The following is a 55378-nucleotide window of genomic DNA, read 5'->3' as shown; positions in this document are numbered from 1 at the left end:
CAGGGCCTCGGCGGTGAGGTGGCGGCTGTGCGCGGGCGGTGAGCCGGGCAGCGGCCGCGGATCCATGCCGCGTTCGGTGAGGTCTCCGGTCAGGGTGCGCAGCGGCTCGCTGGCGCCGGAGAACACGCTCTGGTCGGGGGCGTTAAGGCAGGCCACGTCGACCTGGTGGGCCTGGGCCAGCTCGTGGGCGGTGGCGGCGTCCACGCGGGCGGCGACCATGCCGCCCAGCGGGGCCAGGGAGGCCAGCAGGTCGGCGCGGCGGCTGACCAGCAGGGCACCGTCCGACAGGGACAGGATGCCGGCGACGGTGGCGGCCGCGACCTCACCGAGGGAGTGGCCGGCCACCGCGTCCGGGGCCAGCCCCCACCGGTCCATCAGGGTGTGGGCCATGGCGACCTGGACCGCCCAGGTGGCGCGCTGGACCTGGCCGAGCCCGCGCGGGGGGCGGCCGGGCCGCCAGGCGGGACCGGACGTGTACGGCACCAGCGCTTCCAACGCCCGGTCCAGGTGCGCGGCGAACAACCGGTCTCGGGTGTACAGGTCGGCCGCCATGCCGTCGTGCGCGGCGCCGTGGCCGCCGAAGGCCCATAGCGTCCGCCACGGCCCGGGGTGGGCCGGGGGGCCGACCAGGTCGGGGTGGTGCTCCCCCCGGGCCAGGGCCCGCCAGGCGGGGGCGGTGGTGTCGGTGGAGCCGACGGCCACCACCGCCGCCCGGTGCTCCAGGTCCGGGGTGCTGCGGTGGGTGAGGTGGTGGCCCAGCCGCGACAGGGCCGGGGGAGTGCGGACCTGGACCGCGTCGGGGACCACCTCGGCCACGGCGCGCACCCGCTCGGGGGTGCGCGCGGACACCGGCAGGACCGCGGCCGCGCCCAGCCCGGGGTGGGTGCCCCGCCGCGGCGCCACCGACCGGGGGACGCCTGCCAGGAGCGCGCAGGCGATCGCCCCGCTGAACCCGAGCGCGACCACCCCGGTCCGGCGCCGGTGCGGCTCGTGGGGGAGGTGGTTGACGCGGTCGGTGGGCACGCGCAGCCCGGACCGGGTCAGCCAGTCGGGGGCCCGGTGGTGGCCGACGGTGGGCGGCACCCATCCGCCGTGGTGAAGCATGAGCGCTCCGGCCAGCAGCCCGGTGAGCCCTGCCGCGGCCTCGCCGTGCCCCCACAACCCCTTGACGGAGTGGATCCACAGCGGGTCGCCCGGGTCGCGCCGGTACGCCTGGGCCAGGGCGCGGGCCTCGGCGCGGGCGCCGGCCTTGGTTCCGGGGCCGTGGGTGATGACCAGCGGCACCCGGTCCGCGGGCACGCCCGCCTCGGTGTGGGTGCGGACGATCAGCTCGGCCAGGGCGTCGGCCGACGGCATGCCCATCCCCGCGGATCGACCATCCGAGCCGGTGGCGGTGTGCTCGATGAGGGCATAGATGCGGTCGTGGCTCTCGCGGGCCTGGCCGTAGGGGCGCAGCACCGCGGCCACCACGGCCTCGCCGCGCACGTACCCGTGGGCGTCGGCGTCGAACGGGCGCACGTCGCCGTCGGCGGCCAGGACGCCGGGGCCGGCGCGGAACGCCCGGGTGGGCACCGGGTGGGTCAGGGAGCTGGCGCCGATGACGATGGCGGTGGTGACCGTGCCGTCGGCCAGATCCCGGCGGGCGGCGTGCAGGGCGTACAGGCTGCCCGAGCACGACGTGTCGTAGGTGACCAGGGGGCCGCGGGCGTCCAGCCACCGGGAGACGGGGGTGGCGACCATCCCGGCGCCGCCCGCGGCCAGCTCCGACAGGGTGGGCTGCGCACCGGCCGCGAACACCCTCAGGGCGTCGTCGGGGGAGGCGGCCCCGAGGTAGATGCCGGTGCGGGGCCCGGCCAGCGTGTCGGGGCGGATCCCGGCATCGGCCAGGGCCTCGGCGGCGACCTGGAGCACCAGGACCTGCGTGGGGGACAGGTGCGCGGTGTCCGAGGCGCGCAGCCCCAGCACGGTGGCGTCGACGGCCTGGGGCCAGGTGATCAGGGCGGCGGGCCACGGGTCGCCGCCCCGGTCGGCCGGGTGCAGCAGCTCCTGCATGGCCTGCCACCTCTCGGCCGGGTAGTGGCCGATCGCGGTTTTCCCACCGGTGAGTGCCTCCCACATGCCGTGGGGGCCGACGGTGTCGCCCGCTCCCGGGCCGGGGAGGCGGGCGCCGATCCCGACCAGGGCGGGGGTGTGCGCAGGGTGTCCGGTCACGGGAGCACCACCTCCCACACCACGACGGCGCCGACGGTGCGCACGGTGATGTGGGCGGCGGGGCCGCACACCTGCCGGAGCACGTCCTCCAACCCCTGGGCGGTGTCGCCGGTGTTGTGGAAGATGTTCTTGCGGCCGTTGTAGAGCCGCCTCATGCGGGCCCCGGCGCGGGAGATGGGGGCGGGGTCGGCCTCGCCGAGGATCCCGCACCCGAACAGCCGCCCGCCGCCGCCCGCCGCGCGGACCATCTGGGCGAACGCCTCGCGCTTGGCCGCGAACCCCTCACCGGGCAGGGTGTGGGTGACCATCACGCACCCGACGCTGCGCCCCTCCCGGGTTGGCGCCGGGACCGGCCAGGGGGCCAGGGCGTCGGTGAGGTGGCGGTCCACCTGTACACCGCGGCGGCGCAGCCTGCGGGCGGTGACGGCCAGGGCCGCGGGGTTGAGGTCCAGCAGGGCCACGCGCGTGACCGGCTCCCGGCCCGCCCGGCGCCGCCGGCGCAGCGCCCGCACGAGGAACCGGCCGTTGCCGGGGCCGACCTCGACGTGGTCGACGGCCATGTGGCGGTCGTACAGGGCCTCGATCTGCTGGTTCTCGACGCCCCACAGCGGCCGGTGGGACAGCAGGTGGATCAGGACGGTGTACACCGACAGGGTCGCGGTGTTGTACAGGGCGGGGTTGCTGCGGCTGCGCGGTGCCACCGCGGCGGCACCGGGTTGGGGGATGAAATGGTCATCGGTCGTCGGACGACGGTCCGGCTGGGGTGCGGGCTGAAACATGGGGGGCCTCCACAGGGGGTGGGGGGAACGGGGGGGTGAGGTGGGCCGGGTTCAGCCGGCCATGAGGGGCGCCATGCGGTCGGGCTGGTCCAGGCCCTGGCCCCACAGCGTGGCCAGCTCCGGGTTGGACCGCACCGCGTCGACCATGGCCCGCACCTTGGCGTGGTACGGGTCGTGGTCGTTGTGGTAGGCGTTGACCATCGCCCCGAACCCGGCGGTGTGGTGCCCGTGGTCCTGGTCGTAGGTGGCCATGGCCTCGCGGTAAAACCGCTCGTCCAGGGGCTCGCCGGACAGCCACTGTCGGTGGAGCAGCTCGGCGAGGTTGACCCCGGCCAGGGTGGAGGCGGCCGCGCCCTGGCCGCTGGCGGGCTCGGTGGTGCGGGTGATGCCGCCGATCCCCACCACGGGGCGGCCGCGGCCGGTCAGCGTGACGGCGTCGCGCACCTGGGGTTGCACCCTCTCCAGCAGTTCCGAGCCGGGGATGAGCGTGCACTCGGCCAGGCGCTCGCCGAGGTCGGCGTCCACCCGCTCCGCGGCCAGGTGCTGGATGTGCTGCCAGATGGCCCCGGGCGGGTAGGTGGCGGGCACCCGGTCCGGTAGGCGTGTCCCGTCCGGGTTCGCCCCCGCGTAGTGGGGGCGGCGCTCCACCGGCAGGGTGTCCAGCGGGCCGCCGGGGCGAGCCAGCACCTGCACGCAGGCCCCGGCGATCGTCGGGACGGCGATGGCGCGCTCGATGTACGCCGAGGACAGGGCGCTCACCCGCTCCGGGGAGAGCGGAACCATGGACACGACCGGCATCACCATCACCTCCGCGCCGGGCAGGCTCCACATCTCCATGGCCCAGTGCTCGCCCCGCCCCGTCCACGTGGTGTCCCCCAGCCAGTCCCATCCCTGGATGTGGGCTTGGAGCACGACGCGGTCCGAGGCCCCCGAGGCCGCCCCCACGACGGGGAACATGCTGCGCATCGGGTTGCGTTCACCGCCGCCCACCACCGTCGCGTCGAACCGCTCCGCGAGGATGTCCAGCTCCTGGCCGTGGCAGGTGCTGATGTGCAAGGTGCTGCGGTTCTCGTCGTCCAGCATCTCCAGCCAGCGGGCGCCGATCAGGCGGGAGTCGATCGCGGTCGCCTCCCCGGGCAGGGGGGCCATGATCTCCACGGGCTCGGTGCCGTCGTCCAGGACCAGCCGCACCGCCGTCACGGGGGGCGCGTCGTGCGCCCACAGGTCCAACCCCAGGTGCTGCTCCCACTGGCGGGTGGTGGGCAGGCTGATCTGGGTGAGGCCGGCCGCTGAGCCCAGGATCTCCGGGATGGTCAGCCGCGACATGACGTCCACGCGCCAACCGTGGCGGGCCAGGGCGGTGGCGGCGGTGAGCACGGACCGGCCGGTACCGACGATCAGCGCCGACGGCGGGCGCTGGTGTGCGTTGTTGTTCATGGGCGCTTTCCCAGGTGGTTGATGGCGGTGTACAGGTCGGGGGCAAGGCTGGGGTCGCCGACCACCACGGGGGTGTTCGCCGGCAGACCCCACGTCGCGCGCACCACGTCCGGAGCGGGGTCGGGTCCCTCCAGGGGGGCGGTCATCGCGACGACGGGGATACCGGTGGCGCTCAGCGCCCCGGGCAGTTCCCCGGGAGTGGGGGCGGTGGGGTTGCCGACGATCACCGCGGCCGCGGCGGCCGAGGCCAGCTCACTCCAGCGCGCATCGGCGGGGTGCAGGCCGGCGACGGCGACCACGACGACCTGGTGGCGGGCAGAGGTGGGAGAGACGCCCACCCACATCGACCCGGGCAGGTGCGTCTGCACCGGCAACGGCCCGGTGTCGGTGATCTGCCCCAGCGCCCGCGTCAGGGGCTGGCCGGGGTCGGCGCCGACCAGCACCACCAGGTCCACGCACACCGGGGCGACCGCGTCTGCGCCGGTCCAGACAGCGAGCCGGTCGGGGAGCCATCCCGGGCGCAGCACACGGATCAGGTCGCGCTCTCGCAGCCGGTGCAGGGCCACCGCGACGGCCACGACGGGTTCGGCGGTGCGGGCCGCCAGCTCGACGGTGGTGGCCACCCGGCCCAGCCCGCGCAGGGCGTACAGCACGCACAGGGCCGCATCGTCCAGCCCGCCCGGGAGGCGTGTCTCCGGGACGGCCATGACCGGGGTGGCCGTACTGATACCGATCGGCCGCGAGCCCACCCACAGGGGAGCGGTCACCGATGCGTGGCGCTTCATGAGGCGCCCGCGACCAGCGGCCGCAGCTCCGGGTGCGTGCGCAGCGCGTCGGCCAGGGTGGCCAGGGCGTGCCCCAGCCGCGGCAGCGTCCCCGCGGCGGCCTCCTGCCGGGGCGGGATGTCGCCGACCAGGCCGAGCGTGCCGGCGATGGGGAAGACGACCACCGGCCACTCCTGGCCACGCCCGCCCTCCTCCTGCGGTTCAGGGGTGCGGTACTTGATCGTGATCAGCTCGGCGACCTCCGCCGCCACCGGCATGGCGCGCACCGGGCCGGGCCCGGCCGGATCGACCCGATGCTGCGCCAACTCGCGCTTGATGTGGTCGGCCCCCCGCGACAGGGCCAGCAGCCGCTGCCCGATCGCGGCCAGCGACTCGGCCCGCGCCTGGGCCTGCCCCTCGACGGGGGAGACGTCGCCGCCGGCGAACGCGATCACGACACCGTCGGTGTCGAACAGGACGAGATCGCCCATGCCGTGTTCAGCGCGGGCCTCGGTGAGGAGCGGGGCCAGGGCCTCGATCTTCTGGTGTGCCACCAGCTGGGGTGCCATCTGGGGTGGTGCCGTTGGGGTGGTCATGCGGCCACAGTGCAGGACCGGGCACCGGCAGCGCATTGCCGTGGTGTCAACAGATCCGTTGCCAAATGGCAATGCAGGTCACAGCGGGTGCGCGCCGCAAAAAAGTTCCCCGAAAACACGGGTACGGCCCCGGCCGGAGACAGATCCGGTCGGGGCCGTCGGCGGTGGCGGGTCAGGCCAGGGGCAGCGCTTCGGCCCGGTCCCACCGGTACAGGTGGCCGTCCCGGCGCAGGGCGATGAGCGACAGGTGGTCGACCTCCACCATCACCGGCACCCCGGCGGCGGCCAGGTCCTCACGCACCGGCTCCAGCGGCAGGCCGGTGGTGTTGGCGTAGGCCAGCGAGACGTGCGGACGCCACTCGGGGCCGCCCTCGACGCCGTCGGCGCCCACCACCTCGCCGATCGCCTCCCTCACCCGGTCGCGCACCGCGTCCAGGGCGCGGGCGCCCTCCCCGCGGGCGGGCAGGTTGATGCCCTCAGCGTCCACCGCCACCGGCCCCAACTCCACCACCAGGGGACCGGTGCCGGCCACCGCCCGCCGCACGGCCGCCGCCACGGCGGTGATCCGCTGAGCGTCCACCTGGGCGGTATCGCCCACCCCCTGCATGGTCAGGTGCAGCCACCGGTCCGGGATCAGATCCCAGCCGGTGCGGTCCACCAGCGGCCGCAGCCGGGCCGTCTCCGCGCGCAGCACCGGGGTACCGGGCTGCCCGCCGAACGTGGCGTGGACGGTCCACCAACTGGTGGTGGGCCCCCATCCGGGGCGCACCCACCAGTGGTCCCGGGTGGTCGCATCGGTGCTGGGTGCGGGGGCGGTCAGCGTCATCGGGCTCCCTCAGGTCGTACGAACGAACGCGGCAGTGCGCTCCCTCAGCGTGTCCGTCTCCGCCCCCGACGGCAAGGCGCGAACGACCTGGCGCAGCCGGAGCTTGAGCGGGGTGGCCCGCTGCTCGGCGGGCGTCTCCAACACCAGGGCGACGGCGGCCATGGCCTCCTCCGCACGCCCCAGCCGGGCCAGCCCCAACGCCCGGTGCAGGGCCAGCATCCGCTCCGAACCCGGGTTGCGGACCATGACGTCGGCGGCGACCTCCAAGCCCTCATCGGCGACCCGCACCGCCTCCGCCGGCCGGTCCAGGTCCAGCAGCGTCTCCACGTGGTACCCGAAGGCCCGGGAGGGCCCGCACGCCAGCGGCCCGGCCAGATCGCTGTCCTGGGTCGCCTCGGCGTGCAACACCCGGCGGGCCTGGGCCAGCAGGTCCAGGGCCGCGTCCTCCTCGCCCAGGTGGGCGTGGTCCTGGGCCAGGGCGCTGAGCGTGATGAGCAGCGCCCCGCCGCCGACCCGCTGGGCGGCCTCCAGGCCGGTGGCCGCGTACCGCACCCCGTCCCGGCGGCGCGCCTCCCAGTACGCGATGGTGCGGCGCAGCACCGCCGCCCACGCGGCCACGCCCTCGTGGCCGCTGTACTCCGCGCACGCCTGCGCGGCTCGGGCGTGCACCGCGGCCTGGTCGGGGCGGCCCTGGTCCACGCTCACCCACCCCGCCAGCGCCGTATGCCACCCGGCCAGCGCCCACACCTCCCGGGCCCGCGCCGGCGACGGGTTGCGGATCCGCCACGCGGTCACGTGGTCCTCGATCCGCACCAGGTCGGACAGGGTCTCCCCGATCGGCACGGTGAGGTACCGGGCGGCCGCCCCGCGCAGATACGCGTCCACCGCGGCCGCCGACCAGTCGCCGACGGCGTCCCGCTCGACCTGGAGCAGCAGGCCGGCGCTGCCGCGCGCCAGGGACTCCAGCAGACCGCTCTCCCCGGCCTCGGCCTGCGGGGACCGGGCGGCGATGGCGTCCACCCGCTCGGCCGCCGACGGCAGGCCGAGCCCGTCCAGGGCATCGCGGATGATCTCGATGTTGCGCGTACGGCGGCGGCCGTTGATGTGCCGCGACACCTCCGAGGCCGACATGCCCGTCAGCCGCACCATGTCCGCCTGCGACAGGCCGGTATGGCGCTCCACCAGCGCCAGCACCGCACCCAAGTCCAGGTCCTCCAGGGCCTGGCGCACATCAGGGCGGGACCAGAACGCCGGCGGCACGGGCACCGTGTCCGCGCCCCATGTCCTGTCGTCCGGCAGAGTCAGCATCGTCGGTGGCTCTTCCTTGCTCGGTCGGTCGGGGACGGCACGCGCCCCGGCGCCGCGCGAGGGCTCCGGGGTCGCGTGGCCGGTCATGCGGCGTACAGCCCGGTGGGGTGGGACCACACCGTTGTGCCGGCGGACAGCACGCCCTGTGGGCTCATCCATCCCGCGTGCGGCTCGGCACCCCAGGAATCGCTGAGGGCGTCGACCAGGAAAAGGCCGCGCCCGTGCTCGTCCAGGGCAGCGGCATCGGTCGCGGCCGCGCCCAGGGCGGGAGGGGCGCCTCCGGGAAGGCCGGCGTCGCGGACCTCGATCCGCACCGCCCGGTCGGCGCGGCGCACCAGCATCCGCAGGGCGATCAGGCCGCGGCCGCTGTCGGTGTGCTTGTGGGCGTTGGTGACCAGCTCGCTCACGATGATCGCCGCGGCCTCGATCGGGTCCGGTGCGGCTCCCCACCCGGCGGCTGTCTCGCTCATCCATGCGCGGGCGTGGGCGGGGGCCGTGTTGAAGCGGCCCGACAGCACGGTCACCGCTTGGGCGGTGAAGTCCAACCAGGACGGGGCATCTGAGACGGGGAGGATCCCGCCATTGACGTTGAACGTTCTCGAACGGGTAGCATTCATGTACTCACCGCTTCTCGCAAAGGTGTCGGTGAGGACCAGCCTCGGGGCCGCCTAGCGCGCGGCCGCCGAGGCTTTTTTGATCCCCGGACCCGCCTTCTCCGTGGTGCACGTGGCCGACACCACACGGGCCGTAACCGAAGCGTCCCCCCTCGCGCCTGCGGAGGCTACAGACAGGCGCATAATCAGCCACAATCACAGCATGCCATGGCATAGAACTGGCATTCACTTGTCATACTTGCGGCATGGCACGTGAAAAGACCGCTGTGGACGAGCTGGCGTTGTCGCGCTTCGCCGATGAGCTGAGGGCCCGACGCGTCAGCGCCGGGCTGAGCCAGACCGAGTTGGGCCAACTCGCGGGGTATTCCCGCCAGGCAGTGGGAGAGGTTGAACGGCTGCGTCAGCCACCCACACGGAAGCTGGCGGAAGCACTGGACAAGGCCCTTGAGGCCAGAGGCGAACTGCTGGCCCTGCTTCCGCGCCGCGGAGTTCCCGAGCGCGGTCGCCTGATGATCGGATACGTCCCACTGGAAAGGCAGGCCACCTCCCTGGACCAGTTCCACGCCCAAGTCGTACCTGCGCTGCTCCAGACCGAGGACTACGCTCGGGCGGACCTGGCGGGCACTGTGCCGCCACAGCCCTCATCGGTGCTGGACGAGTGGCTGCGCACACGGATGGAGCGCCAGCGGGTCCGGCGAAAGCACCCGTTGGCTGCCCAGTTCGTCATCGATGAGGGGGCTCTCCGTCGACAGATTGGCGGACCTGAGGTAATGGCCGCGCAGTACAAGCACATCCTGAGCCAGATGGACGATCCGTTCGTAACGGTGCAGGTGCTACCGTTCTCAGCCGGTGCGCATCCCGCGCAGCACGGGGCTTGCACGATCCTGCACTTGGAGGGTCCGCATGCCGAGCCCGTGCTATATGTCGAAACCATGGCTGGAAGCCAAATCGTGGCCGAACCAACCGTGGTCGCGCAGGCCGCGCGCCGGTTCGCCGCGTTGCGGGGAATCGCGCTCTCCCCGGCCCACAGCCGGGAGTACATCCGAGCGCTGGCAACATCCGAGCACTAGCAGAAGGACATCACGCATGAGCAGCATGCCCGTTCCGCCCGACGAGGACTTCCGCAAGTCCACGTACAGCTCGCAGGGCGGGGAGTGCGTTGAGTACGCGCAGACGGGGGACTCCGCCCATCTGCGCGACACTAAGAACCGCGACCAGCTGTGCCTGTCCGTGTCCCTGTACGAGATGACCGCATTCCTCCGAGCGGCTCCCTCCGCCCGCTAGAAGACGGCAATCGGCCCCCTGCCAAGGCGACATGGCAGGGGGCCGATGCATGTGTGGGCTCAGGCTACCCCGGTGGCCTCCACTATCGCTAGGACCAAGGTCCATGCCATCCGAGCGTCTCTGGAGCTTCCCGCGGCAAGCACCATGGCTTAAGGCGCTAACGAACCGTGTGGTCCAGCGTTCAGATCGGAGGTTCGGATTAACGCCGTTAATCAGCATCTCCCGCTGAGACCACTGCTCTGTGGAACGAGCCTGCTCGATCCTCGCTCCAGCAAGCTAGGGAATGCTTCGGCCCCCTGCCCGGTGGGGCAAGGGGCCGAAGCAAGGGCCTTGCAGGGCAGACTGGTCCTCTCGTTCACGGGAAGCCCAGTGACTCAAGATCAACTACTGCACCGTGGCTCGGGCCAGGATCGCAGTGGCCAACTCATTGAACTTGTCGGCTCCGAGCCGTTGGTGCAGCTCATCTACGATCTGTTCGGGTTCCCACGTCAGCTCCAAGGTCAACTGCTCGTACCGAGGTCGGTCGCTTTCCCCCTCCGGATTAACGGCGTTAATCGGCTGAGGCACCCTCGCCACGGGAAGGTTGTCCCCCTCGGCAGCACCATCCTCCCCATTAACGCCGTTAGTCGCTTGCTGCACTAGGGGTGGTTGGCTGCCCTCAGCACCCTCCTGCGTGGCGTCCCGGTGCCGGTCCACCTCCAAGCCACCCGGAGAGCTGCTTGTCCCGTCAGGATTAACGGCGTTAATCGGCTGAGGCACCCTCGCCACGGGAAGGCTGTCCCCCTCGGCACCACCCTCCCCATTAACGCCGTTAATCAGTGCCTCCCACTGGGACCACTGATCTGCGGCGTCGTACCGAGCCAGCGAACGAGCCTGCTCGACCTTCACCCTGCCGGCAAGAAACTCAGTCTGGAGTTCGGGCACCAGCTTGAGGAGACTCAGGCGTTGGGAGATGAACGCACTGGTGCGGCCTAGGCGCTCTGCCAGTTCCTTCTGGTTCAGGCCCAAGAGATCCCGGAGTTGCTCTAGGGAACGGGCCTCCTCCAAGGGGTGCAGGTCGACACGGTGCATGTTTTCAACGATGGCCGCTTCCAAGATGAGGGCGGCGCTATCCGGTGAGTCATCAACGTGAACGATCAGCTCAGGCAACGACGCATGGTGTGCAGCCGCCAAGCGTCGAGAGCCAGCAACCACAACCAGGTCGGCATCCCCGACGACCGCTTCATCCTCGGGCATGAGGGCGAGATATGCGGCTCGCGTCATCGCCACCACTGGTTGCTTCTGGCCCACCGTGCGCAGGCTGTGCGCCAGTTCATCCACCTCGGTCATCGTCTGCCGAGGGTTGTGGGGGTTCGGTGCGAGCTTGGCAAGCGGGACCGTGATCGGCGGCCGAGTGTAGGTCTTCCGAGGGTGGTCCGGAGGAGGTGCCTGGCGTCGCTCTGCCCTCTGGTTCTTGAGTTTCCGCAGTCCGCTACTCATAGCTCAAGATTTTCTCGCCTAGGGCGAGGATTCCTTCCTCGAAACGCTCGGCTCGTTTGGGTACCGGCTCCCGTGTGATGGGGATGCGAATCTGGCGGTTGGGGATCCACGTCTCGTTGGGGAGAGGATCAGCGATGTCAAAGCCAGCTGCTTCGATCGCTTCAAGCCGGTTGATCGCCCATTGCGGGGGAGAGATCGGGGTCTTGTTCGGCACGATGAGGATGGGGTAGTCAGCTAGCTCCCGAGTCATGGCCTCAAGAGACTTGAACTCCTTCTGGCCGAAGGTGACAGGGCTCACCGTGACCTTGGCGACTCCCATGGCTGCGTACGTCAGGGGAAGGCCACCAGGATGAGTGTCGATGACGATATCCCGCCCCCAGTCAGCCGCCCACTTCCTGATCAGACCCTGCATGGTCTCAACGTCCGGCTGGACCCTCTCCAGGTCGCGGTGAGACGGTAGCAGGTCAGGCTTGTTGCGCCCGTTCAAGAAGCGGGGGGTCTTACCCGAACTGATCGCGTCGAGCAGGGGGGCGTTGACTCGATCCTCGAAGTTGTATCCCCAGGACTTGGTCACACCACCGTCGTCGAAGTCCAAGTCCAGCAGGACCGCGTCCAACTGCCAGGCAAGCTCGTAGGCGATGGTCGATTTGCCGACTCCGCCCTTCCATGCCGCCACTGTGTAGATCGTCATGCGCCTCATTATGCTCCTGGTGCAAAGCCATGAGAAGGCAACGAGAGCAGCTGAGGCCACACCGTGAGGCTGTGGGTGACTCCTGGAGGGTCAACAACCACTCACCGGATTAACGGCGTTAATCGCCAATCCATGGCTTGAGGCTCGGCATGCGCCCCCAACGACATCGCCCACGAACGACAAGGCCCAGCCAGTTTCCCGGCTGGGCCCGCACGCGTTCCGGCCTAGACGCTACGGCCGGCACCCTCCCGGCATGGTGTGGTACCTCGCCTCCTCCTTGTCTCCGAAATCAACACGGATCCCGCAGCGGACGCACTGGGCGATCTTGATGACGTAACCGCACACCGCATCCTCCACCAGGCCGCGCGCGCCCCGCGGCGCGTGGTTGAGCACGTACTGAGGGCCGTTCACGGCGGTGCATTCCGGTGTGGGGCAGTAGTAGCCCCGGGCTCCGATGGAGCCGGTGGACTGCATCGGCGTCTTGCACTTGGGGCAGATGGGAGCGGACATGGTCAGCTCCCCGAGGTCAGAGGGGTGCGGTTCACGCCGAGGGCGTCGGCGAGAGCGAGCATGTCGCGTTCGGTTCGCGAGAGCGGGGGCGTGGTTGACGTCGGGTCGGAGGTCGGGGTCGGGGTACGGTTGGTCACAGGAATCTCCTTGTAGCGAGGTCGGTTCCGGGGCCCGGGGTAGGCGTTGCAGCGCCAGTGACCCCGGGCCTTTATGTGGTCGGGGTCGCCCCCGGCCGCATCTCCACCTTGCACTCTCGCAAGGTTTCATGCAAGCATGCTTGCATGTTTTCATGAAAACATGATTTCATGAAAGTAGGCAAACATGGTTGTAAGGTCTCAGGGCAACAGCATCGTCAATCAGCGAGGACGCCCATGACACCAGACCACCAGGACAACTCAGAACAAGGAGACACCTCGATGCCGGCGCCAGCGCCTCCACAAGCAGAAACCGACTTCGTACCGTTCTCCACGCGTGTCCGACAGCAGACCCGGCGGGACGTCAAGGCGTTCGCCGGTTCGCACGGTTTGAGGGTGCAGGACGTGGTGGAGACCGCGCTCCGGGAGTACCTCGACCGCAACGCCTGACCGAACTGCCACACCCCGACCGGCGCCACTCTCGGCAAAGAACCAGCGCACGGCCGGGGCCGAACCACAGAGGATTCGCATGACCATGCTACGACGAGAGGATTCGGCTGCTGCTGCGCAAGCGCAGGACGCCGAACCCCTGACCGAGAGCCGCAGACACAGGTTCGTCTCCTGGAACCCTTTCGCGCAACGCGCGAACACCCCCAGGAAGCCACGCGACTGGGGCTATGGCGCCGCCATCACCGCCGCGTTCACCGGAATCGCCATGGTGTCGGCGATGACGATGTACGTCTCCTACGAGGCGCAGCACAGGTACACCGAGTCCATCAAGGGCGACTCGGAAGACCAGAGCATCGCCAATCACCTGGCCGCCGCTTCCTGGGACGTCGCAGCCGCGGTGTTCGCTCTTCTCGCGCTGGCCACGGCGATGCGCGGGGACAGCCCGCTGCGGGCCCGGATCGGCAACATCCTGTGCGCCGCCGCCTCGGTCTTGATGAACGGCGCCCGGTTCGCCCCGCCGGCCGATGCGTCCGCGCTGGACTGGGTGGGGCACCTGATCGTGTGGGTGGGTCCGGCCCTGCTGTATGCGGGCACCACGGACACGATCGTGCTGGAGATCCAGCAGCGGGCGATGCAGCGGCGTGGCCTGCACGTGGAACACCCGTCGATCTGGTCGGTCCTGGGCATCATCGTCCGCGGTTGCTTCGGGGTCGTCCTGTGGGTGGGCCGAGTGGTCTTCTCGCCGTTCCGGACGTTGACGCTGTTCCGCAGCTGGTACTTGGCGGAGGTCGCCTACGCTCCTGGGCGGACCCTGGAGGGCGACAAGGCGCGCGAGGCACTGGCGGCCGCGGCCGAGGCCCAAGGCGTCACCGAGGAGATCAAGCGGCGGTCGGCTGCGGCTGTGGCTGCCGCTCAGGCGGATTACACAGCGCGCGCGAACGCCGCTGAGGAGGCGGCGCGCGAGCAGGTCGAGACCATCCGTGCTCAGGAGAGGGCACGTGCGGATGAGGCAATCCGGTCCGAGCGCCAGCGGGCCACGACGGCGATCGACGCCGAGCGGGGCCGCGCCAATGCGGCGATCGCTGACGCGGACGCCCGGGTGCAGGAGATGCAGGAGGCGCACCTCCAGGAGGTCCAGCGCCTCCAGGGCGACTACGCCGCGGTGACGCAGGAAATGCAGGACCGGCACGCTGGTGAGGTGGCCGAGCTGCGGGAGCAGCTGGAGCGGGTGGGCGCCGATGCCGGCGCCGCCACGACGGAGCTGCGTGCCGCGCACCGCGCGGAGTTGCAGCGGGTGCGTGAGCAGGCGGCCGCCGAGCTGGAGCGGAGGGACACCCACCACCAGCAGCAGATGGCGGCCATGCAGCGGGAGCTGGACGACATGGCGCGGCGCGCGGCGTCTCTGGGGGAAGCCAACCGTGCGCTGGGTGTGGAGCTGGAGTACATGCGTGAGGCGGCGCCGAGCAAGATGCGTCTGCGGTGGCTCTATGACGACCTCGGGCGGCGCGGGGACCCCCGGTACCGGCAGCGCGCTGCGGTGCGCGAGGTCGCGCACGAACTCCTCGACGCTGCGGGGATGAGTTCGATCGGCACCGCGGTCAGCTACCTGACCGTCTACCTGGATGAACTGGAGGATCAGCACGGTCCTGGCGCCGATCACGCACCGGTGGGGCTGTCATGATGTGGGCTCACAATGAGATCGAAGAGGCCGAAGGGGAGTGGGGGATTGTGTCGGACCGGAACGAGATGACCGCTGTGGTCGATGCTTCCCCTGCCCCTGGGTGGGACGGTTGGGATGCGGACCCTGCCGGGGGTGATGTGTTCGTGCCGGCCGGTGCGTTTGAGATGGCGCTCGCCGACGACCTGGCTCCGGTGGGCCCGGAGCTGCCCGCGTTCATGGACATGGCCCCGGGGCTGCTGGCCTTCGGGCTGATCTCGGCCGGTGCCTTCGCGTGGTGGCGTCACACGGTCACGCGCCAGCGCCGACACACGTGGTTGGAAATGCAGACCCGCACGTGGTGGGGCCTGTGGCCCGGCCCCGGATTCGCCGGATGGAGGACGCTGAACCGCGAGTACGGTCGGCGTCGGCCGCGCCGGATCTCCAAGCACACCCGTCCGTCGCTGACCTGGCGTGACCGGTGGTTCGGTGACCCTCGTGCGTACTCGTTGGCGCACGGCAAGGCGCACCGGGCATGGTTCGGGCTGGTGCGCCACACGGTGCGCACGTCCTATCAGGACAACTCCCTGATCCTCTCGCCGGGCCAGGAGGGCAAATCCGCCGCCGGGGTGTTCCTGGCGTGGGATGCGCCGGGGCCGCTGCTGTGCACCACGATCCGCGGTGACCTGCTGGAGGCCAGCGGAGGATACCGCGCCACCCTGGGTGAGTTGCACGTGTGGAACCCGGCCGGGGTCGGCACGGTCGGCTCGACCTTCCGGTGGAACATGGTGGCGGGGTGTGAGGACTACGCGACCGCTGTGCGCCGGGCCTACGCCATCGTCTACGCCAGCAACTCCCAAGGGTTGAACGACGCGCACTTTTGGAAGAACTCCGGCGCGGCGGCGCTGTCGGCGTACCTGCACGCGGCCGCCCTGGTGATGGCCGCGCCGGGGGAGACGCCGGCAACGGAGTCCGGCGCGGAGGTGGAGTACGTGCACCCCCCGGTCACGATGCAGACCGTGGCGGACTGGCTGACCTCCCTGGACCTGGAGCCGTACGAGATCCTGCGTCTGCACCCGGGAGCCGACCGCAACGCCGCGCGGGCCCTGCTGGACCTGTACAGCGCGCCCACGAACACGCGGGGCTCGATCGTCAAGACCCTCAACGAGTCGCTTCGGTTCATGGCCGATGAGGCGATCGTGGAGGCGCTCACCCCGCACCCGACCATGCCCGAGTTCAAGATTGAGAAGTTCTTGCGCAGCAAGGACAGCCTGTACCTCATGGCGCCTCCGGCCGACACGCAGTCGCCGGTGGCACCGCTGCTGTCGGCGTTCACCACCGAGCTGTACCACGCCGCGATGCTCACGCACAGCAAGGAAAAGCTGGACCCGCATCTCACGATGCTGCTGGACGAGGTCGCCAACATCTGCCCCGTCCCGCTGCCGGCCTGGTTGTCCTACTCCGCCGGATCCGGTATCCAGGTCCACACCCTGGGGCAGTCCTGGGCGCAGTACCAAGAGCGGTGGGGCGACAAGGGGGCGGCACAGATCTGGAACAACAGCAAGTTCAAGATGCTGTGGCCGACCAACGATGACGAGATCACCCTCCACCAGCTGATCCATCTGGGCGGGACGGTGAGCATCAACTCCGAAGTCATCACCGACGCGGACGGGAAGAAGAAGAGGAAGCGTGTACGCCCCTACGATGTCGACGCGCTGACCAACCCCGGAACGCAGGTGCCGGAGGGGTACGTGGTGTGTCGGCTGCGGGGTAGGCGGCCGGTTCTGGTGAGGGCGCGTGTGTACTGGAAGGACAAGCGCTCGAAGTTGCCGCTGCCCCCGCTGCCGCCGGTCCAGGACCGGTACACGCCCAGCGCGATGCCCGAGCTGCGCCAGCAGGTCCACCAGGACGCGCTGCCCGCTACCGAGCAACTGCGCTCGGGCGCGGCTTCGGGGTCTTCCGGCAGCGACCGGTCGGGGCGTGATCCCGGTGAGGCACCGGCGTTGCGGCGCCCGTCCGCTGTCTCGGTGGACGCCGCGTCAACCGTCAGCCCGGGGTCGCTGGCACGCCGGTGGAATCCTGCGGCCCCCATGGAAGCGGATGAGGAGCTGTGAGCGGATACCTCGGCGGACTGCCTGAGGAAGGGGGCCCGGGTGACCGGGCCCCCGCCCCGGGCGTGCCCTCGCCCTCGGTGGCGGCGCAGCTTGGCATCGACTACGCCGAGCTGCGGGCACGGGTCAATGAACTCGGCGACCAGCAGCAGAGGGTCCTGGATCGCCAGGACGAACACGACAAGGACGTCCAGGATCTGCGGGCCCGGATAGGGGCGTTCGGCGACTCCCTGAACAAGATCACCGAGAGCCTGGAGCGCGCTCCGAGCGGCGGCCAGGACTCGGACCCTCAACCGCCCTCGGGCTGGGTCCACGTACCGGACGCGGAGCGGGCGGCGTGGCTGGTGGAACTCCAGTCGTGGGTTCGGGACGTGCTGTTCGTCCAGTGGCCGCACACACAGCGCCGCCTGCGGTGGTGCTGGCCGCTGCACATGGACATCATCTCGGACCTGTGGACGCTGTACCGCGGCTACACCACGGGGTTCGAGGCTGAGGATCGCCGGTTCGCCGACGCCGAAACCTGGCGCCGGTCCATGGACTACCTGCTGAAACAGGCCGAAGGGTTCACACGGGACTGCCCGAAGTACGGGGAGAAACCGCACCCCCTGCCAGATCCGGTCGGGCGTGATGACACGGCGGTGGGATCTCTGGTGCCGGTCATGTCGGAACTGGTCAAGGCGTACGACTGCCTCGTGGAAGCGCTCGAGCATCTGAAAGCAGCTGAAGCACCGGACACGAGCGAGGAACTACGCCTCGAGCACCGTGAGTCTGCGCAGCAACTCCGACGCAGGAGCGCGGAGATCACCCACGCCGCAGGCGTGACGGAAGAACAGTGGGAGCTGTTCGTCACGCTCAAGGAAGGCAACCAGCCGCAAGGCCAGGAGTAAAACGGTCGTGAGCTGGGCCCGTACCCGTCAGGGTGCGGGCCCTCACGACGTCCAGGGGTGGGCGTTGCCGCTGCACACCAGCCACAGCAGCGTGCATTCCACACCCGAGATGTAGCCGCGGGGGTGGCCGGACCTGGCGCGGCCCTCCAGGACCTCGGCTGCGTCGGCGGCTTCCCTCTGCATCTCGCCTGTGGAGGGGAGGCGGGCCCGGGGGTGGGCGCCGGTGACGGGGGCCTCCCGCCGCTCCCCGCGGGCCCATGCCACGGCGTCCAGGATGCCGGCCGCGTAGCTGCGTGCCGGGGACGCCGGCGCGGTGTCCAGGGCCTCGGCGCTGACCCGGGCCACCAGAGCGTCGACGTCCTGGGCGTAGCGCACCACGCCGAGCTGGTAGTAGGCGCGGTGCTCGTCCGGGGTCAGGGCGAGATCACCGTCGGCGTTGAGCCGCCGGCGCAGGTCCTCGGTCTCCTGGGGGGTGAGCGGGCGCGGCGGGGGAGCCGTGCCGTAGCGCGCCCGGAGTTCGGCCGGGGTGAGCAGGTGCAGCGGTTTGCCCTCGGTCATACCCCCTACGGTAACCCTCCCCGCTATCCCCTCGGCGGCCTCTACAGCTCCGGGCCCTCCAGCTGCTGTTCCATGACGCGCTCGGCCGCAGCGCGCTCGGCCTCGCGCTGCTCCAGCTCCTGGCGGGCCTGCTCCTCCCGGGCGGCACGCTCGGCGTCGACCTCGCGGGCCTCGCGCTGGCGCTGCTCCCGGTCGGCCTCCTCCTGGGCGAGCCGCTCCGCGTCGAGACCGGCGTTGCGGTGGTCGGCCAGGTCGGCGGCGTGACGGGCCTGGTCGATGACCCGGTCCATCTCAGCGGTGTGGTCGATGACCTCGTCCCACAGGGTGGGCTGGTCCGCGCTGGGCGCGTCCTGGGCCACCGGGTCCGGGTCGCGCTCCGCGGCGCCCGTGTCCCGCTGGAAGTCCTCCGGCCGCCGCCAGGGGTCGGGCACATCTTCGTTGGCGATCTCGACCACGGTCACGCGCACCTCGGCGTCCTGGACGGGCGGGGCCGGCTCGGTGATGCGCTCCACGACCTCCATCGTGATCTCAGCGTCCACGACGGGCAGGTCCTGGACCTGCTCGGCCGCAGGCTCGGGCTCGGCCTCGACGGGCTCGACATCGACCACCTCGGGCTCCGGCTCGGAAGCGGCCAGGGCCGCCCAGTCCACACCCGAGGCGGTGAACTCGTGCTGGTCGAACTCCGGCGTCGGTGCGGCCTCCCACGCCACGCTCACCTGGTCGGCCTCGACCAGGTCGTGTTCGGTGACCTCGGGCTCCGCAGCCTCGATCTCCAGCACCGTCGGCGCAGCCTCGACCGCCTCAGCCTCCACGGGTTCGGCCTCGACGGGCTCGGCGTCGACCACCTCAGGGGCGGGCTCGGACACCTCGATGTCGTCCAGGCTCATCTGTCCGGGGTGGACCTGGGCGCGCTCCTCGGCCTCGGCCTGCTCCGCACGGCGGGCCTGGGCCTCCTCGTACTCGCGGCCACCGGCACCGTCCAGCGCCAGCGGGCGCAGCGCCCCCACGTCCACCCGCGCCTGCCGCTGCTCCTGAGCGTCCTGCTCCGCACGGCGGCGCAGCTCCTGGTCCGCGCGCTCGGCCAACACGCGCTTGTCCTCGGTGGCGTCGTACCAGCGCTGCCGCGCGGCGTCGATCCGCTCCAGGTCCTGGCGGTGGGCGTGCATCTCCTGGGCCAGCTCCGCGCGGGCCTGGGCCTGGGCCTCCAGCGCAACCCGGCGCTCGTCGTCCTGCTCCTGGCGGGCCTCGGCACGCAGGTGCGATACCTGCTGGTCCAGCTCACGGGCCTGGAGCGAGGCGGCACGCAACTCCTCGGCGACGTAGGCCGGCGCCCACCGGGTCTCACGCTCGTAGGCGGCCCGGAGCACGTACAGCTCGCCCAGCGACGCACCGGACAGGTCCCGCACGCCCTCCGGGGCTCCCAGAGCATCGTGAGCGGCCAACCAGGCGGCCCGCTGCTCGGGGTTGGCGCGGGAGGGCGCCGGGCCGATGGCGTCGCTCTCGGCCTGGTGCATCCACTGCTCGCGGTAGGCCAGGACCCGGCCGGCGCGCTGCATCCACTGGTCCCGCTCGCGGGTACGGGTGTCGGCGGGCACGGGGCCGATGTGCTCGACCAGCCACCGCGGCGGCTGGTGGGCGGCGCGCTCGGCGAGTTCGCGGGTGCGCTCGTCCATGCGCTGGGCGATGTCGTGCCGGGCCACGTCGATGGCCGGCACCCCCAGGTCCGTGGTGCGCTCGGACCAGGTGGCGTTGATCTGCTGCTCGCTGGGGTCCAGGGACGCCACGTCAATGCCGTGTTTGTCGGCGTCGCCGTCGATACGCCAGTACAGGACCTGTGAGATCTCCTCGGCGGTGCCCAGCTCACGCGAGCTGATCGCCTGGTCAAGGATCGTGTCGGCCGGGTACCCGGCCATCTCCAGACGGGTGAGCATACGCCCCAGCGTGCTGAGCGCCTCCTCCTTGAGCGCCCTCTCCAGGTGGTGCGGGGCCAGCACGCCGCGCTCGGCCGCGCGCTCCAAGTACCCGCGGGCGGTGTACTCGCGCGTCATGTCCAGCCACATCGCCCCCAGGTGCCCCAGGTGACGGGGACGCTCGGCCTCGCCGAGCATCGCCTCGGTGGCCATCGGGTCGACGGCCTCACGCTGCATCGCCGCCGCGAACACGCCCAGCCGCTGTTCGTCGGCCTCGCGCGCCCGCTGGGCGTGCTCGCCCGCCAGGCGCTCCCCGCGCTGACGCGCCCCGGCCTGGCGCAGCTCGGCGGTGTACTCCTGGGCCTGCTCCGGGCCGGTCCGCAGATCCGCGCCCTGGTCCTCGACCACGCCGTACCCGTAGTTGCCCTCCTGGCCACGGGTCATCATCACGTACAGCATCTCGTCGGTGACCGTGCCGTCCACGATGCTGTAACAGGTGTGGACGTCCCGGCCCTGCGCGGCGTGCGTCGTCCCCGCATAGGCCAGCTCGACCTGGTCGGCCACATACGCCGCGGGCAGGGTGACGGGGATATCGGAAGTAGCGTCCTCCTCGCGCAGGGTCGCGCGGATCCCGCCGTCCTCCAGGACCTCGACCACACGCAGCACATCCCTGTTGGACAGGGGACGTTGGTCCTCGCCGACCTTGATGTGGGTGTCGTTGGCGCGGGCCACGATCAGGTCGCCGACACTGGCGGTGTTGGCATCCCGCAGCCGCGTGCCGCCAGCCTCCACGAGACCGGCCTCGACCAGTGCCGCACGGGCACGCCCCGACAGCGCCGACGCGCTCTCGTTGGTGGACGCCAACAGCAGGGTGTCCTTGCCGTCCAGGTAGTCGGCGAGGTAGCTGCGCAGGGCCTGGGCCTCCATGTCGGCCCGGCTGCCGGCCGCGAGACGGCCGTGCTTGTCGTAAGCGGTCAGCGCCTCGGCCATCCCGTCGCGCAGCTTCAAGGACGCCTCGGCCTCCCACGCCTCGGCGAACCGGTGGACCTTCGTCAGCTCGTAGGCGCCGCCGAGTTCGACCAGGTGCCGCATCGCCCCGGCCGCACCGGGCGCGGACAGCTGGGCGTGGTCGCCCGCCCACACGACCTTGGCGCGGGCCTGGGCGGCGATGTCCTGGATCTCCTTCAAGTGGGTGGTGGTGACCATGGACGCCTCATCCACCACGATCAGCGAGCCCGGCACGACCCGGGTCTTACCGGACTCCACCAGGTACAGCCACTTGGCGATGTTGTGCGTGGCATCGAACGCCTTGGCGCCGTTGACCTTCTTGGCACCCAGGATGTTCGCCGCGTTCTGGGCCGTGGCCAGCCCCACCACGGGGGCGCTGGTCTTCTCCTTCCACAGGTCGGCCAGGTAGCCCAACGTGGTCGACTTGCCCGAACCGGCCGGGCCGACCAGGACGTCCACACCGCGCCCGCTCGTGGCGACCCCGGCGATGGCGTCGGCCTGATCGACGTGAAGCCGCGGGTACAACTCCATGAGTTCGGCCCGCACCTGCGCCGATTCCCGCAAAGCGCGCGCCGTTTCCTCTGAAACACGCGGCGTCTGAGACGAAACAGGCGCGCGCTCCGCCTCGCCCTCGCCCGTCTCGGCCGAAGCAGCCGCGGCGGCTTCGGCGGCGGCCTGCTCCGCGGCTCGGGCCCGGTCCGTTTCGCGCCAAGCGGCCTGTGTCTCAGCTGAAATCGGCGAGGGGATGATCGTCTTCTGCCCCCAGCGGCTGCCGTTCGGCGCGTCCTCACCCACGGGCAGGGGCTCGCCCGCCAGGGCGTCCACGAACACCGCCTGCACGGTCTCCAGGTCGGCGCCGGTCTGTGCGGCCAGCTGCGCCATGACGCGCTGGGCGCGCTCGGCAGCATCGGGCGCGTCCAGGTCGATGAGGTCGACGGCCTGGCGGATGGCCTCCACCTGGGCCTCAACGGTGAGGTCGCCCTCTCGGTAGGGATCGGCCTCCGGGCGCGGGTGATCCGCAGGGCGGGCCGCCTCAGGGGCCGGCGCGGGCACGTCCACCCCGAGCACCGTGCGGGCCAGGGAGCGCGCCACGTGGGCGCTCAGGTCGGGGCCTGGCTGGGCGCTCTCGCTCAGGTACTGCTGGTGGCGGGCCTCGGACTCGACCGGGTCGAATCCCCACGACTCGGCGGCCTGGCGGCTGATCTCCTCCCCCGTCATCTGGGGGCGCTCCTGGGAGGGCGCGGGCCACCGGTGGGCGTCCACCCCTGCGGCCACGACGACGTCGACCAGGTGGCGTTCCTGGTCCTGGAGGACCTCCCGCAGCCGCTCGGGATCGTCTGCCAGGTCGCCGGGGTCCATCCCCTCGGGCAGCGTCACGGCACGCACGGGGCCCTCGTGGTGGCGCAGCAGCTCGTAGGCGGCCACGCTGGCCTTACGACCGGCCTTGTCGTCATCGAACGCCACCAGCACACCGGCTTCGGGGCTCGCCGCAGCGGTGAGTGCGGCGTACTGGTCCGTGGTGAAGGCCGTACCACCGGGGGCGACCGCGACGTACCGCGGATCACTGGCGCCGGCCACCGCCAGGACGTCGAACAGCCCTTCCACGATGACCGGCTGAGCCCCTGCGGCCAGGGCCTGGCGCTGCACGCCGAGCCCCATCAGGACCTTGCCCTTGGAGTAGATCGCCGTCTCAGGCGAGTTGAGCCACTTGGCCGGGTGGGGGTCGTCGGGCAGCTTGCGGCCCATGAACGCGACCGGGTCGCCCTGGGCGTTGTGCACCGGCAGGACGACGCGCCCGCGGAACCGGTCGATGATCCCGCCGCCCTCGGTGCGCAGGACCAGACCGGACGCCATCAGCTCCTCGTTGGAGTAGCCGAGCGCCGACAGGTGGTTGAACAGGGCGTACCGGCTGGTGCCGCCGTACCCGACCTGCCACGGGGAGTCCAGCGCGATGGCATGGCCGAACCCGCGGCCGTCCATGTACTCGCGGGCCTCCTGGCCGCCATCGCTGTGCAACTGCTCCTGGAACCAGGCGGCCGCGTCGCGGTGCGCCTGGATGAGCCGCTCCTCCTCCGGGGTGTACACCACCTCCTGACCAGCGATTTCCTCGGCCGCAGCCTCCGGGGCGCCCTCGGCGCCCTCGGCGCCCTCCAGGGCGCGGGCGTCATCCGCCACCCCACGGACACGAGAGGAACCCGACTCCCCTTCGTCGTTTTCATGAGAATCGGCGCTGTTCTCCTCAGAATCGGCGAGCGTTTCGCTTGAAACACCGGTCGCTTCACCCGAGACACCGGCCGCATCGCTCGAAACACCCTGCGTTTCGCCGGCCTCCGACTCCCCCCCGGACACAGGGGGAGCGACTTCGTCCGCGCCCGCCTGGCGCTCAGCCTCAACCGTCACGGCGCCCTCGGCCGTAGGCTCCACGCCCGGCACCGCTTCGGCCGAAACACCAGCGGCTTCAACCGGAACAGCCTCGGCCTCGGCCGCGGGCTCGACGTGGATCCGCGGAGCGTCCAGGCGCAGGGCCTCACTGATCAGCTGCTGCTCATCGTCCAGCAACTTGGCGGTGGTGTAGCGCTCGGCGTTGGGGGCCAGGTAGACGCTGCGCCCGTCGGCGTCGCGCAGCTCGGCCGGGATCAAGACGACGTCGGGGGCGTTGAGCAACCGCACGTCGGCGGGGCCGGCGGGGCTCAGCGCCACATCGGTCATGCGGTCGACCAGGGCGTGCACCTGCTCATCCGAGAGCGCCCCGAGATTCGGGGGAAGCTCGTCGTTGATGCGGCGGAACACGTCGTGGCGCGTGAAAACGGACTTGGCCTCCTGGACCCGTTCCACCGCCGTGGTGATGATCCGGTCCATCTCCAGCTGCGTCGGCTCGTAGGCCAGGGCCGTGTTGCGCTCGGGGTCGATACGGCCCAGCACCCGGCCCGGGATGGCCCCGAGCTTGCCCAGCTCCAGCCGGTCAGCAACGGCTTCCCACTTGGCCAACAGAGCCGTCCGGCTCAGATTGGGTTCCTTCGTTTTCCGGGTTGCCAAGGTCGCCTCTTGGCCCATCTTGTACATCACGCGGGCGTTCGGCATACGGCCGTGGGCGTCCACGTAATTCTGGATCAGCCGCTCCATCTCCGCAGTGACCGCGGTGTCGCGGGAGGAGAAGCTCAGAATCTCCTTGGTCGAAACGCCTTTCAGTTCAAAGCCGTTGCCGTCCGCTCGCTGAACCGCTTCGGCCCCCAAGTCCCTGGCTAGGTCCTGGAAAAGCTTGCGCTCACCCGCTGCCGCCGCACCGGCACGGGAACGGAAAAGCGCCCGCGAGTCGATTCCACGCCACTTTCCGTCCTCGCAGAGCTGCCTCCCGAGAATCGCGTTGTGCACGTGAATTTGCGGCTCACCGGCTCGATTCGTGTGCTGAAGGAACTGGGCGACCACCCACCCGCCGGCGGGCGTCCACTTGCCCGTGCTGCGCCCCTCAACCTTGCCGCCGTGGTAGCCGGTGCGGGCGGCCCCTGCGTGCTCCCGCAGGTACTCCAGGCTCGCACCGGCGCCCGCCATGACCGCCCGGATGACTGCATCGGCCCGCTCGTTGCACTGCGCGGCGCGCTCGACATTGCCCGCCTCCTGTGCGGCCTTGGCCGCCGCCAAGAGGCCAGCGTGCAGCAGCGAAACAGATTTGGGAACCGAGAAGGTCGCGTCGTAGAAGTACACCGTTTTTTGACGGTCGGCCCTTTTCTCGGCCTCGTTCCTCAGCTCTCGCTGACGCTCCGGAGTGGCCTCAGGTTCGCGCTTGAGCAACTGTGCATACCAGGCATCCACGTCCTTGTAGCGCGAAGGACGGCGACCAAGCATTTCCTTTTCTGAATCCGGGACATCGGATTTCAGAAAATTCTCATCCCGAGGATCAACGAATGAAGAATAAAGCTTCTCCATCACCTTGGGGTCGATCTCATCGCCAGGGGTGAAGCCGAGCGCCTGGGCCCCGGGCCCCCACCACACGCCTTGCGGTTCACCGTGCTGGGTAACAGCGACCGTGTAGTAATTCGCGGCGCGGGGAGTCGTCTGGCGGGTCAGATATCCGGGGTCGTATCCGGTCGCGAGAGTCAGCACTCGGTGACCTCCTCCCCGGCGGCGACGGCGCTGGGCGCGCAGCAGCAGACGTGGTCAGTCTACCATGATCACTAATAGTGCCTAGGTTTGATCGGTTGCTGTTGCTTGTGGCTTGTCTTGCCTGGTGACTGCCTACTGCCTAGCTCTGTGAGCTAGGTAGCTTCGCTACCTAGCTTGCTGGTTGGCTCTGACTGGCTCTGTAGTCCTTCCTGCTGGCCTTTCAGGTAAGGTCATCCGCTGTGGTTCGCGCACGGCGCCGAAGGCGCCACGCGCGAAAGGGCCCCGCCGAAGGCGGGGCCTAATTTTTTCGCGAATACTGTTACCGGGTCTGCCGTTTCGGGCGGGGAGCGGCGGGGACCCTGTTACCCGCACTGGGCAACCCTCTCTCCCCGTGCGCGTCGGGGCCTGCGACCCACTGTGCGCAAAGCCTAGGACAGGTTCCGCATTCTCAGCTGTTACCGGGGCGGCTTGTGCTTACATGGGCGCACCGACTACCACGCGCGAGGAATAGCGATGACAGACACCGGCCGTTCCGAAACCTCCTACCGTGACGCTTCCGCTGGGGCCTCGGCCCGTGCCATGGCGCGCGAAATCGCGCGCTCCGAACGGGGTCCGCTGCTGGTGAAATCCGGAGTGGCCGGTCTCGCCCTGGGCCTGGCCGGTGGGGTAGCGCTCGGCTGGGGTGTGGGCCTCGCGCTCGGGCTCGTCCTGGCGCTCGCCGTGGGGCTCGCCCTGCGGGCCCGGGGCCGGGCGTCCTACTGGCGTCGTGGTGCGCTGGGGGAGCGGCGCACTGGGCGTCGCCTCGATCGCCTGCGTCGGCGCGGCTGCGTCGTCCTGCATGATCTGGCTGTACCGGGTTCGCGTGCGAACATCGACCATGTGGTAATCGGCCCATTCGGCGTCGGGGTGGTCGACAGCAAGCAGCGGCGCGGTCATGTGCGTTTCGATGGTCGGGGACATCTGCGCATTGGGAATACCGGGGCCCCGTTGCTGGTCAAATCGGTGAAGTGGGAATCAGGGAAAGTCGACTCCGTGCTTTCGGTGGAGTTGGGGCGGCGCGTTCCTGTGCTGCCCGTGCTAGCTGTGCACGTGTCGCGCTCGCGCTTTCCGCAATGGCGAGAATTCGAGTGCCTCGGGGTACCGATCATGGCGGCCAATAACACCGGTCGGTGGCTCATGTCGCGCCAACGGGCGCTCTCCGCTAGTGAGGTGGCCGTGGTCGCTGATGCGGTGCGCGCGCGTTTCACTCCACACGGGCAACGGTGACTGGCGCTTGGCTCGCGACGTCGGCCGTCGCGAGCGGAGCGGCTGGCGCTTCGCTCGCGACGGCCGACGTCGCTATCGGGATGGCTCGTGGTTGAACCGAAACCGGTGGGGCCCGTGCTGAGTCGCTCGGCACGGGCCCCGTGTGCGTGGGGGTCAGGCTGCGAGTCCGAGAAGTGCGGCGCGGACTTCCTGGTACTCGAACTTACGGGGCTTGTAGGCGCGCAGGCCGTCCATGACCTGACGGCGGGTGTACCGCGTGCACGGGCGGCGTCGGGAGTCGGTGAGGGATCGGGCGGCGTACCCGGGGACGCCGGGGGTGGTGATCCGCTTGCGCAGAGTGGACGCCATGCCGATGGCGGTGGGCGTGTCGACGCCCATGGCGTAAAGGTGGCTCGCCACGGTGTGAAGGTCGGTCCGGTAGGCCCTGCGGGCGGCCGCGCGTTCGGCGACCTGGGCGCGGCGCTTGGCGCGGCGGTCGAGTCGGTTGGCCTTGGCCTGGGCGACGGTGATGTGGGCCATGGGAACGCTCCTTGGTCGATTCGGTGTCGGTCTGGTGGGAGTGGGCTCCTCCCGACCGCTTGCTTTAATATTACCCCATACGGGGGGCGCGAGGGTCTGACACGGACCCTTTCGAGATCACGAAATGATAACGAGATCGGGTGTGCTGCGGGGGTCGCCGGCACGGGCGTTCTCCTGCCTGCCGGCGACCCTGGGGCGCTTGCGGTGCGCGACTGCGCCGCCGAGTCGGCCGACTTCGCCGCCAACACGGACGGGGCCCGTGCCGAGTCGCTCGGCACGGGCCCGTGTGCGCTGTTCCGGGGCCCGGTCGGGTCGGGCCCCGGCTGGCGTCAGCCGGTGATGGTCCACACGCTGAGCGCTCGGCGAAGGTGCACCACTTCCGCGCTGGTGGTGGGTGCGGACGGGTAGGCCGCGCGGTAGGCCGTCATGGCGTCCTCGACGCGCCGGTACTCGCGCGCGTAGGCCCTCGTCCCCTGGAAGGTGTTCCAGGGGAAGTGGACGTCATGGTCAAGGTCGGTGAGTGCGGCGAAGGCGGCCGCGACCTCGTCGGCCTCGGCGTTGAACACGACGGGGACGACAAGGTCGGCGTGGGCTGCGATGACGGCGGAGTCCTGGGCGTCGATGATGTCGCGCGGGGAGGACTCGAAGTTGGCCCAGTAGCCGCGCTCCTCCCGGCGCAGCATCTCGGTGGCCACGGTCAGCCGGTCGGCCTCCCCCGAGGCGATCGCCTCGAAGTAGCGGGTTACGCGGTATCGCAGGTCCATGCACGATTCGTCGTGGAGGTCGCTGTAGCTGCCGGTGTCGGCCTCGCGGGTCCAGCGGAGAACGCGGGTGCTCGTGGCGGTCGTCATGGTGTGTCTCCTTGGGTTGATGCGGTTTCGGTCCGGCGGTGGGGAGTGGGCCCTCCCCGACTGCTTGCTTTAATATTACCCCACATGGGGGGCGGGGGAACCGGGAACGGCCCCTTTCGGGATCACGAACCGGTAACGAGATCGGGGGCGGTCTCGGCGTTCCCGGCGTGGCCCCGGGGACTCGGGACCGGGTAGGGCGCCACTCGGCGACCGAGTCGGCCGACTCCACCCCGAACGCGCGGGGCCCCGTGGCGGACGTCCTGCACGGGGCCCCGTGGGGGAGGGTCAGCCCTCCAGGGTGGCGCTCACGCGCCGGTAGACGACCTCCTCCCAACCGCCGGTGCGTCCGACCGGAAAGGCGCTGACGGCCTCCTCGGGGACCCCGGCGCGCACGACCACGGGGCCCGAGCGGGTGCGCAGGATGTCACCGGTGCGGACCTCCCAGGGGGTGACGCACTCCCATCGGTAGAGGGAGCCGTCTTCCTCCCTGTGGGCGAACCGGTCGATGACGCTCACCTCGGCGTGAGGGCGGCCCTGGTAGCCGATCACTCCGGGCTTGGGCCACTCGTCGGTGACCTGGTAACCGGCCCTGTGGGCGAGATCGCCCACGCGGGCGGCCAGCTGGGCCGCCTCGGTCCAGTCGGCGACCGGCTCCCCCCACACGTGCTGGGCGGTGGTGGTGGCCTCGGAGCGGGCGACTCGGACGCCCGCGAGTGCGGCGATGGCGGGGAGGCCGCCGCGGGCGGCAGCGGCCAGCAGGGCGGCGGTGGTGATCTCGGTGGTGGTCGTCATGGTGCGTCTCCTTCGGTTGATGCGGTTTCGGTCCGGTGGTGGGGAGTGGGCCCTCCCCGACCTCGCGCTTTAATATTACCCCACACAAGGAGGCGGGGAAGCCGGGAGCGGGGCTTTCGGCATTACGGAACGGTAACGAGACCCCCGACCGTTTGCTTGAGCGGAGAGGCAGCAGGGGCACACCCGGTCGCTCGGCGTGGCCTGCGCTGCATCGGTGCGGCCAGTGGGGGCGGGATCGCCGCCCCCACCAGCGGCCTACAGGTCGGCCAGAGTGAGGCGGTCGGCCTCTCGGCGCAGGTTCTGGATGTCCTGACGCCACCGGGTGAACACAAGGGGGCTGACAGGCAGACCACTGGCCTCGTCCACGCGCTCGGGGGGCGTCTGCTCCAACCGGTCAGCGGCGCGGCGCATCGTGGCCTTGGCGGCGCGCAGCTGGCCACGGGTGGGGCCGCTGGGCTCGAACGTGGCGCCCGGCGCGGCGGCGGTCCAGACGCGCAAGCATGCCTTGCAGTCCTCGCCCTGGGGGCGGTGCTCCATGGTCGGGTAGTGGCTCTGGGCGACCCGGCGGCCGCACAAGGTGCGCTTGCCCAGCCAACCGGCCAGGTGGACCCGGACGCCGTGTCGCCCGGCCTCGGCCCACGTGGTGCGGCCGAACTCGGCGCGGAGGGTGGTGGTGGTCTGGGCGGTCATGTCGCGTCCTTCCGGTTGATCGGGTGTCGGTCCGGTGGGGGTGGGCTCCCCCGACCTCTTGCTTTAATATTACCTCACACAAGGGGCGGGGGAGCCCTTTGCGGGGCCTTTTCTGGTCACGGAATGATAACGACCCTGGGGGCTGTGGCGGGCCGCCGGCAACGGGGGACCGGTCCGGCCGGCCTCCTGCGGCTGCGCGGGCTCCTGGGCGCGGGCCCGGGGGTGACTCCGGACCGAGTGGGGCGCCACTCAGCGACCGAGTCGGCCGACTCCGCCGCGGGGCCCGTGCCGAGTCGCTCGGCACGGGCCCCGGGGCGGCTGGGGCCCGGTGCGGTCCGGGCCCCGGGGCGCTCACGTGCGGGGGCGGTCGGCTCGGAAGCGCAGGCGCGCGGTGACGCGTCCGGCGTGGTCGAGTGCGCGGTAGTCGGCGCGGGCCTCGCGCGCGTCCATGGCCACCCATTCGGCGTGGCGCTCGTTGCGGCGGTTCCTGATCCGGGCCAGTCGCTGCCGGGTCTCCTCGGCGGTGAGTTCGCCGCTGCGCTCTGCGGCGTAGGCGCGCTCTCGGGCCTGCGCGTACCACACGTCATAGGGGCGCTCGGGGGTGTGTGCGGCGATGATCGCGCGCGCCACCTGTCCGATGCAGTGGCGGAGACGGAACCGGCGGATGAGGCGGGCTGCGCTGTGGGTGTTCATCGCCTCGGCGCGCCCGTGGGCCTGGTCGACGGCCAAAAAGCGGCGGGCCGCGACTGCGTCGGCGCTGGTGGAGCGCGCCACGATTCCGGGAATCCGGGTGTCGATGATGTTCACTGCGGGCCTTCCGTGTGCTGGGTGTCGGTCCGGCGTCGGGGTGGGCTCCCCGGGCCGCGTGTTGGGGTGCGGGTCGCCGCCCCGCCCGGGGCGGCGACCCTGGGGGCTAGTAGGCGCCGTGGGTGAGGTAGTCGGCGAGTTCGGCGGTGTTCTGGGTGCGCAGGGCGCGGCGGGTGGCGCGGTGGTAGTCCTTCTTGACCCCCCGCATGCTCACGCCGCGACGGTTGTTGCGGACGCCGGTCTTGTTGCCGAGGTCCCAGCTGTCGGCGGTGCGGAGCATCTTGGTCAGGGGCTCGGTGGCGAACATCGCGCGTGCCTTTCGGTCGATCCGGTGTCGGTCCGGCGGTGGGGACTGGGCTCTTCCCGACCGCTTGCTTTAATATTACCCCACACAAGGGGCGGGGGAGCCCTTTGCGGGGCCTTTTCTGGTCACGGAATGATAACGACCCTGGGGGCTGTGGCGGGCCGCCGGCAACGGGGGACCGGTCCGGCCGGCCTCCTGCGGTTGCTGCTGCGCGGACGCCGAAGGGCCCGCGCGGGACGGCGCGGGCCCGGGGCCAGGGCCCCGCCCGGGGGCGGGGCCACGCGGTCAGTCCTGGTCCTCGTTGATCTGGGTGAGGACCTGGTCAACGTGGCGCTGGAGGACGCGCCGTGCCATCTCGGGGTCCCGGTAGGCGCTGGCCAGGGTGTCCAGAACGCGGCCGTAGCCGATCAGGAATCCGGCGTAGGCGCGAAACTCCATGGCCTGCGCGCGCTCCAGGTCGGAGCGCACGCGGGCCTTGTCGGCGTCCATGACGCCGGGCTCGGTGTGGCGGACGCTGCGGGCCGGGAGGGGCTCGACGTGGCAGAGCTGGCGGGCGAGTTCCCGACTCTGCTCGTAGTGCTGGTGTTCGATGGCGCGCAGCAGGGCTCCGAGCCTGGCGCGCTCCTGCTCTCCGGCGTGGCGTCGGCATTCGTTGATCTCGGCGCGCAGGCGGTCGGGGTCGGTGACCCGGCCGCTGCTGGCGAAGGAGTAGAGCGCGCTGGCCTGGCCTCCGTGCCAGTCGGCGGCGATGGAGCGGGCTTCGTCCATGTCGGGCGTGTACATCCGGTACTTCTCGGTGGTCACTGTCGTGCCTTTCGGTCGATCCGGCATCGGTCCTGCGGTGGGGAGTGGACTCCCCCCGACCGCTTGCTTTAATAATACCCCACACAGGGGGCGAGAGAACCCCTTGCGGGGCTTTTCATGGTTACGGAATGGTAACGGGATCGGGGCTGACCTTGGCCTTTCCGCTGCGGGCCCCGGAGCGCCTGCGGGTGCGGCGCCCCAGGGGGGAGCGGTTCAAGCCGCGCGTGTCGCGAGGATCACCGCGCGCAAGAGAACCTCAAGTTTCCCGCCGGGCATGGCGGTGGTCGTGCGCCCGTCGGACAGGTCGGCGCGGGCGGCGTCCGTGCTCGTGCGCTCCTCGCCGAACTTCCACGAGATCATGCCCTGGTAGTGCGGGTTCTCGCTGTACCCGATCGCCTGGTATCGGGTGTCGTCTCCGCTGCGGGCTCGGAGGACAACGTGTTCCGCGGTCGCCTCGGCGACGTCCACGGTCCAGGTGCGACCCTCGTAGGTGGTGGTGAAGGGGCTGGGGGCGCTCATCGCAGGTCCTTTCGGTTGGTGCGGTGTCGGTCCGGCGGTGGGGAGTGGACCCTCCCCGACTGCTTGCTTTAATATTACCCCACATGGGGGGCGGGAGAACCGGGAACGGCCCCCTTCGAGATCACGAACCGGCAACGAGATCGGAGGTTCTCCGGTGGGGGCCGGCGCCGGTAGCCTCCTGCGCGCCGGCCTCCTCCGGCTCCGCGGGCTGCACTCGGCTCCGAGTAGGGCGCCACTCGGTGGCCGAGTCGACCGACTCCAGCGCGAACACGGGCAGGGCCCCGCACCGGCGGTCCGGCGCGGGGCCCCTCGGGGCAAGGTCAGACCTCCGGTGCGGCGGTCCGGTGGTCTCGGGCGCGGGCTTCGGCGGTCAGGGCTCGGATCACCTGCCGGGAGCGCCGGGCGCGCTCGGGGTCCAGCGCTGCCAGGAAGCACAGGTCACGGGCGATGATCGCCGCTGCGTGGTGGATGAGTGCCTCTTTCAGCTCCTCGTCGGACATGGCGGGAACGCGGGGGTCGTACCTCAAGTGGTCCTCGGCCTCGTCCAAGGCTGCGGCGCGCAGTGCGGCGCAGATGCGGCGGTCCTGGGGGGTGATCGTGATCGTCACGGTGATGCCTTCCGGTGGTGCGGTCTCGGTTGGGCATCGCGCACGGGGTGGGGGTATGCTGTGCGTGATGCTGTCGGCCTTTCGGTTGACGGTGTCGGTCCGGCGTCCGGCCTGGGCACCCGCTTGCGGGAAGTGGCCGGACGCCTTTTTCGTGCCTGGGCCCCGGGGGCGCGGGGTTCGGCCGCGCCCCCGGGGGTGGGCGTCAGCCCTGGTCGGTGAGGCGCTCGTCCAGTCGGGCGACGCGCTCGACCAGGCCCCGGACCTGCACGCCCTGGGCGCTGAGGTTGACCAGCCCCAGAAGGGCGCCGTCGGCGTGCGCGCGCGCCTGGTCGTGGCGGCCCTCGGTGGCGGCCAGGAACCCGGCGGCGATGGTCCGGGCGGTGGCGTGGCGCAGGGTTTCGGTGTTCACTGTCGTGCCTTTCGGTCGATCGGGTGTCGGTCCGGCGGTGGGAGTGGGCCCTCCCTGACCGCCTGCTTTAATATTACCCCACGCAGGGGGCGGCGAACCCGGAAACGCCTCCTCTGCAAGTCACGGATCGGTAACACAATGGGGGTTGGCCTCGGCTTTCCCGGGACGGCGCCCGGGGGCGCCTCGGGCTCGGGGCGGTGTCGCCGTGCGGCCGAGTCGCTCACTGCGGCGCCCGGTTGCGGGGGCTCGCGCGCCGGGGGCTCGGGCCTCCTTCGGCGGATTCCTGGTGCGGTCGGCGACGGGCTCCTACACTGGGCGCATGGCTGACGCACACGGTGATCCGCGCGAGGAACTGCGCCTGCGCCTGGAAGCGGGGGAGGTGCCCCCTTCGGCTGCCGACCTGGCGCTGTCGGCGCTCGACCCTGCGGGGGACGCTGCGGCGCTGGATGCCGCCGAACAGCGGGGCACGCTGTCGCCTGAGGCGTCGGCGCGGGTGGTCGACTCCTGGGGTCTGGACGCCGAGATCTCCGAGATGATGGCTCGCCTGGGGCTAGAGACGTCCGCTCGGTGATCGGGGGCCGCGTCCTGGACGTCTCGGCGCTGGTGGACTACGGCACGGGCCGGGTGTACGTGCGGGCGCTGGTCGGCGCTGCGGTGCGCTCGGGCGGGCTGGTCCTGGCCGTGCCCGCGGCCGCGCTGGTGGCCGCGCGCGGGCGGCTCTCCGAGAGCGGCCGCGCGGCGCTGGATGAACTCGTGCGCCTGGCGCCCGTCGTGGTGGTGGAACTGACCTTCGAGGTCGCCGCGCGCGCCGGTGACCTGCTGGCGCGGGCCCGCCAACGCCCGACCGGTGATGTCACCTCGGCTGCGCAGGTGGCCCTGACCTCGCGTGTGCGGGCCTGGCCGGTGGTCACCTCCGAACCGGGGCCGCTGCTGGCGCTCGACGGCGCGCTAGAGATCGACGCTCTTCCCTGACCTGCCGGGCCCGAGCCACAGCACAGCAACCCGCGCGTGTCGGCACCGGGCGTGGCCGGCACGCCACCCACGCCGGCCACAGGGCGCCGGCGACCCCCCTTCTTCGGTGAAACGAGATCGCCGATCACCCTGTCGGGGTGACCGGCGACCGGTGCGGCGGGGCTGCGGGCCCCAGGGGTCAGCGCACGATGACGGTGACGGCGAACCCGTCCCATCCGGCGTCCACGCGCTCGACCTGGTGGCCGAGCCTGGTCAGGACCTCGGCGAGATACTTGGCGGTGACCTCGGCCGTCACGGGGTCGCTGGCGTACAGGTCACGGATGATCGCCCGGCCGGTCTCGGGGAGCTGCTCGACCACCACGCTGTATGGGTTGGCGTGGGGGTCGGCGGCGTCGGCGGCCACCCCCCATCCGGCGGCCGTGAGCTGGTCGCCGATCTCGCACAGCGGGGTCAGGTCCATGGCCTCTCCGGCGCGGCTGAGCTGCATGCGGGTGGTGCTCCGGGGCGTGTACAGGTCCTCGGGGTCGTACCCGTCCGCCTCGGCCGCGTGGAGCACGTCGGCCAGGGCCCGGGCGACGGCGTCGGGCTCGGCGTCCTCGGTGTCGGCCAGGATCGCCCGGACGGCGTCCAGGTGCTCGGCGGGGGCCTGGGCTCCGGCCAGGGCCTCGACGCTGTAGGGGTGGGTCAGGGTGCCGCTGATGAACTCCAGTTGCTGGGCCTCCAGCAGGGCGACGGCGTCGCGCCACACCTGGTCCGGGACGCCGAGCATGGCGCGGCCGACGGCCTGCGTGTAGCGGTCGAACCGGGGGCGGTGGGTGTCGGTCCCCTCGATGAGTGCGCGGCCGGTGGCCACGCGTTCGGGGACGTCGATGGTCTGGGCGGTGTCGTTCACGGTGTCCTCATCTGGTGTGCGTGTGTGCGGTGTCGGGTGGGGCGGGGGGTGGGGACCCCCGCCCCGGGGGGCGCCCCGGGCCCGTCCGGGCCCGGGGCGGCGGGTCAGCACCAGTTGTGGGCCCTCATCACTGCGGCGATGACCGCGCGGGCGGGGCCGCACTGGAAGTCCTCGATGCGGGTGGCGGAGCGGAACCACGCGAGTTCCGCGGCGCGGGCCTCCGCGTGGCGGGCCGTCAGCTCCGCCGTGTAGACGTGGTTCGCCGCGTGGACCGAGGGGGCCTTGACCTCGGTCAGGTCGGCGATGGGGGTCAGCGCCCCGAGGATCTGGACCGTGGTCATGCGCTGGGCGTCGGCCGCGCACCGGCGGGCGTACTCGTGGCGGATGAGCCCGACGGCCAGATGGTCCGATTCGGTCCACTGGGCGGTGGGGAGCTTGTCGGCCAGGGCCTCCAGCCGGGCGGTGGAGAACCCGGCCAGCAGCCCTTCCCGGGCGACCAGGTCCAGGGCCTGCTGGAACCGGTCAACGGCTGCGGTGGTGGTGGTCATGGTGTCTCCTTCGGTCGATCGGGTGTCGGTCCGGCGGCGGGGAGCGGGCCCTCCCCGACTGCATGCTTTAATATTACCCCACACGGGGGGGCGGGGAAACCGGGACGGCCCCTTTCGGGATCACGGAACGGTAACGAGATCGGCGTCGGCGTCGGCGTCGGCCTTCCCGGCGCGGCGCCCCGCCCGGACCCGAGTAGGGCGCCACCGGGGGACCGAGTCGGCCGACTCCACCGCGAACGCGGCGGGGCCCGCACCGACGGACGGTGCGGGCCCCGGGCACGGTCGGCGTCAGCGCTTCACCGGCTGCTGTAGATCCACGAACGGCTCGTGGGCGTCAAAGGCCGCCTCCGGGTCGTTCCCGAGCCCCTGGAGCGCGTGCATGGCGCTCGCCAGGATGTCCAGGTAGAGCGCGCGGACGCGCTCGGCCTCGTGGGCGTCGGCGGGCTCGGTGGCGGGTCGGCCGGACCGGCCCAGCTGCTGCCGGGCGCGGCGCACGAACACCGCGTTCGCGACGGGCTCGGCGCCCTGGTCCTCGTCGTCGTGGGCGTTCTGCTCCTCCTCGAACTGCTGGCGGGCGTCGTCGGCCAGAAGTTCGGCGTCCTCGCCGTACCAGGCAACGGCACGGCAGTAGGCGCTCAAGGCGATCTTGTTCAGGTGGGGGAAGTCCACGTCCTCGCCGGGGGCCAGACCGAGCGCCCGGGCGAGCGCGCGGGCGTCGGCGCTGCGCTGGGCGGGGGAGACCGGGGCCGGGGGGCTCACCTGGGCGGTGACCTCCTCGACCAGGCAGGCCAGGTTCTCGGCCCTCTCCAGGGGGTCTCCGGGCGTGGTCGCGTACACGGTGACCGTGTCCTCGGGCAGGTCCTGGCGCGGGTCGGCGGGGTCGTACCCCAGCGGGTAGCGGCAGGCCGTGATCCCCAAGGTGTCGGTGCACGCCTCGTCCAGCGGGCCGGTGATGAGCACTACGCCCGTCTCGGGAGCGCCGACCATGACGGCGGGCTCCTTGAACAGGTCGATGTGCCGGACGGGCAGACCGGCGGCCTCAAGGGCTGCGGTGAGCACCTGGCGCAGGGTGTTCGTGGTGTTCGGGTTCACGGTGTCCTCGTTTCGTGTGTCGTGTCGGGTGGGGCGGGGGGTGGGGACCCCCGCCCCGGGGGGTGCCCCGGGCCCGTCCGGGCCCGGGGCGGCGGGTCAGCCCTGGACGGTCTCGGCGTCCGGGTGGATCTCGATGTGCTCCACGCGGGCCCAGGGGTACAGGGGCTCGTGGCTGTCCTCCTGCTCCACTCCCAGGGACAGGGCCTCGATGGCCATGCGCAGGACGGTGTCCAGGTGGGCGCGGTCCATGCGGCCTCCGGCGAAGGACACCACGCGCAGGCGCACGGTCGCGCGGGTGACGTCGGCGGCCTCGGCCTCCTCGGCCTCCTCCAAGAGGTGGCGCTGCGTGCTGTCCAGGACGGCGCCGGGGTTGATCCCGGCCTGCGCGGCGACGTGCAGCACGTCGGTGATCAGGTCGGTCAGCAGTTCGTGGCCGGGGCGGGTGTCGTTGTCGGCGGCGTAGGCGGTCAGGGCCGCCCGGGCGCGGTCCTGGCCGGTGGTGTGCTCGCTCATGGGGTGCCTTTCGGTTGATTCGGTGTCGGTCCGGCGGGAGGTGGGCTCCTCCCGACCGCTTGCTTTAATATTACCACATCCGGGGGGGCGGCGAAGCGGGGAACGGGGCCTTTTGAGATCACGGAAAGGCAACGGGGCCGAGTGGGCTGCGGCGCGGCGCCGGCGTCGGCCGTACCGCGCCCGCCGGCGTCACCCGGCCCCGTCCGGCTCATGGAGGGGCCGCCCCCGGGGGTCCGGGGGTGGCCCCTCCGCAGGCCCTAGCGCAGGACCTGGGCGTAGCGCTCGGTGACCTCCGTGCAGAACCGGTCACGGTCGCCGTCTTCGGTGATCAGGTCGATCGCGGCCTCCTCGGCCTCCTCGGCGTCCTGGGCCCTCACCGTGACCTCGTACTTGACCTCCTCGGTGACCCGCACCCTGAAAGGCCGCCGGGTCGCCTCCAGCCGCTCGTACTCGGCAATCTCCTCCGGGGTCGCCCGGCGGAAGCCTTCGAGCTGCTGGGCCAGCGCGCGGCACGCGGTCTCCTCGAGGCCGGTCGTGACCCCGTCCCACGACGTGAGGGTGATGCCGGTGCCGAAGCGGTCGTACACGCCCGCCCGGTAGACGATCACGCCGTTTCGCCCCTCGTGGGCCACGAACCCGCTGTCCCGGATGGCGGACAGGATGTGGTCGACGTCGCTCATGTCGCTTCCCTTTCGTTGATGTGGTGTCGGTCCGGCGGCGGGGAGTGGGCCCTCCCCGATCGCTTGCTTTAATATTACCCCACTCAGGGGAGCGGGGGGCCGGAAACGGGACCTCCGCGCATCACGGAACGGCAACGAGATCGGGGGCGGCGCGGCGCTCGGGAACCCTCGCCTGCGGGGCCTCCCCGAGAGCCCCGGCCGCACGTTCTGCGGCGGGCGCCGAACCGTTGGCATCCGGGCGGCTCCGGTGCACTCGCCGACCGGCGCGCGCGGGTCCTCGCAGCTCCGTACCGGCGGGCCGGGCGGGCCTCACGGCCCGCCCGGCCTCGCGGCCTACCCCATGGTCCGGCGGACGGCGGCTATGACCACCTGGGATGGCCCGCGGCGGCACTCCTCGTCCGTCTGGTCCTCGGCCTGGTCCCACTCCTCGTGCGCCTGCTCCGCCTCGGGGTGGCGGTCGCACAGTTCGGCCAGGTAGACCAAGCGGCGCGCGTTGTCCTGCCCGCTGTCGTGGCGGGACTCGTCGGCGATGGCCTCCAACGCCTCCAGGATCGCCGGGGTCGACATGGCGCGGACCCCGGGGGTCACGCGGTCCCTCACCACGTCGTGGTACGCCTGGGACATCGCCCACAGCGAGTTGCGCGACTCGCGCCGGGCCTCGACATAGACCACGTCCAGGACCGCGGCCGCGCAGCCCAGGGGCAGGATCCGGGCCTCCTGGGCGAAGCGGCGCCCCAGTTCCTCGCCCAGCGCAGCGCGGATGGGTGCGTCTTCGGGCCGGGTGAGCTGGTAGTCCAGCGCCAGCGCCAAGCGGGCGGAGGGGAGTTCGGCCAGCAGGCCGAGTTCCCGGAGTCGCTCCATCAGGTTTCGGTGTTCGCTGTGCATGCGTTCGTCCTCTCGGTCGGTGCGGTATCGGTCCGGCGTCGGGGAGCGGGCCCTCTCCGATCGCTTGCTTTAATATTACCCCACACGGGGGGATGGGGGGACCGGAAACGGGGCCCCCGCGCATCACGGAACGGTCACGGAATCCGAGCGGCACGGCGGGCCGCCGGCACCAGTGGCCGCGCCGCCGCCGGCATCGCCCGGCGGCGCAAGGTGGCGCAGGGCGGCGCCCGGCTCCGCCTGCGACGACTCCAGGGCCCCACCGGACGACCGGTGGGGCCCTGTCGGCCCCGGGGCCGAGCGCAGGCGGTCGGCGGGCGCCTCGGCGCTAGCGCGCGATCTCGCGCTCAACGGCCTGGCAGACGGCGGCGGCCCGGTCGCGCAGGGGAGTGGCCTCGGACTGGCCCTCGGACTCGCTGAGGCCCGCTTCGTGGCGGAGAGTGAGCAGCGACACCAGGGCACTGCGGCGCAGGGCGTCGGCGGCCGTGATCTCCTCGCGGTAGTCCTCGGGCCGGTCGAACGCGGCCGCGGGGTCGCGGTAGTCGGTCAGCGGCGCCAGTTCCTCCAGGATCGCCGCGGTGTCCATCTGCTGGGCCCGGCTGAAATGGCGCCTCTCCAGGACCCCGGCGGCCGCGCTCGCGGCCGGGGTGTCCCGGGGGTCGTAGCGCAGGGGGTCGGGGCGCTGGGCGCTCTGGGCCTGGATGACCTCGATGAGTTCGGCGTCCGTGCGGCCCGACAGTGCGGCGTCCGCGGTCTCGCACGCCTGCATGTGCGCGTGGAATCGGTCGTCGGGGTCCTCAATCGCCTTGATCACGTCGGCGCGCCGGTTGATCTGCTCGGTGAGCTGGCGCAGGTCCTCGTTCATGGTGTCCTCATCTGGTGTGCGTGTGTGCGTGTGTGCGGTGTCGGGTGGGGCGGGGGGTGGGGACCCCCGCCCCGGGTCGGGGCCAGAGCCTGGGCGGCCCTACGGTGCGACCTTGACCAGGGCGCCGTAGGTGACCCGGGTCGGCCTCCTGCGGATGGGGCACCCGGCCTGGAGGATCGTGAACCCCTGGGCCTCCAGGGTCTCGGCGACCCGGCGGCCGATGGTGCTCGCCCGGTCGTAGGCCGCTTCGCACGCCTGGGTGTCGTCGGCGTCGGCGTCCTGTCCGGTCCAGGTGAAGAGGACGGCGCCTTCCAGGGGCAGGGGGCCGACGGATACGCCCTTCATGACGATGCCGGGCAGTGCGCGGGTCACGGCTTTCATCACCCACTTGGCCGCGGCGTCCTCGTCCAGCCGGTCGCGTTCGGGGTCGGTCATGGTGTCCTCGTCTGGTGTGCGTGTGCGGTGTCGGTCGGGGGCGGGGCCCGCCCCGGGGCCTGTTCTGCCGGTGCTCGCGCAGGGCGGACCGGCGCGTCCAGGGGCTCGGGTGCCGACCCGGTCCAGGGCCGGGGCCGGGGCGGCGGCCCGGGGGCCGTGCCGGGCCGCTGGGGCCCGGCACGGGCTCGGGAGGCCGGGGCTACGCGGTCCCGCGGGCCGGGTAGCCGCAACCCTCCTGGAGGAGGTGCCAGGACTCGGGGTCGCGCGGGCACGCGCAGGTCTGGGCGAGGGGCTCGGCCTGGGGCTCCTGCTCGCCGCGGTAGTGGCCCGCGTAGACGTAGATCTCGGTGTCGAGGCAGTAGCTGGTGTTGATCGCCTCCCGGACGGCCGCGTCATAGTCGGCGAACGACAGGCGGGTACCGATCGGGGGGTACGGCTCGGGCAGGAACTCCAGAACCGTGTACTTGACGCTCTCACCGGGCTTGACGGCCATGTCGCTTCCCTTTCGCTGGTCGGGTATCGGTCCGGCGGCGGGAAGTGGACCCTTCCCGATCGCTTGCTTTAATATTACCCCACATGGGGGGTGGGGGGACCGGAAACAGGGCCTCCGCGCATCACGGAACGGTCACGGAATCCGAGCGGTGCGGCGGGCCGCCGGCACCGGCGGCCGCGTCCCCGCCGGCCCTGCTCCGAGCCGGCCGCCCCGACCGCGGACGCGGCAGGGGCCCACACCGAACCGCTCGGCGCGGGCCCCTGACCTGCCGGCGCCGACCCGGGCGGGGGCCGGCGCGCAATCAGCCGCGGGACTTGGGGGGCTTGCCGACCCGGCGCGGCAAGCCGTTGAGGAAGGCGGCGATTTCGCGCGCGTCGAACAACCCGTCCGCGCCGCGGACGGGCGCCTTGGGCTTGGCGTCCTCGCCTTGCCAGCGGGGGTTGTTGATGGCCTTGCTGACCGTGGAACGGTCCCGGCCGGTGCGGTCACAGAACGCTTTCACGGTGATGCGCTCCCCCTCCCCGAACTGGCCGGGGTCCACCGCGGCGACGTGGCTGGCCGCGACCTGGGTGACCCGCCATGCCTCCAGTTCCGCCAGCGAGTACAGGCCGGGGCCCGGATAGCGCAGGTCGGCCAGGAACGCGGCGAGTTCCTGCGCGTCGAAACGGTTGCGGCCGTCGGTCTCGGGGGCCTGGTTGGCGTGGGCGGCGACCGATCGCTTGACGGTCGTCGCCGCCATACCGGTGCGCTTGGCGTACGTCTCGCGGCCCACACGCTCGCCGGGGGCGAACTCCTCGGCCGCGACGGCCTGGGCGTCGCGCGCGCCCTTCACGACGCGCAGGCCGACGGTGCGGCGCGGGGGGAAGGTCTCGCGCGTGCTGGCCAGCACCTCGGCCGTGTTGGGCTGGATGCCGTGGGTGGGCCCCCACTCGGCCAGGATCGCCGGGTCCGGGGGCGTGGCGGGGTCGGCGGCCTGGGCGGGGTCGAGCCCGCGCTCGGTGAGCCAGGCGGCCAGGGCGGCGCGGTGCGCTGCGGAGTCGGTGGCGATGGCCTCGGCCTGGGCGTCGTCGTGGCCGGCGTCGCGGGCCCATCGGCGCAGGGCCTCGCGGTCGTCCTGGGTGTGCTCGGTCATGGTCTGGCTCCTCGTGGGCGGCCGCGGGCCGGCGGGCCGCGGCTGGTCGTATTCTGGTGGCTGGCATGGTGAATCACGCGTGATCTGCCGTGTCGGGTGGGCGCCCGACCGTGGGGCCCGGCTCTGCCGGGAAATGGTGGGGCGCCCGTTTGCGTGCTCGGGGTGCCGACCGGGCGCGGGCCCGGTCGGCTCGGGGTCCTACCGGTCCAGGACGGCCCGGACGGCGTCGATGATGCGCCCGGCGGGTCCGGCCTCGAATTCGGGGCTGTACTCGCTCACGGTGTCGGCCCACGCGCGCTCAGCGGCCCGGGCCTCGGGGTGGCGGACGGTCAGGGCGTACACGTAGAGGTTGTACAGAACCCCCGTGGACTCGCTCCGGTGGGTGCCCACGTCGGCGATGGGGGCCAGGGCCTCGATGATGGCCGTGGAGTCCATCGCCTGGACGCCCTCGTCGTAGCGGCGGCCCAGCTCGGTTTTCAGGGCGCCGAACACGAGGTCCCGGGTCTGGGCTTCCTGCTCGTCGGCGACCTTCATCACCTCGACCTCGTCCAGGAGTTCGGCCACCTGCGTCGTGGGCAGGCGGGCGAGAGTCCCGGACTCCTCGACCCACTGCATGAACCTGGTGGTGTTGATGAACACGGTGCTTCCTTCCGGTCGGTCCGGTGTCGGTCCGGCGGCGGGGGACGGGCCTCCCCCGATCGCTTACTTTATTATTACCCCACATTGGGGTATGGCGCAACTCCGTCCGCGGGCCGGCGAGCCGGCGGGCCGGCGCACGGCAGAGGCCGCCGCCCCCGGCTGGGGCGGCGGCCTCTTCCTGTGGCCCTGCTCGAACCAGGTGAGAGCAGGGCGCCGATCACCGATCGTACTTGTGGGGCCGCTGGGTGCGGTCCCTCTCCATGCCGTACAACTCGACCGCGGCTCGGAGGTAGTAGTCCCCCCGGCCGGTCTTCACCACGGGGGTGGGCGCGCCGGGGTCCCGGCGCGGGGAGTCCTCGCCCAGCAGCTGCGAGACACGCCCGGCGCTCATGTCCCCCAGGATCTTCCCGGCCTCGGCGGCGCCGACGACCGGCAGCGGGTCGGGGTGCATGATGCGGCGCCGGGTCTCGGCGTCGGTGGCCACCTCCAGGGCCTCCACGTGCGCGCCGGTGGCCCCGGCCTCCTCCAGCGCGCGCAGGGCGCGGGCCCGGGCCTGGTCGGCGGCCTCGACCGGGTCGGCGGTCTCCGCGCGGGTCTGCGCGATGAGCACGCCGTCCGCGCTGCGGTAGACGACGGCCGATCCGGCGGTGCGCAAGATCTCGGCGCGCGCGTTTTCGGCCTCGCCGTCAGCGGGCCGGTCAATTCCCGCTATGCGGATAGAGACATTCCACATGAGATACTCCCTGTGTTCTCGGTATTCTTCTTTTTTGGGAATGCGATTGATCGCCGGGCGGGGCCGCCCCTGGCTGGGGCGGCCCCTCCTGATCACTCCTCGGGGAAGATCAGGCCGTTACCCCGCAGGGTGTTGAGCATGACCAGCAGCTCCATGGCCGTCACGGGGGTCTCATCGAAGAAGATGGCGACGCCCGCGCGGCGGAAGCTCCACCGGCCGTTCTCGTCCTGGCAGACCTGGTACCCCTGCCGGACGGCGGCGGCGATGAGCTGATCCATGCGGCGATCAATCTCGCTCGTCACTGTCCTTTTCACCTCCCTTCTTTTTGGTGTACCACCATCATAGCACAGATTGTAAAGCAGCTATACCATATGAAGGGTGTTTTTTGTGGTGCGCGTCACCTCGGGGTGGGGCGCGGCAGGCTCGGGCGCTCTGCCCTGTTCGCCGCCTCGGGCCCGCCCACCACCGAACACGCGAAAGCCCGCGCCGGATCCTCTCCGGCGCGGGCTCGCGGGCGGGGCGGCTACTCCTCAGGCTCGGCGGTGGCGGCCAGCAGCGGGGCGGCCTCCGCGGCGCTCATCCGGCCCGTGACCTTGTCGTAGGGCACCTTGTCGGTGTACGCGCCCATGCGCCTGCCCTGGGCGCGCTCCTTGCTCATGATGGGCTCACCGATCCCGGTGTGACTGTGGGGGATCGTCAACGTCTTTTCGTTGACGCGCAGCACCTCCCACCACGTTCTGTGGAAGCGGACGTAGTCGCCCTTGGTGAAGTCCTCCCTGCTCCAGACCTTGGCGCCGTTGGCCTCGGCCTCGGCCACGAACGCCCGCCAGTACGCCAACTGCTCGTCGGTCTCGGCGAGATCGGCCGCGCGGCGCTCCCGGTAACCCTCGTCAGCGGTCGCTGCCATGTCGCGTTCGATGCGGCGCCGGTCGGCCTCCAGCTTCTCGATGCGGCGCAGGGTCACGCCGAGGTTCTCGCGGCCGGAGCGGTAGCCCTGGGCCGCCTGGGCGCGCCCCTGCCAGTAGCGGCCGCGTCCGGCCTCCTGGGCGGACTTGTCGAACTTGCGGCCGATGCGCTCGCGCTCGCGCCGGTCGCGCTGCTCGCTGTGGTGGTTGATCAGGATCGGCTGACCGAACGGGATGGCGCTCGCGCGCTCCTTGGCGTCGGCCTCCAGGGCCCGGGCGTGGCCGGTGGCGCGCTCGGCGCGCTCGGCGTAGCGGTCGGCGCGGTCCTGGGCGCGCTCGTAGCCGGCGGCCTCGTGCTCGGCGAACGGGGTCGCGGCCGGGGTGGTGTCGTCGATGGTGACGGTCACCTCGTGGCCGGCCTCGCGCAGCTGCTCGGCGGCGGCGTTGATGATCCACGTCTTGGCGGCCCTGCGGCGCGAGTGGGGCACGTACCAGGCGTCCAGGGTGCGGGAGAAGCGGAACCCTGCCGCGTGCAGGATGGGGCCGGTTCCGTCGCCCTTGGCGGTGCCCGCGACCAGGGTCCCCTGTTCGCGGTCGTGGTTGATCTCGATCACGGGTGCGGCTTCTTCCTTCGTGTGGGCGGTGCGGGGGGAGGGTGTCGGTCTCCCCTGCCGCGCTTTCAATATGAATATATCAGTAGTTGGGGGGTGTTCGGGCCCGACCACCGGCGACAACACGAGAGCCCGCACCGGATCCTCTCCGGTGCGGGCCCACGGGAGCGAGGGGCTACCGCACTGCGCGCAGGTGCCCTCCGGGGCGGCGCAGGCGGGAGCGCAGCGCCTCGCACGCGGCCTCGGTGGCGGTTCCGGGGACCTCCCACGGGTGCCCGCTCTCCTGGGCGGGCTCGCGCAGGGTGGCGCTCTCGTAGGCCCGGACGAACCGCGCTTGCGCCTGGTCCGGGTCGATTCCGTCCATCTCCACCACGGGGTCACCGTGGACCTGGCCGTCGGGCTGCACGAGCATGACGAGGGTCTCGCCCTCGGGCGCGGCCTCGTGGCGCGCGGTGGAGACGATCCAGGTGCGGCCGTCGTCGGTGCGCAGCACGCGCCGCCGCGCACCGTTGGTGGCGGTGGCCTCTCCGAGAACGGTGACGCGGGGGGCGTGGGTGTCGGTGTCCTGGTGGCGCATGGCGTCGTCCTCCTTCGTGTGGGCGGTGCGGGGGGAGGGTGTCGGTCTCCCCGCCGCTCTTTCAATATGAGTATATCAGTAGTTGGGGGTGTTCGGGCCCCGGTCGGCGGTGACAACGCGTGGGCCCGCACCGGATCCTCTCCGGCGCGGGCCCACGGGAACGGGGGTCAGCCCCGGCGGGCGCGCCGGTGCTCCTCCCGGCGCTCGATCGCCTCGGGCATGTCGGCGTCGCGGGCCAGCGACCGGGCCTCGCGCCCGTCGTCCAGGTGGATGACGACCTGGGCGATGAGTTCGCGCGCCACGTCCGTGAAGCCCCCCGACTCCACGACGTCCACGCCGCCGTTGATCTGCTTCAACGCCTCGTTGAGCGCGCGGCTGCGCACGGATCGCTCCAGCCGCGACTCCAGGCGGTACCACGGGTCGCGCGGGTTCGTGGGGTACTTGATCGCGTTGTCGACGCACAGGAGGCCGAACGCCAGGGCCTTCGGCTGCCCGCCGAGGTAGAGGGCCTCCATGCGCCGCTCTTCGTTGATCAGGTCCAGGCGCAGGCGGTCGGCCTTCCCGAGCCTGCCCGGGGCCTCGAATCCGGTCTGGCGGTGGAGGCGCTGGGCCTCATCCCAGCCGCGTCCGGTGAGCCATTCGGGTTCCGTGCGCCCCTCGCCCTCGACCATGGGGTGGCGGAACGTCAGGCCCTGTTCCTCCAGTCCGGGGATGGGCTGGGGGACCTCGCCGAGCGGGTGGGTGGCTGCGGCCATCAGGGCGAAGGCCTGGGCGGTGCTGTAGGCCGGGTGCTGCATCGGGCTTTCCTCTCGTGTGGGCGGCGCGCAGGGGAGGGTGTCGGTCTCCCCCATCGCTCTTTCAATATGAGTATATCAGTAGTTGGGGGGTGTTCGGGCCCTGACCACCGGCGACAGCGCGCACCGGTGCCGCTCCGGCCTTCGCCGGCCCCGCCGGCCGGTCAGCGCCGGATCGCTGCACGGGGCCGGCGGCGAGTCGCTCGTGAGCGCCGCACGGCCCTCACCTGGCGCGGCGGCCCCGCCGTCCGGGCAGACGGTTGAACCACGCGGCGACCGCACGGGCGTCGTACAGCTCCTGGGCGTGGGGTTGCGTCACCGGTCCCGCCTCGACCGGCCCTGTGGCCTCGGTCGGTGGCGGGAACCCCTGGAAACCGCGGTACTGGTAGAGGTGTTCGGGGTGGTCCAGTCCACCGCGCACGGCGATGGCGTGCAGGGTGAGGTACTCGTCTTCCTCGAACAGGCCCGGGTCGATGCGCCGGTCCCGCGGTCGGGGATAAGCCTCCAGCTCGGCGAGGCTGTAGACGTTGGGCGTCTTCCCCCTGCGCGGGGTGGCCCATCGCGGCCCGAGCGCACACGGGTGCACGTTCCAGTCGGGCCGGCGCTGCCACGACTTGACGGTGACCGGGTTCTCTTCGATGAACCGCGCCCATTGGTCCAGCGTCACGGGGTCCTCGGGGAGATCGGCCAGGATGTCGTAACTCAGGTCCTGTTCGTCCAGCCAGCGCACCAGCGCCTCACCGTGGGCCTGGGGCCCGTGTGCGATCCGCCTGGGCTGGGGGAACCCGTTCAGCTGGGCCCATCGCAGCACGCCGGATGCGTCCCGCGGTCGTCGTACGGTCATGTCCTGGCTCCTCCTGCACGGTCGCCGGGCCGGCCGGCGAACGCCTGGTAATCTGCTCCGACCACACACACGAAGCCCTGGTCTGAGGCATGGCCTCCGGGTCGGCGCTTCCGGTGTGGGCGGAAAATCGGCGGCCGTGGGTGTCGGCCCGGTCTCTCGCGGACCGGGTTCCTCGGCCGCCACTTTCATGCCCGACAGGGCGGGCCGCCGAGACGGCCCCGGTCGGCCGCCGGGGAGCACACCCGTCTCCCCTCCCACGATTTCGATATGAATATATCGGTAGTTCGGGCGGGTTGCCGGCTGGCACGGGCCCGGGCGGGCCCCGGGCGCCGCCGGCCCCGTGCCAGGTGGTGCGGCCCCTGGGGCGTGTTCAGAACAGGGCGATCGTCTGGAACTCCTCAGGCGGCCGCCCGGCCTCGCTGGCGCGGCGCAGGGCGGCCTCGACGTCCGCGGCGGCCTGGAGGTCGTCGGGGACGGCTTCGCCGCGCTCGCGCAGGGCCTGGGCGCGCTCCTGGGCGGCCTGGGCGCGGCGGATGGCGTCGCGCAGGGCCTCGGCGCGGGCCGACTTGCGGCCGTTGCGGGTACGGGTGTCGTTGAGCGGGAACCGGTGTTTGCGCTGGTGGTAGGCCCGGACGTTGTCGCCTCGGCTCACCAGTTCCCAGTGGCGGGGATTCTGGCAACTGGGCTCGTCGCACGTGTGCCCCACCACCGGATCCGGCATGGCCGGGGTCGGTGTGATCAGCCGTTGTCGGTGGAGCTGGTAGCCGTAGACGTGGGCGGTGACCGTGCGCCCGGCGGCCGCCCCGCCCCCGGCGCGCCCGGCCTTCAGCTTCCCGTGGCCGGAGTCCGAGAGGGCCCCGGCCCAGAACCAGCATTGCGTCTCGCCTTGGCGGTAGGTGCTCGCCTGGTAGGCGGTGGCCGTCTCCTCGCACGCCAGCAAGGCGCGCCACATCTCGGCGTCCAGGCGGGCCGCGGAGCGTCGGCGCCGTGCGGGCTGCGGGCCCTGTGGGGGCAGGGGGGCGCTGGACAGGTCGTCATGCACGGGGCGTCCCCTCGGGGTGGGCGGCGAGTCGGCCGTAGGCCAGGTACCCGCGGCGTCCGGCGGCGGGCTCGTCCAGGTGCTCGACGTGGGCGCGGCCCTCGCGCAGGGCCTGGGCGACGGCCTCGACGTCGGCGCGGGTCCCCTCCAGGCGCACGCGGGCGCTGCGGGCGGGGGAGTGGGGGCGCGGGTGCGGCACGGGGCCGGGCCCGGCCTGCTCGGCGCTGCGCGCCATGTCGGCGAGCACGCGCACCACGGCGCGGCAGTCGCCGGCGGCGGTGTGGTCTGCTGCGCCGACGGCGGACAGCTTGTGCCACGTCCACGCGGCCCGGTCGGGGCACCACGTGCCGTGCCATGCGGCGTGTCGGCGCATGGCGCATTCCCACCGGGCTCGGGCGGCCCACGCCTCGCCGGCCTCGTCGTCGCCGAGGAGGCGTGCGTACTCCCCGGCCAGGACCCGCCGGTCGAACGGGGCGTTCCAGCAGATCACCCGGCGCCCGGCGACGGCCAGGGTCAGGGCGTCGGCGACGTCGGAAAACCGCGGCGCGTCGGCGAGCTGGGCGGCGGTGATGCCGTGGACGGCGGCAGCCTCGGCCTCGATGGGCACGTCGGGGTTGACGCGGGTGCGCAGCAGTTCGCGGCCGGTGATGTCGAGTACGGCGACCTCGACTACGCGGCCGCGCTCGGCCTTGGATGTGGTCTCGGTGTCCAGCACGACGGCGTTGGGGTCCCGGGTCAGGGCGGCGGCCCAACGGGCGGCCTCGGCCCGGGCGGCGGCGGCCTGTTCGGGGGAGGGGGCCACGGCGTCCTGGGCCGGGCGCGGTGCGGGTGCGGTGCGTGCTCGGGGGTGGGCCGCGCGGGCGCGGCGCGGGGGCGCCATGGGGGTCCTCTCGGGTCAGATCAGCGTGATGACGGTGGCCGCGGCCAGCAGCACCCCGGCCAGGGCCAGACCGGCGGCCGCCACGCGCTGGTGGCGGTGCTTGCGGGTCGCGATCGCGGCTTTGGCGGCGGCGCGCTCGGCGTGCCAGCGGACGGGGTCGGTGGCGGTGAACTCCTCGGCGAGCTGGGCGGCGGTGCGCCGGGCGTAGTGGGGGACGCCTCCGGTGCCTCCATGCCGGGGCCAGATGGCGGCGGCCAGGGTGACCAGGACGGCGGACAGGACCACGGCGGCCGCGCCCATGGCCACCTGAGCGGGGGCGGGGAACGCGCCGTCTCCGCTGGACAGACCGGCGCCGGCGGCCATGACGGTGAGCAGAACGCCCGCCATCCCGGCCATGGCGGCGTTGCTGGTGTCGGTGCGGGTCAGGTCGGCGACGGCGTCGGCGGCCGCGGCCTCGGCCAGGGCGATGGCCTCGACCGGGGTCCGCGGGGCGGGAACCGCGACAGGGGCCGGCGCGGGCTCGGGGGCGGGCTCGGCCGGCACCGGGGCGGGGTCGGCGGCGGGGGGCTGCTCGGCGTTGTCCTCCGGGGCGGGGGTCGTCCCGGTCTGCTCGGCCTGGGTCACCGGGGGCTCTCCTGGTCCTGGTCGACGTGGGCGCGCAACCGCGCGACCTGCGCGCTCAGCTGGGCGAATTCTCGGTCTCGGTCGGCCAACGCCTGTTCCAGGGCCTCGATGCGGTCGGCGAGCGCGTGCACGGTCTCGGCGTCCTGGGGCGGGGGCGCGTCGCGCAGGCGCTTGGCGTTGAACTTGTTGTGGACGGGATTGGCCGGCCACTCCGCGGGGCGGTCCGGGTCGGTGGGCTGGTTGCAGTACTTCGGGCGGCGCCCGGTGCCCGCGTAGGTGAGCGGGCGGTCGCATCCGGGGAACTCGCACACCTGGGCGGACGGCTGGGCGGGGGTGGTGCTCATACTGGGATCGCTTCTCGGGTCGTCGGCGGGGTCGATGACCTGATGATCCCAGCGAGACGGGCCCGCTGCTGGCCGATTCCGCGGGTACCGGCCAGCGGGGTGCGCGCACTGGGCCACACGGCGCGGGCGGCCTCGGCGTAGGCGCGCCCGGCCAGGATGACCACCTCCGGTGCGTCGGCGGCGCCGAGCGCGGCGGCCTGGGCGCGCAGTCGTTCGGCGCTCACGTCGCCGTGCTGGCCCATGCGGTGCTCGTAGGGGGACAGGACGGTGTACGGGCTGATCAGCCCGTGGCGGGCGGACAGGATCAGTACGCGGCCGCCCCGGGCGGTGAGCGCCTCGGCGGCACGGGCGCACATCCGGTGGTAGCTGCCGGTGTACAGCTCCCGCGCGGGCGCGGCCGCGGTGCCCTTGCGGGCGCTGCACGGGATGACGACCAGGGGCCCGGGGGCCTCCTGGGGTTCGAGGGAGGGGGCCGCGGGGGTTTCGGCGTCGAACAGGGTCGGCTGCTCGACGGCCGCAGGCCGACCCGGGCGGGGCTCGGATTCGGGGGCGGTGCGGCGGTGGCGCTGGGCGTGGTCCAGGTGGTCGGCCACGGTCCAGGCGCGGAACACCTCCACCAGGTCCAGGGCACGGTTCATGTCGCGGGTGCGCAGCTCGTCCAGGGCCGCACCGACCGGGCCGTACCACGTGCTCAGCGTGAGATCGGTGTTGGCCACTGTGTAGGTGCGGCCGCGGGCGTGGATGCGCGACGCGCACGGTCCGATGCTCACCAGCACCCCGCCCAGGATGCTGTGCCGGGCGCGGGTGCGCCATGGGTGGCTCTGGACCAGGTCCGCGTGCATGCCCGGGGCGACCATGCCGGGCTCCACGATCCCCAAGGGCTCGGGCACGCCCTCGGGCGGCGGCGGCACGTCCTCGGCGGTGATCAGGCGGATGGGGCCCAGCTTTTCCCACACGCGTCGGTGCAGGTCGCGGTTCCGCGCGGTGGTGCCCTCGGTGGCGGACTTGTCGGCGCGGTGGGGCTCGGGCGCGTCTTGGCGCTCGTGCTCGGCGGCCTCGTACTCGGCCAGGGCCGCATCCGTGTGCGCCTGCATGCGGGCGGTGCGGGTGCGGTTGGCCTCGGCCCACGCGCTTTCACGCTCGGGCTCGGGCTCGGTGTTGGCGGCGCGTGCGGGGAGGCGCTCCTGCTCGGTCGGCGCCATGTCGCGGCGCAGGGCACCGGCGAGGATCGCCGCGGCGGCGGTGGGGTCCTCCCACTGGGCCAGGTCCCATCCGGCGGCCGCGACGTGGGCGGCGGCCACGCGGTGGGCCTGGTAGGTCCAGGGGGCCGTCTCGTCCACGGGCCCGGTCTCCAGGGCCGCGCCGAACGCCAGCTGGCTGGCCAGGGCCTCCGCGAACTCGCGGCGCCAGCGGCGCAGCATGGCGGGCACCTCGGCCGGGGCGGCGTACTCCTGGCCTTCGGCGCTGTGGCGCAGCCAGGAACCGAACGTCTTCACGTGGGCGGTGGCGGCCTGCTCGATCGCGGCCAGGACACCGGGGAGGGCGGCGGCCATGCGGGCGACGTCGTCGGCGTCGCCGACCAGGTCGACCTGGGTGGGGTGCTCACCTTCGTGCAGGTACAGGGTGTTCTTCCCGCGCCTCCACTCCTCCAGCCGGGCGCGGCGGGCGCGCACTCCGTAGGCGGTGGCCAGGGACAGGACGGCGCGGCGGCGGGGGGCCTCCCGGCGGCCGCGGGGACTGACCTCGACGGTCAGGCGTGCGGTGGGTGTGGTGTGGGCGCCGTACTCCCACAGGGCCAGGGGGCCGGCGGGGGCGGCGAGCGGAGCGGTGTCGGTCTGTTCGGGCATGCCTCCAGCCTAGCCGTTTAGTTTCGTTTAGTCAAAACTAAACCAAAAAAGGGGAGCATCCTTCCGCCAGAACCCCCGCTGATCAGAGTGGACACCAAGTCAATTGTGAGGTAATATTAAAGCACTAGGTCGGAGAGCCCACTCCGGCTGTCGGACCGACATCCGAGCCATCGAAAGGACCCACACCATGCGGATGCCCACTCAAGAGGAGATCGCCGAAGCCCGACGCATCGGCCGGACCCCGCCCCCCTTCCGGTTCCGCGTCGGCCAGACGGTCAACGCCGCCTACGTGTACGACCACATGCAACCGGCGGAGATCATCGACACCATCGACCTCCCGGACCGCGTCGCAGGCGGCTACCTGCTCCCGGCGGTCCGCGCATACATGGTCCGATTCGCCGACGGCCGTGTGATCGACCGGGAATTCCACCAGGTAGAGCCCCTGCCCGGACCGCACACGGTGACAGTCAGCAGGGTCCAAGGGTCGCCGCGGACCAAGTGGGACCGTCCGGCACCGACGACATGGTGGGTGCGCTGCGACACCTGCGGGTGGGTGGTGTGCGAAGCCGGCACGTTCGGCGCCCGCCAAGCCCGGGAGCGCAAGGCAGAGCACGAGGCCAACCCCTGAGCCTCACCGCACCCGTAGGGCCCGCGCCGGAGCATCCGGCGCGGGCCCCGTGCTTGTACGGCTCACCCCTGGTCGTGTTCGGTGGCCTCCTGGGGCCGTTCGCGGTCGCGTTCGTCCAGCTGCGCCTGGAGGGCGTCGGCGCGCTCGGCGGCCCGGGTGGCGCGGTCCTGGGCGGCGTCGCGTTCGGCCTCGGCTGCCGCACGGGCCTCTTCGGCAGCGCGGGCTTGGTCCTGGGCCTGGCGGGCGCGCTCGGCCTCGGTGGCGCGTTCGCGGTCGGCGCGGTCGGCGCGCTCCTCTGCGCGGTCGGCCTGGGCCTCGACTCGTTGGAGCCGCTGCTCCATCGCCGTGACCCGCTGGGCTTCGCGATCGCGGTCGCTCTCGGCCTGGTCGGCACGCTCGGTCTGAACCTGAAGGTCGTTCCAGGCCTGGACCAGCTGCTGTTCGGCGTTGGCCACCGCCTCCCGCAGACCCTCGGCCTCCTCGACCGCCTCCGCACGGGCGGCCTGGGCGGCGTCGCGTTCGGCCTCGGCTGCTGCGCGGGCCTGGTCCGCCTCACGGACCTGCTCCTGCGCCAGGCGCTCCCGCTCCTGGGCGTCGGCGGCCGCCGCCTCGGCCTCGGTGCGGGCCCGCTCGGCGGCGCTGGCGCGGTCCTGGGCCTGCTGGGCGTCGGCCTCGGCGCGCTCGGCACGGTCGGCGGCCTGGGCCGCGCGCTGTTCGGCTGCCTCCGCCGCGGCCTGGGCTCGCTCGCTGGCCTGCCTCACCGCGCGCGCTTCCTCCTGGGCGGTGCTCTTGTCGTTAAGGGCGCGCTCGGCGGCCTCCTCCGCGTCTCGGGTGTCGGCTTCGGCGGCGGCCTGGGCTTCGCGCGCTGCGGCGGCCTCGGCGCGGGCGGTCTCGGCCTCGCGCTCGGCCTCGTCCACCGCGGCCGACAGACGGGCGACCTCTCCTTGCGTCTCGGCGCGCACGCGGGTGATCTCGGCTTGCACCCCGGCGGGGGAGGTGACGCCCTCGACGGCGGCGCACAGGGACTCGATGCTCTGCGCCATGCGCTCGGCGAGTTCCTCGGCGCGGACCAGCTCCCCGGTGATGCCGGGGGAGTTGCGCCGGCGCTGGCGTCGGTTCTTCGCCTGCTGGGCGTGCTCGTCAGAGCAGTACTGGGGCGGGCGCCCGGTGCGGCCGGTGGCCGGCCGGGTGCGGGCGATGGGACCGCTGCATTCCTGGCACGGCTGGTCCCAATGCCCGTAGGGGGCCTCCTGGTGGGCGCCTGCGGGGGTGGTGGTCACGCGCGTTCTCCTCGTCATGGGGTGCTCGCCTCCGAACCTAACATTTTCAGACTTATTGTTTCTGGAAAGTCGGAAAGTCGGTGCGAGAAAAAGCCGCACGCTGGCGGCGGCCGTTATGCCCTGGCGGTGGTGCGTTCCGGCAGCGGCCGGGATGGCGCTCGGCCGGAAGGGCGTCGGCTGGGTGCGGGTGTGGTTCCTCCTCGTCGGGGCCCTGGCCACGGTGGTGGCCGGGGCGGTGTTCGCGTGCCGGTGGCCCGGTGTCGGGCCGCGGGCTCTGCGGGGCGCCTGGGCCGGTGCGGTCCGGGTGTCCTGGGGGCCAGCGTAGCGGGCTGCGGGCCGTGGTGTCAGCGGTTCGCGGCCGTGCGCTGGCCCGGCTGCGGGGCGGGGCTCGACGTAGGCGACCCCCGCGGGGGCGCGGGGGGTTTCTGCAGAAACGGCGGTCGGGGCCGGTAGCGGCCGTGCGCCAGCCTTTGGGGCTAGGCGTCGTTGGGGTGCGTGTCGCTGGTGTCGACCTCGATGACGTGGGCGGCGAATCCGGCTCCGGCCGCGGCGATCACCGCGCGCGCCGCGGCGGCGGCCACGGCGGGTTCCTGGCCTGCCATGGCCTGGCCCATGTCCACCGGGTATCCGGCCGCCAGGGATGCCGCGAGCATGAGGACGTGCTCGGCAGCCCGCCACCGGGCGGCCTGCGCGGCGTCGGCCGTGTCCACGTCGGGCCGCAGGTGGGGGGCGTGCTCCAGGGCGCGCCGGGTCTCGGCCCAGTCGATGCGGGCGCTGGGCTCGTGCGTGTCAGGGGTGATGCGCACGCACCGCGCCACCCACTCGGGGTGTCCGAGCCAGTGGCCGTCCGTGAGCAGGAGGTCGGTCGCGGCGCGCTCGCAGGCGTAGCCGGGCATGCCGGCGCGGAGCATCGCGGCGAGGGCGTGGGGGGTGTGCGGCTGGTGGGTCATGGTGGTGGGCTCCTCGGGGTGGGCGGTCGCCGCGGTGGTGGCGTGGCTCACGCGGCGGCCAGGTGGCGGGCGATCTGGAGGCCGTGGGCGGGTTGTCCGTCTCGGCGGGCGTAGCGGTCCTTGGGGCGGGTGCGGGGGCGCAGAGCCACGGGGGAGCGCAGGCGGGCGACCTCCTCGAGCCAGGCGGCGTGTGCGGCGCGCTCGGCGGCGTAGCGGCGCTCACGGGCGGCGCGTACGCCCAGGGTGCCGAGTCGGGCGGCGGCGGTGTCCAGCGCGGCCGTGTCGGTGGGCATTCCGGTGTGCGGGTCGATGAGGCCGTGGTGCGCGAGGATGCGCAGGTGGCGGGCGGTGCGGGCGGTACTGTAGCCGGTGAGCGGGCTCACGGTGGCAGGATCTATGTCGTAAAGGTGCGCTTGGTGTTCGACCAGAGCGGCATAGGTCTGTTCGACGTGGTGTCCCAAGCCCGGGGCGTGGGTGGGGGAGTGTCCGCTCCACACCTCGTGCGCGGACAGTTCCAGGCGGGCCTGGATGTGCTCCAGCAGCTCCCCGCGGCTGGGGGGTGGGGTCTGCTGGGAGGTGTCGGTGGCAGGGGCGTGGTTCACTTGTGTCCCACCCGTTTCACCAGGGCTGTTGTCCTTCCACCGGGTGGGGTGGACCAGTCGCCACCGGGCGGAGCGGGTGCCCTCGGCCTGGGCGGCCTGGATCAGGCGCCCGTCGCGGCGCAGGCGGTGCAGCGCGCGGGCCACGGTGGACTTCCCGAAGCCCGTGGCCAGGGCCAGGCGGCGCACGTCCACGTCGACCTCCCCGTCCGGCGCGCAGGCTTTCAGGGCCACGTGCAGCACGCCCAGCAGCGTCATCTGGTCGGCCGGACCGGCCTCCTCCGTCCACCGGCCCGGGTCGGCCACCGCCTCCAGCACCGCCGCGCCGGTCGCGCGCAGGCCGAGGAGGTCGCGCTCGACGGACTCCACCCGCGCGGCCACTGGCGCCAGCCGGGCGGCGAAGTCCAGCGCGTGGCGCCACTTGCGCACCAGCCGGGCCCGGCGGTCGTCCTCATTGCGGGGCACCCGGCCCGTGCCGAACCGGCGCGTGCGCAGGTGCTCCAGTCCGGGGGCGGCGGGCTCGGCCGCGACCAGGGCGCGCACGTCCTCCAGCGACCAGCGGGCCAGCGCCAGGCCGGGAAGGAGGCGCGCCAGGTGCGCGGAGGGGTCCGCGCCCGGATCGGCGTCCAACAGGGCGCGCACCTTCGCCGGCATGGGGCGGCGCCGCCCGCGCAGGCGCATCGCCGCGGTGTCGAT

General features: G+C 72.2%; 59 protein-coding genes (2 of these 59 running past the window's edge). 10 read left to right on the top strand and 49 right to left on the bottom strand.

Going from position 1 to position 55378, the window contains the following annotated elements:
* From K1J57_RS32685 to K1J57_RS32650, 8 genes are all read right to left on the bottom strand, one after another.
* A protein-coding gene (locus K1J57_RS32685) for a type I polyketide synthase (RefSeq protein ID WP_220566065.1) crosses the window boundary here: on the bottom strand, positions 1-2211 show its 5' portion. Its footprint begins 717 nt before the window's first position; 2211 of the gene's 2928 nt are visible here — the first part of the coding sequence; it begins with the start codon at positions 2209-2211; its stop codon lies beyond the left edge, outside the window.
* Positions 2208-2912 (bottom strand): class I SAM-dependent methyltransferase, encoded by a 705-nt coding sequence (locus K1J57_RS32680; protein WP_220566064.1) that lies wholly within the window; start codon positions 2910-2912, stop codon positions 2208-2210. Before K1J57_RS32680 ends, K1J57_RS32685 begins: the two co-directional genes overlap by 4 nt.
* 129 nt (positions 2913-3041) lie before the next feature.
* Positions 3042-4427 (bottom strand): hypothetical protein, encoded by a 1386-nt coding sequence (locus K1J57_RS32675; RefSeq protein WP_220566063.1) that lies wholly within the window; start codon positions 4425-4427, stop codon positions 3042-3044.
* Positions 4424-5212: a hypothetical protein gene (locus tag K1J57_RS32670; protein WP_220566062.1), complete on the bottom strand. Its 789-nt coding sequence runs from the start codon at positions 5210-5212 to the stop codon at positions 4424-4426. The genes K1J57_RS32675 and K1J57_RS32670 overlap by 4 nt, the downstream gene beginning before the upstream one ends.
* Complete coding sequence (locus tag K1J57_RS32665; RefSeq protein ID WP_220566061.1) at positions 5209-5787, bottom strand: hypothetical protein; 579 nt, start codon at positions 5785-5787, stop codon at positions 5209-5211. Before K1J57_RS32665 ends, K1J57_RS32670 begins: the two co-directional genes overlap by 4 nt.
* A 172-nt stretch (positions 5788-5959) precedes the next feature.
* The gene (locus K1J57_RS32660; RefSeq protein ID WP_220566060.1) at positions 5960-6613 is read right to left on the bottom strand and encodes a 2'-5' RNA ligase family protein; all 654 of its coding nucleotides are present in this window, start codon (positions 6611-6613) and stop codon (positions 5960-5962) included.
* A 9-nt stretch (positions 6614-6622) separates the two neighbouring features.
* Positions 6623-7921, bottom strand: a complete 1299-nt coding sequence (locus K1J57_RS32655; protein ID WP_220566059.1) for a helix-turn-helix transcriptional regulator — start codon at positions 7919-7921, stop codon at positions 6623-6625.
* 83 nt (positions 7922-8004) lie between these two features.
* On the bottom strand, positions 8005-8439 hold the full coding sequence (locus tag K1J57_RS32650; RefSeq protein WP_370634703.1) for an ATP-binding protein: 435 nt from the start codon (positions 8437-8439) through the stop codon (positions 8005-8007).
* Between the two features lie 341 nt (positions 8440-8780).
* On the opposite strand from K1J57_RS32650, the gene K1J57_RS32645 reads away from it, so the two are divergent.
* A complete protein-coding gene (locus tag K1J57_RS32645; protein ID WP_220566057.1) occupies positions 8781-9605 on the top strand; it encodes a helix-turn-helix transcriptional regulator in 825 nt (274 codons plus the stop codon).
* Between the two features lie 16 nt (positions 9606-9621).
* A complete protein-coding gene (locus K1J57_RS32640; protein ID WP_255647292.1) occupies positions 9622-9819 on the top strand; it encodes a DUF397 domain-containing protein in 198 nt (65 codons plus the stop codon).
* Positions 9820-10203: 384 nt separating this feature from the next.
* Here K1J57_RS32640 and K1J57_RS32635 read toward each other — a convergent pair whose 3' ends face one another.
* From K1J57_RS32635 to K1J57_RS33865, 4 genes are all read right to left on the bottom strand, one after another.
* Entirely contained in the window at positions 10204-11298 is a 1095-nt protein-coding gene (locus K1J57_RS32635) for a ParB/RepB/Spo0J family partition protein (protein WP_220566056.1), read from the bottom strand.
* On the bottom strand, positions 11291-11989 hold the full coding sequence (locus tag K1J57_RS32630; protein ID WP_220566055.1) for a ParA family protein: 699 nt from the start codon (positions 11987-11989) through the stop codon (positions 11291-11293). Before K1J57_RS32630 ends, K1J57_RS32635 begins: the two co-directional genes overlap by 8 nt.
* Positions 11990-12220: 231 nt before the next feature.
* On the bottom strand, positions 12221-12499 hold the full coding sequence (locus tag K1J57_RS32625; protein WP_220566054.1) for a hypothetical protein: 279 nt from the start codon (positions 12497-12499) through the stop codon (positions 12221-12223).
* A 2-nt stretch (positions 12500-12501) separates the two neighbouring features.
* Positions 12502-12636, bottom strand: a complete 135-nt coding sequence (locus K1J57_RS33865; RefSeq protein WP_255647291.1) for a hypothetical protein — start codon at positions 12634-12636, stop codon at positions 12502-12504.
* Positions 12637-12870: 234 nt separating this feature from the next.
* On the opposite strand from K1J57_RS33865, the gene K1J57_RS32620 reads away from it, so the two are divergent.
* The 4 genes from K1J57_RS32620 to K1J57_RS32605 all read left to right on the top strand — a co-directional run bounded on the left by K1J57_RS32620 (position 12871) and on the right by K1J57_RS32605 (position 17738).
* A complete protein-coding gene (locus K1J57_RS32620; protein WP_220566053.1) occupies positions 12871-13083 on the top strand; it encodes a hypothetical protein in 213 nt (70 codons plus the stop codon).
* 79 nt (positions 13084-13162) lie between these two features.
* On the top strand, positions 13163-14764 hold the full coding sequence (locus tag K1J57_RS32615; RefSeq protein ID WP_220566052.1) for a hypothetical protein: 1602 nt from the start codon (positions 13163-13165) through the stop codon (positions 14762-14764).
* On the top strand, positions 14761-16854 hold the full coding sequence (locus K1J57_RS32610; protein WP_220566051.1) for a type IV secretory system conjugative DNA transfer family protein: 2094 nt from the start codon (positions 14761-14763) through the stop codon (positions 16852-16854). The genes K1J57_RS32615 and K1J57_RS32610 overlap by 4 nt, the downstream gene beginning before the upstream one ends.
* Positions 16851-17738: a hypothetical protein gene (locus K1J57_RS32605; protein ID WP_220566050.1), complete on the top strand. Its 888-nt coding sequence runs from the start codon at positions 16851-16853 to the stop codon at positions 17736-17738. Before K1J57_RS32610 ends, K1J57_RS32605 begins: the two co-directional genes overlap by 4 nt.
* A gap of 42 nt (positions 17739-17780) precedes the next feature.
* Here the strand turns inward: K1J57_RS32605 and K1J57_RS32600 are convergent, their stop codons facing one another.
* Positions 17781-18296: a hypothetical protein gene (locus tag K1J57_RS32600; protein ID WP_220566049.1), complete on the bottom strand. Its 516-nt coding sequence runs from the start codon at positions 18294-18296 to the stop codon at positions 17781-17783.
* A 41-nt stretch (positions 18297-18337) separates the two neighbouring features.
* The gene (gene mobF / locus K1J57_RS32595) at positions 18338-25315 is read right to left on the bottom strand and encodes a MobF family relaxase (RefSeq protein ID WP_220566048.1); all 6978 of its coding nucleotides are present in this window, start codon (positions 25313-25315) and stop codon (positions 18338-18340) included.
* Between the two features lie 513 nt (positions 25316-25828).
* Between mobF and K1J57_RS32590 the strand changes: the two genes are divergently transcribed.
* The gene (locus tag K1J57_RS32590; protein WP_220566047.1) at positions 25829-26581 is read left to right on the top strand and encodes a nuclease-related domain-containing protein; all 753 of its coding nucleotides are present in this window, start codon (positions 25829-25831) and stop codon (positions 26579-26581) included.
* Positions 26582-26734: 153 nt separating this feature from the next.
* Here the strand turns inward: K1J57_RS32590 and K1J57_RS32585 are convergent, their stop codons facing one another.
* The 10 genes from K1J57_RS32585 to K1J57_RS32540 all read right to left on the bottom strand — a co-directional run bounded on the left by K1J57_RS32585 (position 26735) and on the right by K1J57_RS32540 (position 32884).
* Positions 26735-27100 (bottom strand): hypothetical protein, encoded by a 366-nt coding sequence (locus K1J57_RS32585; protein ID WP_220566046.1) that lies wholly within the window; start codon positions 27098-27100, stop codon positions 26735-26737.
* Between the two features lie 329 nt (positions 27101-27429).
* The gene (locus K1J57_RS32580) at positions 27430-27951 is read right to left on the bottom strand and encodes a hypothetical protein (protein WP_220566045.1); all 522 of its coding nucleotides are present in this window, start codon (positions 27949-27951) and stop codon (positions 27430-27432) included.
* A 285-nt stretch (positions 27952-28236) separates the two neighbouring features.
* Positions 28237-28743, bottom strand: coding sequence for a hypothetical protein (locus tag K1J57_RS32575; protein WP_220566044.1), 507 nt, complete (start codon positions 28741-28743; stop codon positions 28237-28239).
* 255 nt (positions 28744-28998) lie between these two features.
* Positions 28999-29433 (bottom strand): hypothetical protein, encoded by a 435-nt coding sequence (locus K1J57_RS32570; RefSeq protein WP_220566043.1) that lies wholly within the window; start codon positions 29431-29433, stop codon positions 28999-29001.
* Between the two features lie 351 nt (positions 29434-29784).
* Complete coding sequence (locus K1J57_RS32565; RefSeq protein WP_220566042.1) at positions 29785-30240, bottom strand: CCDC34 family protein; 456 nt, start codon at positions 30238-30240, stop codon at positions 29785-29787.
* Between the two features lie 106 nt (positions 30241-30346).
* Positions 30347-30547 carry a hypothetical protein gene (locus K1J57_RS32560; RefSeq protein ID WP_220566041.1) on the bottom strand — a complete coding sequence of 67 codons (201 nt, stop codon included), beginning with the start codon at positions 30545-30547 and terminating at the stop codon, positions 30347-30349.
* A gap of 282 nt (positions 30548-30829) precedes the next feature.
* Positions 30830-31348, bottom strand: coding sequence for a hypothetical protein (locus K1J57_RS32555; RefSeq protein WP_220566040.1), 519 nt, complete (start codon positions 31346-31348; stop codon positions 30830-30832).
* A gap of 213 nt (positions 31349-31561) precedes the next feature.
* Positions 31562-31867 (bottom strand): hypothetical protein, encoded by a 306-nt coding sequence (locus K1J57_RS32550; protein WP_220566039.1) that lies wholly within the window; start codon positions 31865-31867, stop codon positions 31562-31564.
* A 320-nt stretch (positions 31868-32187) separates the two neighbouring features.
* Positions 32188-32475: a hypothetical protein gene (locus tag K1J57_RS32545; protein WP_220566038.1), complete on the bottom strand. Its 288-nt coding sequence runs from the start codon at positions 32473-32475 to the stop codon at positions 32188-32190.
* Between the two features lie 202 nt (positions 32476-32677).
* Positions 32678-32884 (bottom strand): hypothetical protein, encoded by a 207-nt coding sequence (locus K1J57_RS32540; RefSeq protein ID WP_220566037.1) that lies wholly within the window; start codon positions 32882-32884, stop codon positions 32678-32680.
* Positions 32885-33203: 319 nt separating this feature from the next.
* Between K1J57_RS32540 and K1J57_RS32535 the strand changes: the two genes are divergently transcribed.
* The gene (locus tag K1J57_RS32535) at positions 33204-33455 is read left to right on the top strand and encodes a hypothetical protein (RefSeq protein ID WP_220566036.1); all 252 of its coding nucleotides are present in this window, start codon (positions 33204-33206) and stop codon (positions 33453-33455) included.
* On the top strand, positions 33452-33856 hold the full coding sequence (locus tag K1J57_RS32530; RefSeq protein ID WP_220566035.1) for a hypothetical protein: 405 nt from the start codon (positions 33452-33454) through the stop codon (positions 33854-33856). The genes K1J57_RS32535 and K1J57_RS32530 overlap by 4 nt, the downstream gene beginning before the upstream one ends.
* 178 nt (positions 33857-34034) lie before the next feature.
* Here the strand turns inward: K1J57_RS32530 and K1J57_RS32525 are convergent, their stop codons facing one another.
* The 22 genes from K1J57_RS32525 to K1J57_RS32420 form a co-directional block, all read right to left on the bottom strand.
* Complete coding sequence (locus K1J57_RS32525; RefSeq protein WP_220566034.1) at positions 34035-34748, bottom strand: hypothetical protein; 714 nt, start codon at positions 34746-34748, stop codon at positions 34035-34037.
* 104 nt (positions 34749-34852) lie between these two features.
* The gene (locus tag K1J57_RS32520; RefSeq protein ID WP_220566033.1) at positions 34853-35296 is read right to left on the bottom strand and encodes a hypothetical protein; all 444 of its coding nucleotides are present in this window, start codon (positions 35294-35296) and stop codon (positions 34853-34855) included.
* A gap of 288 nt (positions 35297-35584) precedes the next feature.
* Positions 35585-36388, bottom strand: coding sequence for a hypothetical protein (locus K1J57_RS32515; RefSeq protein ID WP_220566032.1), 804 nt, complete (start codon positions 36386-36388; stop codon positions 35585-35587).
* Positions 36389-36484: 96 nt separating this feature from the next.
* Positions 36485-36901, bottom strand: coding sequence for a hypothetical protein (locus K1J57_RS32510; protein WP_220566031.1), 417 nt, complete (start codon positions 36899-36901; stop codon positions 36485-36487).
* A gap of 257 nt (positions 36902-37158) precedes the next feature.
* On the bottom strand, positions 37159-37581 hold the full coding sequence (locus tag K1J57_RS32505) for a hypothetical protein (protein ID WP_220566030.1): 423 nt from the start codon (positions 37579-37581) through the stop codon (positions 37159-37161).
* A gap of 333 nt (positions 37582-37914) precedes the next feature.
* A complete protein-coding gene (locus K1J57_RS32500; protein ID WP_220566029.1) occupies positions 37915-38466 on the bottom strand; it encodes a hypothetical protein in 552 nt (183 codons plus the stop codon).
* Positions 38467-38791: 325 nt separating this feature from the next.
* Positions 38792-39328, bottom strand: a complete 537-nt coding sequence (locus K1J57_RS32495) for a hypothetical protein (protein ID WP_220566028.1) — start codon at positions 39326-39328, stop codon at positions 38792-38794.
* 99 nt (positions 39329-39427) lie between these two features.
* Positions 39428-39763 carry a hypothetical protein gene (locus K1J57_RS32490; protein WP_220566027.1) on the bottom strand — a complete coding sequence of 112 codons (336 nt, stop codon included), beginning with the start codon at positions 39761-39763 and terminating at the stop codon, positions 39428-39430.
* A gap of 199 nt (positions 39764-39962) precedes the next feature.
* A complete protein-coding gene (locus K1J57_RS32485; RefSeq protein WP_220566026.1) occupies positions 39963-40256 on the bottom strand; it encodes a hypothetical protein in 294 nt (97 codons plus the stop codon).
* Between the two features lie 301 nt (positions 40257-40557).
* Positions 40558-41388: a hypothetical protein gene (locus K1J57_RS32480; RefSeq protein WP_220566025.1), complete on the bottom strand. Its 831-nt coding sequence runs from the start codon at positions 41386-41388 to the stop codon at positions 40558-40560.
* A gap of 198 nt (positions 41389-41586) precedes the next feature.
* Positions 41587-42027, bottom strand: coding sequence for a hypothetical protein (locus K1J57_RS32475; protein ID WP_220566024.1), 441 nt, complete (start codon positions 42025-42027; stop codon positions 41587-41589).
* A 217-nt stretch (positions 42028-42244) separates the two neighbouring features.
* Entirely contained in the window at positions 42245-42682 is a 438-nt protein-coding gene (locus K1J57_RS32470; protein WP_220566023.1) for a hypothetical protein, read from the bottom strand.
* Between the two features lie 170 nt (positions 42683-42852).
* Entirely contained in the window at positions 42853-43038 is a 186-nt protein-coding gene (locus K1J57_RS32465) for a hypothetical protein (RefSeq protein WP_220566022.1), read from the bottom strand.
* Positions 43039-43283: 245 nt separating this feature from the next.
* Positions 43284-44279, bottom strand: a complete 996-nt coding sequence (locus K1J57_RS32460) for a DUF3560 domain-containing protein (protein WP_220566021.1) — start codon at positions 44277-44279, stop codon at positions 43284-43286.
* 172 nt (positions 44280-44451) lie between these two features.
* The gene (locus K1J57_RS32455; RefSeq protein WP_220566020.1) at positions 44452-44853 is read right to left on the bottom strand and encodes a hypothetical protein; all 402 of its coding nucleotides are present in this window, start codon (positions 44851-44853) and stop codon (positions 44452-44454) included.
* 167 nt (positions 44854-45020) lie between these two features.
* Positions 45021-45650 carry a hypothetical protein gene (locus K1J57_RS32450; RefSeq protein WP_220566019.1) on the bottom strand — a complete coding sequence of 210 codons (630 nt, stop codon included), beginning with the start codon at positions 45648-45650 and terminating at the stop codon, positions 45021-45023.
* A 220-nt stretch (positions 45651-45870) separates the two neighbouring features.
* Entirely contained in the window at positions 45871-46491 is a 621-nt protein-coding gene (locus K1J57_RS32445) for a hypothetical protein (protein WP_220566018.1), read from the bottom strand.
* Between the two features lie 370 nt (positions 46492-46861).
* Complete coding sequence (locus K1J57_RS32440) at positions 46862-47533, bottom strand: hypothetical protein (RefSeq protein ID WP_220566017.1); 672 nt, start codon at positions 47531-47533, stop codon at positions 46862-46864.
* Positions 47526-48410 (bottom strand): 3'-5' exonuclease, encoded by an 885-nt coding sequence (locus K1J57_RS32435; RefSeq protein WP_220566016.1) that lies wholly within the window; start codon positions 48408-48410, stop codon positions 47526-47528. Before K1J57_RS32435 ends, K1J57_RS32440 begins: the two co-directional genes overlap by 8 nt.
* 15 nt (positions 48411-48425) lie before the next feature.
* Positions 48426-49034, bottom strand: a complete 609-nt coding sequence (locus K1J57_RS32430; RefSeq protein ID WP_220566015.1) for a hypothetical protein — start codon at positions 49032-49034, stop codon at positions 48426-48428.
* Entirely contained in the window at positions 49031-49378 is a 348-nt protein-coding gene (locus tag K1J57_RS32425) for a hypothetical protein (RefSeq protein WP_220566014.1), read from the bottom strand. The genes K1J57_RS32430 and K1J57_RS32425 overlap by 4 nt, the downstream gene beginning before the upstream one ends.
* The gene (locus K1J57_RS32420; RefSeq protein WP_220566013.1) at positions 49375-51225 is read right to left on the bottom strand and encodes a DUF6884 domain-containing protein; all 1851 of its coding nucleotides are present in this window, start codon (positions 51223-51225) and stop codon (positions 49375-49377) included. The genes K1J57_RS32425 and K1J57_RS32420 overlap by 4 nt, the downstream gene beginning before the upstream one ends.
* A 187-nt stretch (positions 51226-51412) precedes the next feature.
* Between K1J57_RS32420 and K1J57_RS32415 the strand changes: the two genes are divergently transcribed.
* Positions 51413-51853: a hypothetical protein gene (locus K1J57_RS32415; RefSeq protein ID WP_220566012.1), complete on the top strand. Its 441-nt coding sequence runs from the start codon at positions 51413-51415 to the stop codon at positions 51851-51853.
* 62 nt (positions 51854-51915) lie between these two features.
* Here K1J57_RS32415 and K1J57_RS32410 read toward each other — a convergent pair whose 3' ends face one another.
* From K1J57_RS32410 to K1J57_RS32400, 3 genes are all read right to left on the bottom strand, one after another.
* Entirely contained in the window at positions 51916-53133 is a 1218-nt protein-coding gene (locus K1J57_RS32410; protein ID WP_220566011.1) for a hypothetical protein, read from the bottom strand.
* A gap of 476 nt (positions 53134-53609) precedes the next feature.
* Complete coding sequence (locus tag K1J57_RS32405; RefSeq protein ID WP_220566010.1) at positions 53610-54134, bottom strand: hypothetical protein; 525 nt, start codon at positions 54132-54134, stop codon at positions 53610-53612.
* Positions 54131-55378, bottom strand: the 3' portion of a protein-coding gene (locus K1J57_RS32400; protein WP_220566009.1) for a hypothetical protein. 621 nt of this gene lie beyond the right edge of the window; the window shows 1248 of its 1869 coding nt (coding positions 622-1869); its start codon lies beyond the right edge, outside the window; its stop codon occupies positions 54131-54133. The genes K1J57_RS32405 and K1J57_RS32400 overlap by 4 nt, the downstream gene beginning before the upstream one ends.

Source organism: Nocardiopsis sp. MT53 (assembly GCF_019598965.1).
GTDB classification, from domain to species: Bacteria; Actinomycetota; Actinomycetes; order Streptosporangiales; family Streptosporangiaceae; genus Nocardiopsis; species Nocardiopsis changdeensis.
The sequence above is the reverse complement of the archived record's forward strand: the minus strand, read 5'-3'. Positions and strand labels throughout refer to the sequence as shown.

Excerpts from the sequence above, each read along its gene's own strand:
- K1J57_RS32675 (WP_220566063.1), bottom strand. The coding sequence starts at position 4,427 with ATGAACAACAACGCACACCAGCGCCCGCCGTCGGCGCTGATCGTCGGT.
- K1J57_RS32670 (WP_220566062.1), bottom strand. The coding sequence starts at position 5,212 with ATGAAGCGCCACGCATCGGTGACCGCTCCCCTGTGGGTGGGCTCGCGG.
- K1J57_RS32665 (WP_220566061.1), bottom strand. The coding sequence starts at position 5,787 with ATGACCACCCCAACGGCACCACCCCAGATGGCACCCCAGCTGGTGGCA.
- K1J57_RS32660 (WP_220566060.1), bottom strand. The coding sequence starts at position 6,613 with ATGACGCTGACCGCCCCCGCACCCAGCACCGATGCGACCACCCGGGAC.
- K1J57_RS32655 (WP_220566059.1), bottom strand. The coding sequence starts at position 7,921 with ATGCTGACTCTGCCGGACGACAGGACATGGGGCGCGGACACGGTGCCC.
- K1J57_RS32645 (WP_220566057.1), top strand. The coding sequence starts at position 8,781 with ATGGCACGTGAAAAGACCGCTGTGGACGAGCTGGCGTTGTCGCGCTTC.
- K1J57_RS32640 (WP_255647292.1), top strand. The coding sequence starts at position 9,622 with ATGAGCAGCATGCCCGTTCCGCCCGACGAGGACTTCCGCAAGTCCACG.
- K1J57_RS32635 (WP_220566056.1), bottom strand. The coding sequence starts at position 11,298 with ATGAGTAGCGGACTGCGGAAACTCAAGAACCAGAGGGCAGAGCGACGC.
- K1J57_RS32630 (WP_220566055.1), bottom strand. The coding sequence starts at position 11,989 with ATGACGATCTACACAGTGGCGGCATGGAAGGGCGGAGTCGGCAAATCG.
- K1J57_RS32625 (WP_220566054.1), bottom strand. The coding sequence starts at position 12,499 with ATGTCCGCTCCCATCTGCCCCAAGTGCAAGACGCCGATGCAGTCCACC.
- K1J57_RS32620 (WP_220566053.1), top strand. The coding sequence starts at position 12,871 with ATGACACCAGACCACCAGGACAACTCAGAACAAGGAGACACCTCGATG.
- K1J57_RS32615 (WP_220566052.1), top strand. The coding sequence starts at position 13,163 with ATGACCATGCTACGACGAGAGGATTCGGCTGCTGCTGCGCAAGCGCAG.
- K1J57_RS32610 (WP_220566051.1), top strand. The coding sequence starts at position 14,761 with ATGATGTGGGCTCACAATGAGATCGAAGAGGCCGAAGGGGAGTGGGGG.
- K1J57_RS32600 (WP_220566049.1), bottom strand. The coding sequence starts at position 18,296 with ATGACCGAGGGCAAACCGCTGCACCTGCTCACCCCGGCCGAACTCCGG.
- K1J57_RS32590 (WP_220566047.1), top strand. The coding sequence starts at position 25,829 with ATGACAGACACCGGCCGTTCCGAAACCTCCTACCGTGACGCTTCCGCT.
- K1J57_RS32585 (WP_220566046.1), bottom strand. The coding sequence starts at position 27,100 with ATGGCCCACATCACCGTCGCCCAGGCCAAGGCCAACCGACTCGACCGC.
- K1J57_RS32580 (WP_220566045.1), bottom strand. The coding sequence starts at position 27,951 with ATGACGACCGCCACGAGCACCCGCGTTCTCCGCTGGACCCGCGAGGCC.
- K1J57_RS32575 (WP_220566044.1), bottom strand. The coding sequence starts at position 28,743 with ATGACGACCACCACCGAGATCACCACCGCCGCCCTGCTGGCCGCTGCC.
- K1J57_RS32570 (WP_220566043.1), bottom strand. The coding sequence starts at position 29,433 with ATGACCGCCCAGACCACCACCACCCTCCGCGCCGAGTTCGGCCGCACC.
- K1J57_RS32560 (WP_220566041.1), bottom strand. The coding sequence starts at position 30,547 with ATGTTCGCCACCGAGCCCCTGACCAAGATGCTCCGCACCGCCGACAGC.
- K1J57_RS32550 (WP_220566039.1), bottom strand. The coding sequence starts at position 31,867 with ATGAGCGCCCCCAGCCCCTTCACCACCACCTACGAGGGTCGCACCTGG.
- K1J57_RS32535 (WP_220566036.1), top strand. The coding sequence starts at position 33,204 with ATGGCTGACGCACACGGTGATCCGCGCGAGGAACTGCGCCTGCGCCTG.
- K1J57_RS32520 (WP_220566033.1), bottom strand. The coding sequence starts at position 35,296 with ATGACCACCACCACCGCAGCCGTTGACCGGTTCCAGCAGGCCCTGGAC.
- K1J57_RS32510 (WP_220566031.1), bottom strand. The coding sequence starts at position 36,901 with ATGAGCGAGCACACCACCGGCCAGGACCGCGCCCGGGCGGCCCTGACC.
- K1J57_RS32505 (WP_220566030.1), bottom strand. The coding sequence starts at position 37,581 with ATGAGCGACGTCGACCACATCCTGTCCGCCATCCGGGACAGCGGGTTC.
- K1J57_RS32500 (WP_220566029.1), bottom strand. The coding sequence starts at position 38,466 with ATGCACAGCGAACACCGAAACCTGATGGAGCGACTCCGGGAACTCGGC.
- K1J57_RS32495 (WP_220566028.1), bottom strand. The coding sequence starts at position 39,328 with ATGAACGAGGACCTGCGCCAGCTCACCGAGCAGATCAACCGGCGCGCC.
- K1J57_RS32490 (WP_220566027.1), bottom strand. The coding sequence starts at position 39,763 with ATGACCGACCCCGAACGCGACCGGCTGGACGAGGACGCCGCGGCCAAG.
- K1J57_RS32485 (WP_220566026.1), bottom strand. The coding sequence starts at position 40,256 with ATGGCCGTCAAGCCCGGTGAGAGCGTCAAGTACACGGTTCTGGAGTTC.
- K1J57_RS32480 (WP_220566025.1), bottom strand. The coding sequence starts at position 41,388 with ATGACCGAGCACACCCAGGACGACCGCGAGGCCCTGCGCCGATGGGCC.
- K1J57_RS32465 (WP_220566022.1), bottom strand. The coding sequence starts at position 43,038 with ATGGATCAGCTCATCGCCGCCGCCGTCCGGCAGGGGTACCAGGTCTGC.
- K1J57_RS32455 (WP_220566020.1), bottom strand. The coding sequence starts at position 44,853 with ATGCGCCACCAGGACACCGACACCCACGCCCCCCGCGTCACCGTTCTC.
- K1J57_RS32450 (WP_220566019.1), bottom strand. The coding sequence starts at position 45,650 with ATGCAGCACCCGGCCTACAGCACCGCCCAGGCCTTCGCCCTGATGGCC.
- K1J57_RS32445 (WP_220566018.1), bottom strand. The coding sequence starts at position 46,491 with ATGACCGTACGACGACCGCGGGACGCATCCGGCGTGCTGCGATGGGCC.
- K1J57_RS32435 (WP_220566016.1), bottom strand. The coding sequence starts at position 48,410 with ATGGCGCCCCCGCGCCGCGCCCGCGCGGCCCACCCCCGAGCACGCACC.
- K1J57_RS32425 (WP_220566014.1), bottom strand. The coding sequence starts at position 49,378 with ATGAGCACCACCCCCGCCCAGCCGTCCGCCCAGGTGTGCGAGTTCCCC.
- K1J57_RS32420 (WP_220566013.1), bottom strand. The coding sequence starts at position 51,225 with ATGCCCGAACAGACCGACACCGCTCCGCTCGCCGCCCCCGCCGGCCCC.
- K1J57_RS32415 (WP_220566012.1), top strand. The coding sequence starts at position 51,413 with ATGCGGATGCCCACTCAAGAGGAGATCGCCGAAGCCCGACGCATCGGC.